This window comes from Cupriavidus sp. GW822-FHT02D05, from assembly GCF_058802485.1.
In genome coordinates, this window is record NZ_JBXAOE010000044.1 from 1 (window position 1) to 57,671 (window position 57,671).

General features: G+C 62.3%; 50 protein-coding genes and 3 pseudogenes (1 of these 53 running past the window's edge). 32 read left to right on the top strand and 21 right to left on the bottom strand.

Annotation, left to right across the window (positions count from 1 at the left end; genetic code table 11):
- The 3 genes from AC1RQK_RS36730 to AC1RQK_RS36740 all read left to right on the top strand — a co-directional run.
- Positions 1-200, top strand: a 200-nt coding sequence (locus AC1RQK_RS36730; protein WP_492814313.1) for an EAL domain-containing protein, incomplete at its 5' end; no start/stop codon positions are given.
- Between the two features lie 208 nt (positions 201-408).
- On the top strand, positions 409-675 hold the full coding sequence (locus tag AC1RQK_RS36735) for a hypothetical protein (protein WP_492814315.1): 267 nt from the start codon (positions 409-411) through the stop codon (positions 673-675).
- A gap of 48 nt (positions 676-723) precedes the next feature.
- Positions 724-1,152 (top strand): hypothetical protein, encoded by a 429-nt coding sequence (locus tag AC1RQK_RS36740; RefSeq protein ID WP_492814317.1) that lies wholly within the window; start codon positions 724-726, stop codon positions 1,150-1,152.
- Positions 1,153-1,513: 361 nt separating this feature from the next.
- Here the strand turns inward: AC1RQK_RS36740 and AC1RQK_RS36745 are convergent, their stop codons facing one another.
- Positions 1,514-2,032 carry a hypothetical protein gene (locus tag AC1RQK_RS36745; protein WP_492814319.1) on the bottom strand — a complete coding sequence of 173 codons (519 nt, stop codon included), beginning with the start codon at positions 2,030-2,032 and terminating at the stop codon, positions 1,514-1,516.
- A 295-nt stretch (positions 2,033-2,327) separates the two neighbouring features.
- Between AC1RQK_RS36745 and AC1RQK_RS36750 the strand changes: the two genes are divergently transcribed.
- Positions 2,328-2,735 carry an FMN-dependent NADH-azoreductase gene (locus AC1RQK_RS36750; protein ID WP_492814321.1) on the top strand — a complete coding sequence of 136 codons (408 nt, stop codon included), beginning with the start codon at positions 2,328-2,330 and terminating at the stop codon, positions 2,733-2,735.
- A 143-nt stretch (positions 2,736-2,878) separates the two neighbouring features.
- On the opposite strand, the gene AC1RQK_RS36755 is transcribed toward AC1RQK_RS36750, so the two are convergent.
- The 9 genes from AC1RQK_RS36755 to AC1RQK_RS36795 all read right to left on the bottom strand — a co-directional run bounded on the left by AC1RQK_RS36755 (position 2,879) and on the right by AC1RQK_RS36795 (position 14,259).
- Positions 2,879-3,973, bottom strand: a complete 1,095-nt coding sequence (locus tag AC1RQK_RS36755) for a transporter (protein ID WP_492814323.1) — start codon at positions 3,971-3,973, stop codon at positions 2,879-2,881.
- Positions 3,974-4,087: 114 nt separating this feature from the next.
- Positions 4,088-5,737: a bifunctional 3-(3-hydroxy-phenyl)propionate/3-hydroxycinnamic acid hydroxylase gene (locus AC1RQK_RS36760; protein WP_492814325.1), complete on the bottom strand. Its 1,650-nt coding sequence runs from the start codon at positions 5,735-5,737 to the stop codon at positions 4,088-4,090.
- Positions 5,734-7,596 carry an acyl-CoA synthetase gene (locus tag AC1RQK_RS36765; protein ID WP_492814327.1) on the bottom strand — a complete coding sequence of 621 codons (1,863 nt, stop codon included), beginning with the start codon at positions 7,594-7,596 and terminating at the stop codon, positions 5,734-5,736. Before AC1RQK_RS36765 ends, AC1RQK_RS36760 begins: the two co-directional genes overlap by 4 nt.
- A gap of 124 nt (positions 7,597-7,720) precedes the next feature.
- Positions 7,721-8,599, bottom strand: a complete 879-nt coding sequence (locus tag AC1RQK_RS36770) for a fumarylacetoacetate hydrolase family protein (RefSeq protein ID WP_492814329.1) — start codon at positions 8,597-8,599, stop codon at positions 7,721-7,723.
- Between the two features lie 104 nt (positions 8,600-8,703).
- The gene (locus AC1RQK_RS36775) at positions 8,704-9,843 is read right to left on the bottom strand and encodes a VOC family protein (RefSeq protein WP_492814331.1); all 1,140 of its coding nucleotides are present in this window, start codon (positions 9,841-9,843) and stop codon (positions 8,704-8,706) included.
- A gap of 886 nt (positions 9,844-10,729) precedes the next feature.
- Complete coding sequence (locus tag AC1RQK_RS36780; RefSeq protein ID WP_492814333.1) at positions 10,730-11,338, bottom strand: PqiC family protein; 609 nt, start codon at positions 11,336-11,338, stop codon at positions 10,730-10,732.
- On the bottom strand, positions 11,335-12,966 hold the full coding sequence (locus AC1RQK_RS36785) for a PqiB family protein (RefSeq protein ID WP_492814335.1): 1,632 nt from the start codon (positions 12,964-12,966) through the stop codon (positions 11,335-11,337). Before AC1RQK_RS36785 ends, AC1RQK_RS36780 begins: the two co-directional genes overlap by 4 nt.
- Positions 12,950-13,624 carry a paraquat-inducible protein A gene (locus AC1RQK_RS36790; RefSeq protein WP_492374898.1) on the bottom strand — a complete coding sequence of 225 codons (675 nt, stop codon included), beginning with the start codon at positions 13,622-13,624 and terminating at the stop codon, positions 12,950-12,952. The genes AC1RQK_RS36785 and AC1RQK_RS36790 overlap by 17 nt, the downstream gene beginning before the upstream one ends.
- Positions 13,621-14,259, bottom strand: coding sequence for a paraquat-inducible protein A (locus AC1RQK_RS36795; RefSeq protein WP_492374925.1), 639 nt, complete (start codon positions 14,257-14,259; stop codon positions 13,621-13,623). The genes AC1RQK_RS36790 and AC1RQK_RS36795 overlap by 4 nt, the downstream gene beginning before the upstream one ends.
- Positions 14,260-14,525: 266 nt before the next feature.
- Here AC1RQK_RS36795 and AC1RQK_RS36800 point away from each other — a divergent pair, with 266 nt between their 5' ends.
- A complete protein-coding gene (locus tag AC1RQK_RS36800) occupies positions 14,526-14,660 on the top strand; it encodes a hypothetical protein (RefSeq protein WP_492374899.1) in 135 nt (44 codons plus the stop codon).
- 27 nt (positions 14,661-14,687) lie between these two features.
- Complete coding sequence (locus AC1RQK_RS36805) at positions 14,688-15,482, top strand: TetR/AcrR family transcriptional regulator (protein WP_492814338.1); 795 nt, start codon at positions 14,688-14,690, stop codon at positions 15,480-15,482.
- 6 nt (positions 15,483-15,488) lie between these two features.
- Here the strand turns inward: AC1RQK_RS36805 and AC1RQK_RS36810 are convergent, their stop codons facing one another.
- A complete protein-coding gene (locus AC1RQK_RS36810; protein WP_492374901.1) occupies positions 15,489-16,202 on the bottom strand; it encodes a TetR/AcrR family transcriptional regulator in 714 nt (237 codons plus the stop codon).
- 487 nt (positions 16,203-16,689) lie between these two features.
- Here AC1RQK_RS36810 and AC1RQK_RS36815 point away from each other — a divergent pair, with 487 nt between their 5' ends.
- The 5 genes from AC1RQK_RS36815 (at position 16,690) to AC1RQK_RS36835 (ending at position 23,636) form a co-directional block, all read left to right on the top strand.
- The gene (locus tag AC1RQK_RS36815) at positions 16,690-17,691 is read left to right on the top strand and encodes an efflux RND transporter periplasmic adaptor subunit (protein WP_492374902.1); all 1,002 of its coding nucleotides are present in this window, start codon (positions 16,690-16,692) and stop codon (positions 17,689-17,691) included.
- Entirely contained in the window at positions 17,688-20,741 is a 3,054-nt protein-coding gene (locus AC1RQK_RS36820; RefSeq protein ID WP_492374903.1) for an efflux RND transporter permease subunit, read from the top strand. The genes AC1RQK_RS36815 and AC1RQK_RS36820 overlap by 4 nt, the downstream gene beginning before the upstream one ends.
- Before the next feature lie 38 nt (positions 20,742-20,779).
- Positions 20,780-22,135, top strand: coding sequence for a TolC family outer membrane protein (locus AC1RQK_RS36825; RefSeq protein ID WP_492374904.1), 1,356 nt, complete (start codon positions 20,780-20,782; stop codon positions 22,133-22,135).
- 12 nt (positions 22,136-22,147) lie between these two features.
- Positions 22,148-22,882 (top strand): MgtC/SapB family protein, encoded by a 735-nt coding sequence (locus tag AC1RQK_RS36830; RefSeq protein ID WP_492374905.1) that lies wholly within the window; start codon positions 22,148-22,150, stop codon positions 22,880-22,882.
- 397 nt (positions 22,883-23,279) lie between these two features.
- Positions 23,280-23,636 carry a SpoIIAA family protein gene (locus AC1RQK_RS36835; protein ID WP_492374906.1) on the top strand — a complete coding sequence of 119 codons (357 nt, stop codon included), beginning with the start codon at positions 23,280-23,282 and terminating at the stop codon, positions 23,634-23,636.
- 133 nt (positions 23,637-23,769) lie between these two features.
- On the opposite strand, the gene AC1RQK_RS36840 is transcribed toward AC1RQK_RS36835, so the two are convergent.
- A complete protein-coding gene (locus AC1RQK_RS36840; protein ID WP_492374907.1) occupies positions 23,770-24,018 on the bottom strand; it encodes a Crp/Fnr family transcriptional regulator in 249 nt (82 codons plus the stop codon).
- 792 nt (positions 24,019-24,810) lie between these two features.
- Between AC1RQK_RS36840 and AC1RQK_RS36845 the strand changes: the two genes are divergently transcribed.
- Positions 24,811-26,181 (top strand): class-II fumarase/aspartase family protein, encoded by a 1,371-nt coding sequence (locus AC1RQK_RS36845; RefSeq protein WP_492814342.1) that lies wholly within the window; start codon positions 24,811-24,813, stop codon positions 26,179-26,181.
- Between the two features lie 33 nt (positions 26,182-26,214).
- Positions 26,215-27,621 carry a cation:dicarboxylate symporter family transporter gene (locus tag AC1RQK_RS36850; RefSeq protein WP_492814344.1) on the top strand — a complete coding sequence of 469 codons (1,407 nt, stop codon included), beginning with the start codon at positions 26,215-26,217 and terminating at the stop codon, positions 27,619-27,621.
- Between the two features lie 34 nt (positions 27,622-27,655).
- Here the strand turns inward: AC1RQK_RS36850 and AC1RQK_RS36855 are convergent, their stop codons facing one another.
- Positions 27,656-29,068, bottom strand: coding sequence for an MFS transporter (locus AC1RQK_RS36855; RefSeq protein WP_492814346.1), 1,413 nt, complete (start codon positions 29,066-29,068; stop codon positions 27,656-27,658).
- Between the two features lie 97 nt (positions 29,069-29,165).
- On the opposite strand from AC1RQK_RS36855, the gene AC1RQK_RS36860 reads away from it, so the two are divergent.
- From AC1RQK_RS36860 to AC1RQK_RS36875, 4 genes are all read left to right on the top strand, one after another.
- Complete coding sequence (locus tag AC1RQK_RS36860; protein ID WP_492814348.1) at positions 29,166-30,041, top strand: LysR family transcriptional regulator; 876 nt, start codon at positions 29,166-29,168, stop codon at positions 30,039-30,041.
- Positions 30,042-30,222: 181 nt separating this feature from the next.
- A complete protein-coding gene (locus AC1RQK_RS36865; protein ID WP_492814350.1) occupies positions 30,223-30,771 on the top strand; it encodes a hypothetical protein in 549 nt (182 codons plus the stop codon).
- Between the two features lie 42 nt (positions 30,772-30,813).
- On the top strand, positions 30,814-31,128 hold the full coding sequence (locus AC1RQK_RS36870; protein WP_492374913.1) for a hypothetical protein: 315 nt from the start codon (positions 30,814-30,816) through the stop codon (positions 31,126-31,128).
- Entirely contained in the window at positions 31,125-31,688 is a 564-nt protein-coding gene (locus AC1RQK_RS36875) for an RNA 2'-phosphotransferase (RefSeq protein ID WP_492374914.1), read from the top strand. Before AC1RQK_RS36870 ends, AC1RQK_RS36875 begins: the two co-directional genes overlap by 4 nt.
- 303 nt (positions 31,689-31,991) lie before the next feature.
- Here AC1RQK_RS36875 and AC1RQK_RS36880 read toward each other — a convergent pair whose 3' ends face one another.
- Together AC1RQK_RS36880 and AC1RQK_RS36885 are read right to left on the bottom strand one after the other, a co-directional pair.
- Positions 31,992-32,975: an MBL fold metallo-hydrolase gene (locus AC1RQK_RS36880; RefSeq protein WP_492814353.1), complete on the bottom strand. Its 984-nt coding sequence runs from the start codon at positions 32,973-32,975 to the stop codon at positions 31,992-31,994.
- A gap of 185 nt (positions 32,976-33,160) precedes the next feature.
- On the bottom strand, positions 33,161-33,865 hold the full coding sequence (locus tag AC1RQK_RS36885; protein ID WP_492374916.1) for an alpha/beta fold hydrolase: 705 nt from the start codon (positions 33,863-33,865) through the stop codon (positions 33,161-33,163).
- A gap of 560 nt (positions 33,866-34,425) precedes the next feature.
- Between AC1RQK_RS36885 and AC1RQK_RS36890 the strand changes: the two genes are divergently transcribed.
- The 3 genes and pseudogenes from AC1RQK_RS36890 (at position 34,426) to AC1RQK_RS36900 (ending at position 36,970) form a co-directional block, all read left to right on the top strand.
- Positions 34,426-35,304, top strand: coding sequence for an alpha/beta fold hydrolase (locus AC1RQK_RS36890; protein WP_416046926.1), 879 nt, complete (start codon positions 34,426-34,428; stop codon positions 35,302-35,304).
- Between the two features lie 88 nt (positions 35,305-35,392).
- Positions 35,393-35,702 (top strand): annotated as a pseudogene (locus AC1RQK_RS36895) (gluconate 2-dehydrogenase subunit 3 family protein); the annotation flags it as partial.
- A 65-nt stretch (positions 35,703-35,767) separates the two neighbouring features.
- Positions 35,768-36,970, top strand: a complete 1,203-nt coding sequence (locus tag AC1RQK_RS36900) for an MFS transporter (protein ID WP_492374917.1) — start codon at positions 35,768-35,770, stop codon at positions 36,968-36,970.
- Positions 36,971-37,952: 982 nt separating this feature from the next.
- Here AC1RQK_RS36900 and AC1RQK_RS36905 read toward each other — a convergent pair.
- Positions 37,953-38,247 (bottom strand): annotated as a pseudogene (locus AC1RQK_RS36905) (transposase); the annotation flags it as partial.
- 470 nt (positions 38,248-38,717) lie between these two features.
- On the opposite strand from AC1RQK_RS36905, the gene AC1RQK_RS36910 reads away from it, so the two are divergent.
- On the top strand, positions 38,718-39,962 hold the full coding sequence (locus tag AC1RQK_RS36910; protein WP_492814378.1) for a sensor histidine kinase: 1,245 nt from the start codon (positions 38,718-38,720) through the stop codon (positions 39,960-39,962).
- Between the two features lie 35 nt (positions 39,963-39,997).
- Here AC1RQK_RS36910 and AC1RQK_RS36915 read toward each other — a convergent pair whose 3' ends face one another.
- The gene (locus AC1RQK_RS36915) at positions 39,998-40,939 is read right to left on the bottom strand and encodes a LysR substrate-binding domain-containing protein (RefSeq protein WP_492814356.1); all 942 of its coding nucleotides are present in this window, start codon (positions 40,937-40,939) and stop codon (positions 39,998-40,000) included.
- Between the two features lie 355 nt (positions 40,940-41,294).
- Between AC1RQK_RS36915 and AC1RQK_RS36920 the strand changes: the two are divergent.
- Together AC1RQK_RS36920 and AC1RQK_RS36925 are read left to right on the top strand one after the other, a co-directional pair.
- Positions 41,295-42,150 (top strand): annotated as a pseudogene (locus AC1RQK_RS36920) (IS5 family transposase).
- A 92-nt stretch (positions 42,151-42,242) separates the two neighbouring features.
- Entirely contained in the window at positions 42,243-42,749 is a 507-nt protein-coding gene (locus AC1RQK_RS36925; protein WP_492814380.1) for a GNAT family N-acetyltransferase, read from the top strand.
- 202 nt (positions 42,750-42,951) lie between these two features.
- On the opposite strand, the gene AC1RQK_RS36930 is transcribed toward AC1RQK_RS36925, so the two are convergent.
- Entirely contained in the window at positions 42,952-44,025 is a 1,074-nt protein-coding gene (locus AC1RQK_RS36930; RefSeq protein ID WP_492814358.1) for an alkene reductase, read from the bottom strand.
- Positions 44,026-44,130: 105 nt separating this feature from the next.
- Between AC1RQK_RS36930 and AC1RQK_RS36935 the strand changes: the two genes are divergently transcribed.
- Positions 44,131-45,003 carry a LysR family transcriptional regulator gene (locus AC1RQK_RS36935; RefSeq protein WP_492814360.1) on the top strand — a complete coding sequence of 291 codons (873 nt, stop codon included), beginning with the start codon at positions 44,131-44,133 and terminating at the stop codon, positions 45,001-45,003.
- A 152-nt stretch (positions 45,004-45,155) separates the two neighbouring features.
- Positions 45,156-45,479 (top strand): hypothetical protein, encoded by a 324-nt coding sequence (locus tag AC1RQK_RS36940; protein ID WP_492374921.1) that lies wholly within the window; start codon positions 45,156-45,158, stop codon positions 45,477-45,479.
- Between the two features lie 242 nt (positions 45,480-45,721).
- Here the strand turns inward: AC1RQK_RS36940 and AC1RQK_RS36945 are convergent, their stop codons facing one another.
- Positions 45,722-46,738, bottom strand: coding sequence for a GlxA family transcriptional regulator (locus tag AC1RQK_RS36945; protein WP_492374922.1), 1,017 nt, complete (start codon positions 46,736-46,738; stop codon positions 45,722-45,724).
- A gap of 182 nt (positions 46,739-46,920) precedes the next feature.
- On the opposite strand from AC1RQK_RS36945, the gene AC1RQK_RS36950 reads away from it, so the two are divergent.
- Positions 46,921-49,332, top strand: a complete 2,412-nt coding sequence (locus tag AC1RQK_RS36950) for an acylase (RefSeq protein ID WP_492387155.1) — start codon at positions 46,921-46,923, stop codon at positions 49,330-49,332.
- Between the two features lie 126 nt (positions 49,333-49,458).
- Here the strand turns inward: AC1RQK_RS36950 and AC1RQK_RS36955 are convergent, their stop codons facing one another.
- Positions 49,459-50,322, bottom strand: coding sequence for a ParB N-terminal domain-containing protein (locus AC1RQK_RS36955; protein ID WP_492814363.1), 864 nt, complete (start codon positions 50,320-50,322; stop codon positions 49,459-49,461).
- A gap of 145 nt (positions 50,323-50,467) precedes the next feature.
- Between AC1RQK_RS36955 and AC1RQK_RS36960 the strand changes: the two genes are divergently transcribed.
- Both AC1RQK_RS36960 and AC1RQK_RS36965 read left to right on the top strand, forming a co-directional pair.
- Positions 50,468-51,610, top strand: coding sequence for a GGDEF domain-containing protein (locus AC1RQK_RS36960; RefSeq protein WP_492814365.1), 1,143 nt, complete (start codon positions 50,468-50,470; stop codon positions 51,608-51,610).
- A 252-nt stretch (positions 51,611-51,862) separates the two neighbouring features.
- Positions 51,863-52,954 (top strand): branched-chain amino acid aminotransferase, encoded by a 1,092-nt coding sequence (locus AC1RQK_RS36965; RefSeq protein WP_492375752.1) that lies wholly within the window; start codon positions 51,863-51,865, stop codon positions 52,952-52,954.
- Positions 52,955-53,118: 164 nt separating this feature from the next.
- On the opposite strand, the gene AC1RQK_RS36970 is transcribed toward AC1RQK_RS36965, so the two are convergent.
- Positions 53,119-54,015 carry an IclR family transcriptional regulator gene (locus AC1RQK_RS36970; RefSeq protein ID WP_492814367.1) on the bottom strand — a complete coding sequence of 299 codons (897 nt, stop codon included), beginning with the start codon at positions 54,013-54,015 and terminating at the stop codon, positions 53,119-53,121.
- 132 nt (positions 54,016-54,147) lie between these two features.
- On the opposite strand from AC1RQK_RS36970, the gene AC1RQK_RS36975 reads away from it, so the two are divergent.
- The 4 genes from AC1RQK_RS36975 to AC1RQK_RS36990 all read left to right on the top strand — a co-directional run.
- Complete coding sequence (locus AC1RQK_RS36975) at positions 54,148-54,924, top strand: enoyl-CoA hydratase/isomerase family protein (RefSeq protein ID WP_492375750.1); 777 nt, start codon at positions 54,148-54,150, stop codon at positions 54,922-54,924.
- A 9-nt stretch (positions 54,925-54,933) separates the two neighbouring features.
- Positions 54,934-56,142: a CaiB/BaiF CoA transferase family protein gene (locus tag AC1RQK_RS36980; protein WP_492814369.1), complete on the top strand. Its 1,209-nt coding sequence runs from the start codon at positions 54,934-54,936 to the stop codon at positions 56,140-56,142.
- A gap of 31 nt (positions 56,143-56,173) precedes the next feature.
- Positions 56,174-57,340, top strand: a complete 1,167-nt coding sequence (locus AC1RQK_RS36985; protein WP_492814371.1) for an acyl-CoA dehydrogenase family protein — start codon at positions 56,174-56,176, stop codon at positions 57,338-57,340.
- 83 nt (positions 57,341-57,423) lie between these two features.
- Positions 57,424-57,671: the 5' portion of a Bug family tripartite tricarboxylate transporter substrate binding protein gene (locus tag AC1RQK_RS36990; RefSeq protein ID WP_492814373.1), read on the top strand. Its footprint extends 754 nt past the window's final position; the window shows 248 of its 1,002 coding nt (coding positions 1-248); the start codon lies at positions 57,424-57,426; its stop codon lies beyond the right edge, outside the window.

Genomic DNA, 57,671 nt, shown 5'->3' on the forward strand with positions numbered 1-57,671 from the left:
GCCCGGACGACGTGGCCTTGTGCCGCGCCATCATCAGCATGGCGCATGCACTGCGCATCCGGGTGATTGCCGAGGGCATCGAGACCGAGTCGCAGCACGACATCCTGCTGGCTGCCGGCTGCGACTACGGGCAAGGCCACTTCTTCTGTCCGCCGGTGGAGGCCAGCGCGTTCGAGGCCTTCGTGAGTGCCGTGACTTGAGGCGAGCGGCGTCCCAACCATCAGCGCCAATGGTGAATCCGCGAGTGCGGATTCACTCGTCGACGACGAGTCGCTTCCGGTATTGGCCTACCGTCGGCGTCCTTATCGGAGATGAGGGGCCTGTGGTTTAAGTTCCTCCCTCTCCTTGAATATGGCTCCCCGCCGCCCGCCCGCCGCCCGCCCGCCGACTCCCGATGAGCTTCAGCAGATGCTGATGCTGGACTTTCGATTGACTCTTGGACCTTCGCGGCAGACATTGGGGAGGCAGGGACACATTGATCCGGCGGAGCTGGCGCCGCGGCGCGCAGTTGTCCGTAAGGCGATCGCGGCCAGCGTCGTGCAGTCGATCTCGCAGGCCGCTAACGAGGCCGCCGCCGGTGAACTGGCCGCCTTGCGGGCCGAAGCTAGGCTGCAAGCGAGCGAGGCGCAAGCGCAGCGCGACCAGGCGCGGGCCGCGGTCGTGGTGGCCGAGTAGAAGACAGCCGCTGTGCAGGCCGAGCGCGACGCCGCGCAGCAAGCGCACGTGGCGCTACAAGGCGAACTGGTAGCCGAGCGCCAGGCTCACGCAGCCACGCAGGCGCGCCAGGAGGAGCGCGTACGCCAGGTCGCGATACTCGATCGGCAGTTGCTGGAGCTGCATACCCAATTTTCGGCGGACCTGGAGCGCACCCGCGAGCAGGTGATGGTGGCACCGGAGCGCGCCAGCGCCACCGAGCGCCGCGCGCTGCGCGAGATCGACCAAGAGCGCACGCTGCGGCAGAAGGCCGAGCAGGCGGTCGCGGACCCGCGCGCGGAGCTGGCGGGCATGCAGGCGAGGGCGCAAGACGCCGCCGTGGCCGCCGCGGAGGCGCGGGCGGGTCGCGAACAAGGGCGGATAAGGGCGGATAAGGGCGGGCCTCGCGGGCGAAACGGCATCGAAACTAGCCCCGGATCCAGGCCAAAGGCGGCGTAGCGGGCGATAGGTCAGGAAGAACAGGTAGTTTGGAGCGGTGAGCGTGCCTTATTTTCTCTGTTCTTGAGAAGAAAGATTATCAAGAACAGAGAAAAATGATGCAATGTGTACTAAACGGAAACGTTCGGCGAATTTGTGATGCAAGCGCAACTACTTGTCACGTCTGAAAGTTAGTGGGTTTTGTCTCAGAGTTAGTGGGTTAAATTCTCAAAGTTAGTGGGTAAAAGGAACGGCCGGCGGGGCGCCATGCCAAGGCCGGCAGACGGGCAGGAGGATGCCTCTTGAGCAGTCCGCTCCCATATTTCGGAGGTGCGTGCAGAACTACTGATTGTTCGCTGTTGCTCTCGATTGCTCGCGCAATTCAGCCCAGTATGTTTCGCGAGCAATGCTTGCTGTCGTTGGCCACGGCCATAACCGCGCGAACGTTCTCTGCCAATCCGGTTGCCAGGAGACCTGGCTGCACCGCATGCACGGAAAGGCTGATGGCGATAGGGTCGTATGCGCGAATAAGTTCCAAAGCCGCGCCTCGAGTCCCGACAAGAAATGGGGAATGTCCCCTGTTTGGGCGGACTTGCGTACGACGCTCGATGTGACGAAGCAATTCGTCCTTCCGCTGGAATCTAGCAGACTTGACTGCCTGTCCGGCAAGTTCATAGACGTCGTCAACTCGTTCGCCTGATACTGGGCCGCCGGCGCCTTTGCAATGATAGAGCGATATGGTTAGGCGATTTCCAGGGATCACGTTTCCGACGATAAAGTCAGCGGCCTCGCCTGATCGATGGTCATAGATGATGAAGTCAGCCGCAAGGACACCGGTGAGATGACCTTGAAGAAATCTCTGTACGGTCATTCGGTCGGGATTGGCGGTATCAAACTCCACATTGATCTCGCAGCCCGTCCAGTCGTGAGGGACCAAGCTTTCAGGGCGGATAGCCGTGCGAGCCAGTCTCCGCTGCAGCGTACCGTAGACGAAGGATCTCCGCAGACGGAGCGGCGATATCCCGGAAAATTCGCTGTCTCCTTGACTAGGGCTGCTCAGATTCGGAATTCCTTTTGCTGAGGTCGAACGCCTGTCTCGCCTTTTCAATGGCCGGGAGATGCGCGATGGCCCATAGGCCGAGTGCTTCCACAGGTGTCCTTAGCGAGTGGCCGAGGGAGGTCAATGCATTCCTCACTTGTCCGGCGCATACTTCGCCGCATCCCGTGATCCCAAGGCGCCGAACGACGCAGCGCTTCTGCGGGATATTGAGTTGGGACGCGCCATCCTGGAAGAATTCCTGGCGGTCGACGTGGTGGTCATTGGTGTCGCATTTTACAATTTCAGTATCGCCAGCCAACTGAAGGCTTGGATCGACCGCATCGCCGTCGCGGGAAAGCCCTTTCGCTATACGGACAGAGGTCCAGAAGGGCTCGTGACCGGCAAGCGCATCATCCTGGCCGTTGCACGTGGCGGGTACTATGGCCCCGGTTCGCGCAACGCGGCACTGGAGCACGCGGAAGCCTATCTCCGGAGCGTATTCTCGTTCGTTGGCGTGTCCCAGCTCGAAGTGGTCGCCGCCGAGGGGGGTATCTGCCGGTGCTGAACAAAGGCAAGTCGCTATCGAGCAGGCACAGCGAAAGATAGGCGATCTGCTCCCGACCTGAGTGCAACCAAGTCGTCGGGCCGGGGGGGCAGGGGGGCCAGGGGAAACGGCGAGACACGATGGCAGTTGTCTCGCCATCGTCGTCAGAATAGCTTGATCAAACGGATCTGGGTCATGCTCCCGACCTTTGCATTGCGCGAACTGGTTGTCGCCATGTATTGCAACGTCAACGCAGCGTCAATGCCGGGCACCATCGCGGTATAGAACGCACCGGCATTGAGGGATCGGTAGCGGCTTGGGCCCCAGGGGTTGTTCGAGTCGTCCTGGTATTGTTGAACGAAGACAGTGTGCAGTCCGAGCACGCCAATCCCGGTCTTGTATGCCGCCGCGCCTTCCAATCCAATCCAGTTTCCGCTGCGGAGGTCATTGTCCCGATTCTTCGTATTCAGGCCCAAGGTCACCTTTGCCGCGATGGCGATGTCCGGCGTCGGCAGGTAGGCCACTTGCACCGACGGCCGCAGCGTGTAGAAATTACCGGTGCCTATGTCGGGTGCAGGCGATGCGTTGTAGCGCCCTGTCGGAATGACGAGGGATGCGCCCAGCAATACGCGCAGCTGTTCGGTCGTATAGAGCCAGCCGCCTTGCAACTCCAGGTCGCCGATGCCCGATACGTCGCCACTGGAACTGGCTGCTTCGCCGGCGAGGCTTGACTGATATGTCGCGCCGAACTGGCTGGCGATGGCCTGCTGTGCGGCCGCGGGGACCGCGGGGTTCGCCTGCACGGCTGGCGTTGCGGCAGTAGCCCTGACCGATTGGGACTTGACGCCATACGGCAGAACGCCGCCGAATGCGAAGCGACCGCCGCCATAGTCCGCGTTGGTAATGTAGCCAATGCCGAGGTTGAACAGCTTGAAAGTGCCTGAGGCAGGGATCTGGGCGGTATTGGCGCCATACGTGGGATACGCCGTCACGGGGGTAGGGGATGGAAGTGGAATGGCGCCACCGGGGATTGGCTTCGTCAGTGTGTTGCCATCGTTGCCGGTCACCTTCCTGATGTCGATGTAAGTCGCTGCGACACCAACTGCGAGCCCGGCGGCATCCGGGGGGGTGAACATTTCCCCTCCGATGCTGCCTGCGACGTTGTACCGCACCTGAAAGTCTTCTCCGGCATGTGCGGTCATGCTTGCAAGGCAAGTGATTGCCGCGATGGAAAGGCAATAAGCAGAAGTCTGCAACACAAGGGTCTCCTCCTTGTTATTGAAGCGGCGTAAAAGAAGCCCCGCCCGCAGGCGCCATGAACTGGCGCCAGAAGGTTTGTTGTTTGTTATCTGTCTGCGGGGCGACGGGTGCCTTCAGGCAGCCTTGGGGAGGCGTATGTCGAGGCGTACCTGCGGCGGATCGATCAAATCAAGGGCGCGCTGGAGGATGTGCTCGGCTTGAGAGGCCGGGCCTTCGGCGAGCACGCATCGATCCGGGCGGACCACCACCATCCAGTCGAGCGGGGCCACGCGGGGCAACACGACCTCGTCCAATGCTTCAAGGCGCCGGCCTTTGGGCGCGAGATGCTGCGCCTGGGCACGTTGGCACCATTGCCACACCTTGCCGCCGGCGAGGGACCAGCGGACCATGAGCTCGGACGAGAGGCGCGTCGCGGGGTCAAAGCCAAATCCGATGACTGCACACTCAAGCCCCAGGCAATCGTCGCTAAGTGTCGGGATTCCGCATTCTGCCGGTCGGACCCACCCCTGTGGAAAGCTCGAACCGGCACGCAGCTTCTCGGTGCCGCGCACGCGCACAAACAGGCCTTTGTCGAACGTGTTTGCGGGCTTCACTTTCAGGTCTTCGAACAGGGCACGGCCGCGCGGCAACAACCTTATCGCGCTCATGCATCCGTGTATGGCGAGTGCGGCAGCTCTGTTGCGTGGCATGACAAGTGCTCCAAGAAAGCGCGCCAGGTTGATGATCTTCCTTGCGTGAGGCCGGCGTTCCTGATCATAGCTGTCGAGAATCTGCTCGCTCGCCTGACCGCGTAGCACCCACGCCAGCTTCCACCCAAGGTTTGCCACGTCTCGCAGGCCGGCCACCAATCCTTGCCCGGCAAAAGGAGGCGTAATGTGAGCGGCATCACCGGCCAGGAAACATCGGCCTTTCGAGAACGATTTGGCTTCACGTGCGTGAAACCGATACACGGCGGTGCGTTCTATCTGGATCTTGTCTACATCGCACCACGGCGCGAGCAGCTTGCGCACCGATTCAGGCCGCTCCATTTCCGCAGCGCTTTCGCCCGGCTTCAACATGAACTCCCAGCGCTGGCGGCCTCCTGGGGCGACCATATGCGGCGTTGGCCGTGCCGGGTCGCAGACGAACTCGCAATGGTCAATGGGATTCGGCACGCCAAGCGCGTCGACAATCAGCCAGTCCTGCTGGAATGTGCGGCCCTCGAAATCAAGCCCCAGCTCACGCCGGACCAGTGAACCTGCGCCATCGATGCCCACCATGTACTTGGCCCTGATCTGCAGGTCGGAGGCGCCAGCTGATTTCACGACGGCATGCACACAATGACCGTCATCGACGAAGGACTGGAGTTCAGTCCCGAGGCGAACGTCGACGGTGGGGTGCGCTGACAGCTTCTTGCGCAGCACGGCCTCCAGCTCTGGCTGGTAGAACGTGACGAGCGTCGGATGGCCGTCGACAATTCTCGCGCTGTTGATGCGCGCAAAGCGGCCGAACAGTGGCGAGCGGTATTGCACCTTCGGAATCGCCACCGTGGCGAATTCTCCCTCCGCTACGCCCACGAGCTGCAGAATGCGCAGGGCCTCGTTGTCCAGCGCGATTGCGCGCGGTTTGGCAAAAATCTCCGTGGCGCGGTCGATGGCCAGGACGCGGATCCCGTAGCGGCCAAGCAGGTTGGCCAGCGCTGCCCCCACCGGCCCCAGTCCAACAAGCAGGACATCCGTATCGAGCATGTTCCCCTGCGGGGTCTTCGTGGTGTCCGTCATCATTGCTCCTGCCATGCGGGAATCACGGGATAGCGGGCTACCAGTGCTATCGCCGCCTCACGTGACGCGACCGGACCGGAGATATCGGCTATGGCACCGCGCTCGGGGCAGAGGCGGGCCTTGACGCGGGTGTCGGACATACTATGCTCGGCAAGCGCCGCCTGGATGACGTGCTCGATGGTGAGCAGCCGCAGGTCCGGCTTGGAGACCTTGCCGACGGCGGTAAGGGGCAGTGCTGGCATGATTTCGATGCGCACTGGCACCGCCGCACGCTCAGGAATCCTCTCCCGCGCGTATGCCATCAATGCTTCGGTGCAAGCTTGTGCGCCTGGCCTGAGTACCGCGAAGGCTACCGGCAATTCACCCGCATGGGTGTCAGGCTGTCCGACCGCAGCGACCATGGCGACTTCGGGGTGTGCGGCGATCGTATCCTCGATCATCGACGGATCGATGTTGTGGCCGCCACGGATAATCAGGTCTTTCGCGCGGCCGCACAGCGTTAGAGATCCATCCGCGTCAAAGCGGCCCAGGTCGCCCGTGTTGAACCATCCGCCCTCGATCCAGATGCCACGGTTGTCGGCTTCCCTTAGGTAGCCGGGAAACACATTGGGGCCGCGTATGCCGATCACGCCGGTCGTACCGGCTTCGGCAAGCTCGGCGGGCCTGCCGTCTGCATGTAGCTTGAACAGCTTCAATTCCTGATACGGAATGCGGATGCCAACCGTACCCGCCTTGGGCGCGGCTTGTGGCGGGTTGACGGTCGATACGCAACTACCTTCCGTCAGGCCATATCCCTCGTGGATGCGAACACCAGTGAGCGTTTCAAACTCGTGTGCAACCTGACTGGGTAGCGGCGCGGCACCACAGAGGACGTGGCGCAAGGTCGGGATCCCGTCCGCAGGCAGCGGCCTGGAAAGCAGTGCCGTCAGGATGGTTGGCACGGCGGAAAACGTGGTGGCCCCAAATCGGTTGGCAATCTCCCAGAAGGCGTCCAGCATGCCCGGCGTCCGATACCCGCCTGCTGTCAGCATGACGATTTCCGAACCGCTGTGAAGCGCACCGAGTCCGGTCACCATGGCGCCATTCACGTGGAAAAGGGGCAACCCCGCCAGCATCACGTTATGCCGGTCGTCAATCCTTTGAAGGATCCATGCCATCACGGCTTCGTTCAGGTGACTGTGCACGGCCACCTTGGGATACCCGGTGGTGCCACCCGTATGAAAATAGGCGCACGGCTCGGTGGGCGTGAATCGCCGCCCGCTGATCAGCCGCGTACTGTCGGATTCGGCCAGCGCGTCATGGAAGTCAAGCACCTGCACGCCGGGGCGGGTCGGCATCTTGCCGCACGGGATGTGACCGCCGGATCCGGTACGCCGCCCCATCGCGGCCGTCGGGTCGACCTGCAGGATCGTCTCGACCCGAGGCAGCCTGTCCGCGACTTCCACGGCTTTTTCCCAGATACCCCCTTCCGTGGTGGGCCCCAGGGCGATGACAACCTTGGCTCCCGTCTCTTCGCAGATCCGGGCAATGTAGCTGGACTCCAGCATCGGGTTGATCGGGCTGGCAATGCCGGCAGCCTCGGCGCCCCATAGTGCCAGGTGGCTCTCGATCAAGTTCGGTAACAGGATGGCAACCGGCACGCCCGACCTCACGCCGAGGCGGTGGAGTGCATTAGCGGCGCGATGGATGCCTTCCAGCAATTCTGCATAACGGGCGTCGCGCGTCGGCGCGGAGGCGCTGCCATCCAGTAGTAGCCGCAGGGCCACGCGTTCCGGCCAGCGCTCGCAGGCGGTCCGTAGTACATCGTAAGTGTTTGTGGCGCGGATTACGTACTGCCAGGGCATCCGTTCGATCTGTTCCACGTCCTCCAGTCGCCTGACGACCTCTGGCATGGCGCTGATTGCAAGGCTACTCATAAGACTTCACTCTCATTCCAAATACTGCGATGGGATGTGCCACATGTTTCGTCGCCAACTGGCGTAGTCGTCATGCTGGGGCGATAACGGTGGTCTGCTCGCCCAGGTCGATGGTGCCGTCATCCGTGCGAATCGAGGCCCGGATGCTATCGCCGGGCCGAAGGTAGGCGGGATTGGTCATGCCGCGGCGCACAAACATGCGCCATTTGCCGGCGTCGCTGAGAAAGTGTTTCGCCAAGAACATGGCGAGCTTTCCCGGCGCGCGCGCCGCGCAACCGGCAGGCGTACCGGTGGCGATCAGGTCGCCTGTGTGAACGTCGTGCATGGATGCCAGTTCCGTCAAGGTTGAAGCCGGCGCGTGGATCATATCGGCGCAGTAGGCGTCCTGCCGGGGCTGTCCGTTGACATCCAGGCGCATCCGCAATTCCGGCCAACGTTGCCACTCTTCCGATGTCAGCAATATGAGCCCAGGGCCAACAGGCCCGAAGCCGCGATAGCTCTTTCCCTTGTAGAACTGACCCTGCGGCAATTGCACGTCACGCGCCGACAGGTCATTGACGATGGTCACGCCGCCAAGCCAATCACCGAGAGCGTCGGGGCTGACCTTCACGCCAGGTTGCAAATCCCGGCGCAGCACCAGCCCGAGCTCGATCTCGTAGTCGAGCAGCTTGACGTGGGCTGGGGAGGCAACCGGAGCATCCGCGGCCGTGATGCATGAGGATGCCTTCGTGAAGATGGTGTTGAAGGGAAAATTCTCGACACGCAGACCGGATTCCATGACGTGGCTGCGGTAGTTGATGCCTTGGCAGAGGAATTGCTGGTTCTGCGTGACGGGTGCGAGAAGCTGCACGGCCTCGCGCGGAATCGTTGCCTGCGCCGCTGGCACTTGCCAGATGCTTTGCCAGTGTTTGGCAAGCAACTCGCCTGTGGTCGCGGCGTTGGCCTGCAACGGCGCGATGCGTGCGCCAAAGAGAATGCCCCATTGCGGGCCATCCGTATGGATATAGCGAATTACGGTACGAGACATGATGCTTCCTAGGGAATTGCTTAGTTCTAAAGCCAGGGTCTGGCGGGTGCACCCAGCGCCGTTTCGATCAGCTTGAGCCGCGCCGGCGTTATCGCCTTGCGCCGTACCAGCCTCAGCACCTTCAGCACATTGCGCAAAGTCTTTCTTGGCTTCATGGAAGCCGGTGCGTCGGCGCCCCAGGCCCAGATGCCGCCGAAATCAAGCGGCGAGTAAGCGGTTTCGAAATCCGCGGTGAACAGGTCACCATCGGTGTAGTGCTCCAGTTCGAAGCCGTCCGGATCGCGCCAGTAGTCGAACAACTGGCTTCCCAGCAAATGCCGCCCGATGCCCCACATATGCGAATGGCCTTGCGCACGCAGCACCTGTTGACCTTGCCCGAGCGCATCGAGATCGATGACTTCGTACGCGCTGTGCTCGTATTTCTCTTCGATGCCACCCACCAGTACGAGGGTGTGGTGGTCGGCTGGCGCCTGGCCAAGGTCGAGCCGGCAGAAGGCCAGGTTGGGACTGCCATCCGCGAGGTACTGCACATCGGTCGGAATGACACCCAGTACGGTCATGTACCACGCCGCCATGGCGGCAAAGTCCACGGTTTGAAATACAACATGACCCAGCCGGACAATACTGGCCGGCTCAATCGGGGTGCGAACAGTGCGGTTGACTCGCGGCGCATGTTGCGCCGTGTTGGTCAATGTCATGGGTGGGCGCATGGGCAGCGCTTCGACACGCTGCTGGCCTTGCACGAGCCAGACACTGCGCCCGGAAGGATCGAATAGCTCGACACCGCGCCCGCCTCCGGGAATCTGCTGGTCGGACAACCACGTGGCGCCAAAGCGATCGGAATACCGATGCAAGTCGGTATCGTCGGACATGCGAAAGGCAGGCCCAACGAAGCGGCTCGCCGCCGAACGTTCGGCCACCGCAATGCAGGGGGCCGTCCCGACGCCACGGGCCGTGAGCCGCTCAGGCGAGTCGCTGGCCACATGCATGCCGAAATCGCGCCAGAAGCGTTCAGTCGCCGCCAGGTCTTTCTTTTCCCAGCGAAGGAACGCCAGTTCCACGGCTCTACCGAACGGCTTTGGGCGAGTGAGCCGTTGCACGCCAGGTGGCAGCCGGCTCTCCGGGTAAGACTCCGGCTGGCGGAGCATGACAGTCGATTTGGGCATGAGGTCTCCAACCGCTGAGCGGTCCGTTTGTGATTGTTTTGGATCGACGCCGTGCCTGCAGGTGCTGCCAAGGAGGTGCCACGGCGCTTGCGACGTCGGAATGCGGTGTCAAGCGACGTCTTTCATGGTTTTGATAATAGTCTATTTGTCATGATGACTAATATCTCGTTAACACCTAGATGGTGTGACAAGGTGGGTTGGTTGCAGCGCCCCGCCGTGCGCAAGGTGCGGGGCGTTTCACGTCTAGCCGCCAAGGGGTGCACTCCGCTTGCAATATGAGCCGCAGTTTCCCGATACACATTCGCCACGCCCCCCAACTGCCCGGGCGCTGGCACCTTTGTTTCGGTGCGGCCGCTCAGGACCTTGGCTCTGGGCTGCATGCTTTTCCTGAACGCGGGAGAGTCGGGCGCTATCTATCTCACGGCGGCCTATCAGCTGGCATTGGCGCATGATCTGCCGAGCCTCGCTGCAAGTGATGCACTCACGGCGGGACGGGAGATGGCTGTGCGGAGGGCGACGCCTTGCTGCGTCTCCGCGTAAGCCTCCAGGCGGCACTCGACAGGATCAACGATTGTTCGTCCGGCAACCCGCCGGCCGACCTCGCGCCGTTGGCATCCAACGATTGTTCGGGAACTGCGCGGCAGGCCGGCGTGATGCTGATTCAGCCGCTGTAGGACTTGACCGCTGCGATCGCTTGCGGCACGGCAGCCTGACCATCACGTTTGCCGACAACCAGGCGGTGTGGCGAGTCAGCCTGGTCACGCTCTTGGTCAGGCGATGCCCTTCACAAATCTGGCTATGTCGCTCACACCTAGTCGGTGCGATATGCCGGGTTGGTCCCCGCGCCACTGCGCTGAAGGTGCATAACGGCACATTCAGGGCACATTTAGCGACTAAGCGACTCCACGCCGACTGCTATATCGGCAGCGGTTGCTGCGAGGATTTCCCGATACGCATTCACCACGCCCTCCATCTGCCCGGGCGCGGGCACCTCTGTTTTGGTGCGGCCGCTCAGAACCTTGCCGTCCGGCAGTCGCCGCACGGTCCAGGTGATGGTCGCCGCTGCCCACTTGCCCACATTGGCGTCGAGGTTTACCACCTCGGTCGTTACCCGAAAGGCCGGCTGCGTCGCCGACAGGCCGTGCTGGTAGACATCCAACGCGTCAAGCGTCGATTGCAGTTGCTGCGACAGTGCATCGCGTAGCTCGTCGGGCAATGGGGACGTCCAGCGCGATGTGTCGAGCAGCTTCACCTCCCCGCTGGTGCCGTCACGCACCACCAGCTGAATGCGGTTCAACCGCTCGGGCACGCGCACCGGCGTGACCTCGATCCATAACGGTTCGCTGCGACGGCTGGCTCGCCCTGTCACGGCCGGCGCGGCGTTGGAGCGATTGGCAGCCAGCGTGTAGTAGCGCGCCTCGGGTGACGCGCAGCCGCACATCATGGTCGTGGCCGCGGCGGCCAGCGTAACAAACAGCGTCATACGTTTCATCATTTCTCTTCCCTCTTGCCTTGCAGCAGTGCTTCGGGATGCCGCTCGAGATAATCGGTCAGCGTGCGCAGCGAGACTGCCGTTTGCGTGAGTTCCTGCATCATCCGACGCGTATCCTGCTGCAGCGATGCGTCGGGCGCGAGCGCGCCATTGGCCGTGGCGAGCGTGCGGCGCACATCCTTGAGCGCGGCGAGCACTTCTGGTGCCACATCGCCATTGACCTGTGCCACGAGCTTGTCCGCGTTGACGAGCATTTTGTTCATAGACACCATCGCCGTGCGCGCGTCCTGCCCGATCTGGTCGAACGGCACTTTACCGATCTTGGTCACAATGTCGCCAAGCTTGGCTTGCAGTTCGTCGAAGGTGCCCGGCGTGGTGGGGAACTCAGGCAGCGACCCGTTCAGGTCCAGATCAGCCGGCAGAGTTGCCTTCGGAAAGAAATCGAGTGCCACATAGAGCTGGCCTGTCAGCAGGTTGCCTGTGCGCAACTGCGCACGCATGCCGCGCTGTACGAGGCTATGCACGATGGCGAGCTTGCGCGCGTCGTCAGCCACGTCTTTCTCGTGCAGACCCATGCGAGACGGATAGAGTTCCACCACCACGGGCATGCGGAAGGCCTTCTTGTCACGCTGGTATTCGATACCGATCGAGCGCACTTGCCCGACGGTCACACCGCGGAAATCGACTGGCGCACCTGGAGACAGGCCGCGCACGGACTGATCGAAGTTGAGCACTGCCAGTGCGGGGGCGAGTTCCTCCGGCTCTTTCATGGCTTCCGATTGGTCCGCCGCTAGCAGGAACTCGGTGTTCTCGGCGGCTGTGGCGTGGGCAGTCGAGTGCTCCGGCGCCTGGAAGGCCAGGCCACCAAGCATCACGGTGACCAGCGACTGCGTGGACAACTTCAGCCCGTTCGCATCGAGCTTGAGGTCGACGCCGCTGGCATGCCAGAAGCGCGTATCGGCGCAGACGAGCTTGTCATAGGGCTTGTTGACGAAGATCCGCAGCGTGATGTCGTGGCCGTTCGGCTCGAGTTGATACGCTACGACATGGCCGACCTGCACGCGACGATAGTAGACCGGTGAGCCGATGTCGAGCGAGCCCAGGTCTTGCGCACGCAGCACGAACTGCCTGCCTGAGGCGTCGGCAGTGACAGTCGGCGGGACTTCGAGCCCGGTGAAGCTACGCGTCGTCTCGCCTGACTTGCCGGTATCCACGCCGATATATGCGCCCGATAGCAGCGTCTCGAGCCCCGACACGCCGCTGGTTGCAAAGCGAGGCCGCACCACCCAGAAGCGTGTGTCGGCCACGGCGAAGGTCTCCGCGTCCTTGGTCAACGCAATCGTCGCGATCACATGCGAACGGTCCGCTGCCAGCCGTGCCGTCTTGACCAATCCGATATCGACGTCCTTGTAGCGCACGGGGGTCTTGCCCGGCGTCAGGCCTTCGGCGGTGCGAAATGTGACGGTGATCTCGGGCCCGCGCGATGCTAGCGTGTTGATCAACAACGAAAGCCCGACTACCGCCGCAACGAGGGGGATCAGCCAGACGAGCGAGGGTAGCCAACGCGCGCGAGGCTTGCGCCCGGGCTGCGGTACACCGTGAGGTGGGGGATGATTAGTGTGTTCTGGCATGATCGGAGTGCGGAAATTCGATGGGGGGAGGCGACGTCTCAAGCGCATCCCACAGCAGACGGGGATCAAAGCTCAGTGACGCGAGCATGGTCAGTACGACAACCGAGGCAAAGGCCAGGGCCCCGCCCCCGGGCGTAATCGTGGCCAGCGCCCCGACCTGCACCAGCGAGGCCAGCAGTGCCACGACGAAGATGTCGAGCATGGACCACCGGCCGATGACCTCGACCAGCGCGTAGAGCCGGGTCTGTTCTCGGATGCGCCAGGTCGATCTGCGGCGCACCGATACCAGCAGCAATGTCAGGATCATCATCTTCAGCAGCGGGACAACAATGCTGGCGATCAGCACCACGAGCGCCAGCATGTGCGAGCCGGACAGCCATAGATAGATCACGCCGGACATGATGGTGTCGCGCTGTGTACCGAGAATTGACTGCGTCACCATCACCGGGAGCAGATTGGCTGGGATATACAGAAGGTAAGCGGCCAACAGGAAAGCCAAGGTGCGCGACGCGCTGGCTGGCTTGCGATGATGTAGTACGGCGCCGCAGCGGGGACACGGTCCGGCCTCGAGCGTCATCGGGCTGAGCCGGTCGCAAGCGTGGCATGACAGCAGTCCGCGCGAAGCAGCGGTAGCGTAAGGCAATTGAGTCGCGGTCATGTTGCGGCGTCCGGCGAGCAGGTTTGTATGTCATCTGCACCGTTCGCATCGAGGTGATGCCACAGGTCGCGCGGATCAAAGGACAGGATGGCGGCAAGTACGACCACGAGGGCACCGAATGACCAGAGCGCGACGCCAGCAAGCACCTGCGCTATGGTCGACAGCTTTACCACCGTCACCAGCACGCCGATCATGAATACCTCGATCATGCCCCACGGCCGCGTCAGGAGAATGCCGCGCACAAGGCGGTCGAATCCGGGGGGCATGCGGTGCTGCGCCATTGGCACGAGCAGGTAGCACATCATGAGTAACTCGGCCAGCGGAAGCAGGATCGTCGTGGCGAACACGAGCATCGCCACCGGCGACATGTCATGCGCGTAGAGTGCTTGCACGGCGCCCCATAGCGTGGTCTCCACGCGCGAGCCCTTGAGTTCCATAGCGACAATCGGGTACGCGTTCGAGATCATGAACAGGATCAGAGCGGTCACAACGAGCGGCAGCAGGCGGCGATAGGCAAGTGAACTGTTGCGATAGAGCGCACCGCCGCAGCGCAGGCAGGTGGCACGTTCGCCCGGTTGCAGTGTCACGCGCATATGGAGTGCGTCGCAATGCTCGCACGCAACCAGCCGGTGCATGTCCTGTGGTGGATCTGGCGGCGGGAGGTGGTTCTGATGCACGACGTGTCCTGGGATGGTTATCGGCCTCGTTGCATGAGGCAAGCAGTGCGTCGAGCGCACCGGAATCTTTCGAGATTCCCGCATTCTGCTACAAAATGACTTGCGTGTCATCATGACAATAAGTATCTTATAGGGAATGCAACGGGCACTTTTGCTGAAAAACACCTCCTTGTCCCACCGTTTCCAGCTGTATGCAGGCTCTTTCTTTCCTCAGAACGCTGTCCATGAAAGTTGTCTGCGAAGTCGAAATTCGCGATGGCCTGCCGCATGACATCTTTGCCGTGGCCGAACGGCTGGTCGTCGTGGCACAGACACTGCACAACGCTGCGCACTCGGTGCGCAGCCGAGGACGGCACTGAGCTTGTTCGTATCAAGGAGGGCGGGACGTGGCCTACGCCATGGTGTCGGCGTTGCAGCGGCGTATTGATATAATCATCCAATCACATAAGGTCCTCAAATTGAAGATGCCTGCCGCCCCTGATCTTAAAGACCATCGCCCTCGCGTTGCAGCCGAACGGCGTGCACGGATGCGCATGCGTCTCATTGAAAGCGCGATGATCGTCTTTGCGCAAAGAGGTATCGGAGTCAGCGTGATTCCGGAAGTCATCGCGGCAGCTGGCGTCTCACAAGGTTCCTTCTACAACTACTTCCGTACTAACGACGATCTGCTGGCGGCTGTCAGCGAAGCGCTCAGTCACGACATGGTGCAAATGATCGAGAGCGTGGTCGGCAATATCGAAGACCCGGCGTTGCGTGTTGCAACGGGTATTCGCTTGTATCTGCACCTTGCGCGATCCTATCCCGTGGTGGCGCGGTTTCTTTCCGGCACAGGCTTGACCTTGGTCGGCAAGAAGAGTGCCGTGTACGAGTACCTGCCCTCGGATATCAAGGAAGGCCTGAAGACGGGCACGTTTGACGAGGCCTCGGCCGATGTTGCATTGGACATGGTGGCAGGCGCAGGGGTAATCGCCGTTCACCGTATGGCCCAGGGAAAAACGACCAAGGATTATCCCGAGCGGATTGTGCGGGCGGTGTTGCGGTCGCTCGGCGTGTCTGCATCGAGTGCCACAAAGTTGACCTCTGCGCCTTTGCCAAAGCTGGTCGTTTCGCCTGAGTCACTGCTCGAAAAGGCACAGGAGAAGCTCGCCGAAATGGCCGAGCCCTCCGACCCGCGCGCGTAGCCAACACTACGGTGCTTCGCCGCTCGCTTGGGCGAGCAAGCCATCGAACAGCACCTCACTCGCATCCAGCGGCGACTTGGATATCGCATCAGCCACCGCTTCTTCCACGCCTAAGGCGCGCAATGCCACGGCGGCGGCGAGCTCCGAGAAATCTTCGCGACACTCGGTTTCAAGCATGCGGTGCATTGCGCTCATTGCCGCGCCGGCAACGATATTGAACCCCAGGGCGATCGGCATGCGCTTGAAGCGCTTGCGTCGAACACCTTCCTCTATGTCCCTGCGGACAAACTCCAGCATATTGGGTGCCTGGTAGCCAGCCCAGCCCAGCCGGCCCAGGATTGCAGCCACACCCGGCTGGCGTATCGTAAGTATCGACGCAAGCCGTATTCCCCTGGCGATGTGCTCGGCCGGGTCGTCATGGCTGCGCACAATGGGGTCGGCGGCCCGCTCCCATTGTTCAGCAACCTTCCCGACAAGCTCCCGCACGATCGCGTCAGACGACGGAAAGTACTTGTAGAACGTGCCACGTGACACCCGTGCGGCCGAAATGATGTCGTCGATGGAAGGCGTCTCGGCGCTGTTCTCTACCATCAAGCGCATCGCACTGTTCAGCAATAGCGAGCGCATACGCTGCCGCCGCTTTGCCGCAACTCGCTGACGGTGGTCGCGAGTCTCCGACGGTTCTGTTTCAGCTGCCAATCTCTTCTGTATCGGGGTCATTGATCTGTTCTTTCCTTATGGTCAATGAGTCGGCATAGCCGCGCGCGCAGCACTTCCTGCGCCTCCGGTCTATGCCCGTCACGTCACTCCGCGTCCAGTGCTTGTCTCTGCGCGTCCACTTGCTTGTGGTCGCCACGCACCTTCTTCGTCTGATGTGGAATCCGGTACGTCATAGTCGTCCCGTTCCACTCATAAAATAAATTGTACGTCATCATGACATTCGAGTCAGTATGAGGTATATTCCGGGCTATCGGGAAGGGAGAAATCCCTAACAGGCCTGCCGTCGCTGACGCCAGCACGAGTCCGTGGAGCGCCTCGGTGGCGTGGATCTCTGATGACTCGCAGGGGAGCGACGGACCTTACTGGAGGGCAGAAATTGAACAGGAACTATCGAGCGGCAGCTCTTATCATCATCGCGGCACATCTGCTAGCCGCCTGTACACCGCACCCCACATCCGGACACGCGGACGTAAGGCCGGTGCGGACAGTGGTCGCCGGACGTACCGCCGGGTCGGTCGGCGCGACCTATTCAGGCGAGATTCGCGCGCGTTACGAAAGTCAACTTGGATTCCGCACAGCCGGCAAGATCGTCGCGCGCATGGTGGAAGTGGGCAGCCACGTCAAGCGCGGCCAGCCGTTGTTCCAGCTCGACCCCACCCAGGAGACGTTGCAGGTGGCTGCGGCGGGTGCGGAGGCTGATGCGGCAAGGGGCCGGGTAGCCCAGGCGCGGGTGGATGTTCGGCGTACCGAGCAATTGCTCGCGCAGAACTTTGCCTCGCAAGCCGAGCTGGACCAGCAGCGGCTGGCGCTCAACCAGGCGGAGGCACAACTGCGCTCTGCCCAGGCGCGCCAGCAGCTGAATGCCAACCTGCGCGGCTTTACCACGCTCGTGGCCGACCGCGATGGCGTGGTCAGTGCCATCAACGCGGAAGCCGGGCAGGTGGTCGCGGCCGGGCAGTCGATCGCTACCGTTGCGGCTGACGGCGAACGCGAGGTCTCGATCAGTATTCCGGAGTCGCGAGTCGACGAACTGCGTAAGGCGTCGATGCTGAAGATCACGGTCTGGGCGCATCCGGGCAAGTCCTGGACGGGCAAGCTCCGGGAGCTTGCGCCGGACGCGGACAGCGTCACGCGGACGTACTCGGCCCGCATTTCCATTCAGGACGCGGATTCGGATCTCCTGCGGCTAGGCATGACCGCGTCTGTCCTAGCACCCGACGTGGACGGCAACGGCGTTGTCCGCGTGCCGCTGACCGCCATTGTCGATCATGAACATGGCCGGCAGGTGTGGGTGGTTGACCCGAAGACGTCGCGGGTGATCGCGCGTGAAGTCAAGCTGGGCGCCGCGCAGAACGACAGCGTCATCGTGGTTGGGGGACTGGCGGGCGGAGAGACCGTTGTGAGTGCCGGCGTGCATATGCTGCAGCCTGGCCAGCAGGTGAAAGTGGCCGAGACGGTGTCTGTCGCCAGGGCGGGAGGTGTTAAGTGAAAGGCATCAACCTGTCCGAATGGGCGCTGAAGCACCAGCAGATGATCGGGTTCCTGCTGTTGCTGTTGTCCGTGGCCGGCGTACTGGCTTACAGCAGCCTGGGTCAGAAGGAGGACCCCGAGTTCACGATCAAGACCATGGTCGTGCAGGCGTACTGGCCGGGGAGCTCCGCGCAGCAGATGGCCGATCAGGTGACCGACAAGATCGAGCGCAAGCTGCAAGAGGTGGCGGAGATCGACTATACGTCCACCTACGTGAAGCCGGGCGAAACTCAGGTCAAGGTCAACCTGCGCGAGGACGTACCACCGGGCGCCGTGCCGGATGTGTGGTACCAGGTCCGGAAGAAGATGGAGGACATCCGGCATACCTTGCCACAAGGCACGCAGGGCCCATTCTTCAACGACGAGTTCGGAGACACGTTCGGCAACCTCTATGCCATCACAGGTGATGGCTTCGACTATGACGACCTGAGACGGATCGCGGACGCCGCGCGCAATGAGTTCCTTCGTGTCGGCGACGTCAACAAGGTCGACCTCGTAGGCAAGCAGGAACAGAAGATCTATGTGGAAGTCTCCACCGCCAAGCTCGCCTCGCTGGGGATCGACCCGGCGTTGATCGCGTCGACGCTCGCACAAACCAATGCCGTGACATCAGGCGGGACTGTGCAAACCACCGCGGAACAAGTGCGGCTGGCCGTCAGTGGCGAGTTTGACTCTGTCGAAGGGATTCGCGCCATCGGCATCCGTGCTGGCCAACGTACCTTCCGTCTTGGCGATATCGCAGACGTCCGTCGCGGCTTTGTGGAGCCTGCCACGTCGAGGATGCACTTCAACGGCCGCGAGGCGATTGGACTTGCGGTGAGCATGCGCAAGGGCGGTGACGTGATCCGCCTTGGAACAAAGCTGGAAGAAACGGTAAAACGCATCGAGTCCAACCTGCCGGTGGGCGTGCAGATCCATGCGGTCAGCGACCAGCCACGTATCGTCGAGCATTCTGTCTTCGAGTTCAAGAAGAGTCTGGCCGAGGCTGTGGTCATTGTGCTCGTCGTGAGTTTCCTGTCGCTAGGCTTGCGGACCGGACTGGTCGTTGCGCTCAGCATCCCGCTCGTTCTGGCCATGACATTCCTGGCGATGTACGTGATGGGCATCGACTTGCAGCGCATCTCGCTCGGTGCGCTGATCATTGCGCTCGGACTGTTGGTGGACGATGCCATTATTGCCGTCGAAATGATGTCGCTGAAGCTCGAGCAGGGCTGGGACAAGTTCCGCGCCGCCACATATGCGTACACGGCCACCGCCTTCCCGATGCTCACGGGCACGTTGATCACAGCTGCGGGCTTTCTTCCCGTCGGCTTTGCGAAGTCGGGCACGGGCGAATATGTGTACTCCCTGTTCCAGGTGGTGGGCATTTCGCTGGTGCTGTCATGGATCGTGGCCGTCCTCTTTACACCTTACATCGGCTTCAAGCTGTTGAAAGAGCATGCGCACGCGTCGCATGATGAGGAGGCGGTCTACCAGCGCGGCTTCTACGTCAAGTTCCGCCGCTTCATCAATTTCTGCCTGGAGCATCGAGTGTGGGTGATCGGCATCACGCTCGCTGCGTTCGTGGGCGCACTGGTGCTGTTCAAGGCAGTACCCCAGCAATTCTTTCCGGCATCCGACCGGGCCGAACTGATTGTTGACCTGTGGATGCCGAGGGCGTCGACCTTCGAGGCGAGCCAGCGCGAGGTACAGACGCTGGAAGGCCTGCTCAAGGGCGATCCGGACATCGCGGCGGTGACCAGCTTTGTTGGCAACGGTGCGCCACGGTTCTACCTGCCTCTCGATGCGCAGACGCCTAATCTGAACCTCGGCGAGATGCTGGTGATGACGAAGGGCGGTGAGGCACGGGAGCGGGCGAAGGAGAGGATCGAGAATCTGCTCGGCGAGAGATTCCCGAATGTGCGGGGCCGCGTCAATCGGCTGGAGAACGGTCCGCCTGTCGGATACCCGGTGCAGTTTCGCGTGTACGGGCAGGACAACGTCAAGGTTCGTGCGATCGGTCAGCAGGTGGCGGACATCATGCGTGAAGAGCCCCATGTGCGGCAGGTCAACCAGGACTGGGGCGAACGCATCAAGCGCGTGCAGGTCGATGTGGACCAGGATAAGGCGCGTGCACTGGGCATCAGTTCAGGCCAGATCAAGGAAGCCCTCGAGGCCTCGTTGTCGGGCACGCCAATCACGCAGTACCGTGAGGAGGACCAAGGAATCGACGTGGTCTCGCGCCTCGTCGCGGCGGAGCGCACGGACCTGAACAACCTGAAGGACGCCAAGATCTATGTGCGCGACGGCAAGTTTGTGCCGGTCTCGCAAGTGGCCCGGCTCACGCTTGACAGCGAGGACAGCGAGCTGTGGCGGCGTAACCGCGTGCCAACGTTGACCGTTCGCGCCGATATCGCAGGGGCGCAGGCACCTGACGTCACGCGTGCACTACAACCGAAGATCGACGCACTGGAAAAGGCGCTACCGCTCGGCTATGGCATCGAGATCGGCGGCGCTTACGAATCGAGTGCGAAGGCCCAGCATTCCGTTTTCGCGGTGATGCCTGTGACGATCATCGCGGTGCTCGTGCTGCTGATGATTCAACTGCAGGACATGAAGAAGATGGCGATGGTCCTGCTGACGGCACCGCTCGGGCTGATCGGTGTCAGCGCGATCATGGCCGCGTTCCGGATTCCATTCGGCTTTGTCGCCATGTTGGGCGTTATTGCCCTCGCTGGAATGATCATCCGCAACTCGGTGATCCTGGTCGTACAGATCGATCAGGACGTGGGCGCGGGCGTCGCACTGTGGACGGCCATCGTCGAGGCGGCGGTGCGGCGGCTGCGTCCGATCGTGCTGACTGCTTTGGCGGCAATTCTGGCGATGGTGCCGCTTACACACTCCGTGTTCTGGGGCCCCATGGCGTGGGCAATCATGGGAGGGCTCGCCGTTGCCACGGTGCTGACGCTCGTCTTCCTTCCCGCTCTGTATGCGACCTGGTACCGGGCCAAGCGCCCTGCGACCGTTTGATCGCAGATGTGACGTTAAGAGTAAATGCGATGAATAGAATGAGTATGGCCTTGCGGGCCGGGCAGGTGGCTTTGGGCTGCATGCTTTTCATGAACGCTGGAGCGTCGAGCGCTATCGATCTCGTGGGGGCCTATCAGCAGGCATTGGCGCATGATCCGACGAGCCTCGCCGCAAATGATGCGCTCACGGCGGGACGGGAGAAGGCTGTGCAAGGCGACGCCTTGCTGCGTCCCCGCGTAAGCCTCCAGGCGGCGCTGGACCGGATCAACAATCGGTCGTCCGCCAACCCGCCTGCCGAGCTCGCGCCGTTGGTCTCCGCTGATAGTTCGGGCACTGCTCGCCAGGCCGGGGTGATGCTCGTGCAGCCGCTGTACGACAGGAGCGCTGTGGCCACGAGACGGCAGTTGCACGAGCAATCCAACCTGGCGCAAACGCAATTCGACCAGTCTCGCCAGGACTTGGCTTTGCGGGTGGCCGAGGCATACTTCGGCGTGGTGTTGGGCGAGGAGACGCTCCGCGTGGTGCAGGCCGAGAAGGCGGCGTTGCGACAGCAACGCGACCGCGCGAAGGCACGCTTTGACATCGGCCAGGGCAAGATCACCGATCTTCATGAAGCCCAGGCGCGCCTGGATGGGGTGGAGAGTCGCGAGGTCACGGCACAATCTGCGCTCGAACAGCGACGCACGCGATTCCTGGAAACCGTCGGCATGCCGCCCGATCGGCTCAGCGGGTTGGCGCCTGGCTTCGCACCGCGGCCGCCGGAACCGGACAATCTCACGGCGTGGCAGGCAAAGGGTGAAGAACAGAGCTACCTCGTCAAGACCAGGCAGTCGGAGCACGACATTGCCGGCGCGGAAATCGATAAATACCGCCTCAGCAGTCGCCCGACCGTCGCGCTCGTGGCGCGTTATGGCGCACAAGGGCAAACCGGCAACCTGGCTCCCTGGATTGCTGGCAGCAACACCCGAACCGCGACGATCGGCTTGCAGCTCAACATTCCGTTGTACGCGGGCGGCGGACTGGATTCGCGCGAGCGGGAATCGGCCGCGAGGAAGAGTCAGGCGGAGCAGGAGATTGCCGCCGCCCGGCGAGACGTGCGTTTGAGGGTGCAGGACGGATTCCTCTCAGTGAAAACGGGCGTGTCGCGCGTTGCTGCACTCGAGCAGTCGTTGACTTCGGCGCGTAGCGCGCTCGCGGCAACGACGCTTGGCCGGGACGTTGGCACCCGTACGCAACCCGACGTACTGGATGCGCAGCAGCGCGTGTTCGCCGCTGAGCTTGACCTGGTTCAGGCACGCCTGGACTACCTCCTTGGCCGTCTGCGGCTTGCCGCCGCCGCGGGGGAACTGAGCGAGGAAACCTTGCGCTCGCTGAATGCCTGGCTCGCAGCCTGATCGCGAAATCCTATGCTAGGAGATCTGCAGCACTATTGGAGCGGCGCCTTTCTCGCCGCCAACGCGTTCATCGGGCTGAACATGGTGGGCGCGCTGCTGCTCGGCATGCTGGTAGGCTACGAGCGCTCGTACAATGGCCGCGCCGCCGGCATGCGCACCTACGGCCTCGTGTGCATGGCGTCCACGGCGCTGACGGTGTTCGTCGGCCACGCGCCGCTCTGGTACGGCGGCGCCACAGCGCACATCCAGGCAGACCCGACCCATACCATCCAGGGCGTGGTCACCGGCGTCGGCTTCCTCTGCGCCGGGGTCATCATGAAGGACGGCATGCGCATCCGCGGCCTCACGACCGCGGCATCCATCTGGGCTGCCTCGGCCATAGGCGTGTTGCTCGGCGTTGGTTTTTATGCCGCCGCGTTGCTGCTCGCCGTGCTATGCGTGAGCTCGATGTCTCTGTTGCACCGACTTGAATCCAGGCTTCCGGGGCGCACGACGCTGGATGTGTCTCTGACTTTCCAACCCGGTGAAGCGCCGGATCTCGATCTACTGATCGACAGGGCAAAGTCCCGCGGCTATCGCGTGCTGCACGACAGCCTGACTATCACGTTTGCCGACAACCAGGCCGTGTGGCGAATCAGCCTGGTCGCGCCGGACAAGGCGCGCGCACTATCGCCGGCAGGACTGGCGGCCGAGATGGCTGCAACCCAGGGTGTCTCCCGGTTCAGTATCGTGCCGGTGCGCAGTTGAGCAGGGTAGCGTCTTGGCCATCGCCGCCGCACCGCGCAGCGCATCTGACGCACGTTTTCCAGTCCGCGCTGGACGGCATCACGTCTCCATATGCGCATTAACTGTGAGACAAATCGTGCCGTTCGCCCACTAACTTTGAGAATCCTGCTCAGCTTGTTTGAAACTCGGCAAGCTAAGTCATTGATCCTTTGTACACCCGTTGCCTAATAGATTTGAGACGGAACAGTCACGTCTCACGGTTAGTGGGTTTTGTCTCACAGTTCCTGGGTCCAGTTCTGGCGAGCCAGGAACCCGTGCGGTCCGAGCCGTGCGAAAAGGCGTACCATCAGGAGGTGATCGAGCGCTAGGTTCGTCCGTGCCTGAGCGTGTTACGCCTCCCCAGCCAAGTGGTCCTGCCATGATCCTGTATCACACTGACCCCGATTCCCCGGTCGTCGAGATTTCCGTCGAAGGCAAAATCACTGACCGCGATCTGCGCGAAGCCATCGAGCGCCTGCGAGGGGATCTCGAACTGAACGGCAAGACCCGCGTGCTCGAACGCATCGAGCATTTCACCGGCATCGAGCCAAAGGCACTGTGGACCGACCTGACGCTCGGCGTTTCCGTGGCCCGCAAAATCACGCGCGCCGCCGTGGTGGCCGACGCGGGATGGATCCACGCCTCGATGCATCTGGCGCGGTTCTTCACGAAGGCCGAAGTCAAGGTGTTCCACGTCAACGAGCTGGATCAGGCGCGCGCCTGGATCAACGCCTGAGCGCCGCCCGGCGAATCTCGTATCGTCCCAGGCTATCGCCGAGTTGGGGCCAGCCCGCATTGCGAGCTAGGTCACGGATCGATCGGTAGGGGACATGGACCCCGCCAAGCGGCCCGGCACTGAAATGCCCGTGTCAGGTGTTGTCCTCATCCCGCAAGCGCTCCGGATCCATCACGCGAATGCTCCGGAATGCGATCTCGATCAGCCCGCGCTTCTCCAATTGCTTCAGGAGCTTATTCAATGTCTGGCGGGACACACCAATCATCGCGGCAAGATTGACCTGCGAAACCTTCAAGGTGACGGGACCGCCTTGAGGCACCAGCGGGCGCTGCAACAGCAGGAGTTCCGCCAGCCTCGCGCGTACGCGAGCCTCCGGGGCCATCAGTTTTGTATCTGAGATATAGCGAAGGACGCAGGCATGCCGCTGCGCGATGAGCAGCGCGAAGTAGCGGTAGGCCGTTGGTCCTTCCTTGACGCTCCGCGCGAACTGCGCCCGCGAAAGGACAAGCAGTCTTGCGTCCGTGTCGGCAGTATGACGGCGCCGGCGTGCCAGTCGAATCGGTGGCCGACTATCTGATCAAACCGGCGCCTGGCGCCATCAATCCTTTCTTGCCGGGGGCTGAGCGCGATGCCAGCGCCCGGACATACTCGCTGGCGGTTGCTGATGGCGTACCGCCGGCCGACCAGCCGGTCGGCATGAATCAGGTTGGCCAGCAGCGTGCGACATTGCATGCTCCCAAGTACGGAGCCGCATCTATGCGCGTGACAAGGGGACAGACGAGACCGGCGGCGCCGGGCTGCCGGTCCCAGTGCTGACGTTGGCAGACGGCAAGGTGTTGAAAGGCGATGCGGCTTGCCCAGCCTTGCGGAAAAAGCAGCCGCTACATGTCGACGTCCGCATTTGAAATTTCGCATGCCTTGCATGCCTGCCAAGCCCTGATCCGAGGCGCTGCGGACGCGCCCCCAATGCAGCGGCCGTAACGCGCCTCGATCAACGCGCTGATCAAGATGCCAGGCGATGCGAAGTTGAGCTTCGGCATGGCGAGGGGAGCGGGCGGTTTCATGGCGCTAGGGTAAACCCATGGTTGTGAATATGTTTGAACATATTATAGTTGGATATGTTCGAACATATTTGAGCGTGTTCGCGAAACCAGCAATTACCTCAGAGGCCGATATGTCCACTTTTTCCGTCCCCATGGCTAGCACCGTTGTTGATTCGATTCTGTTCCGCGATGCCTTCGGCACCGCCAAGATGCGCGAGATTTTCTCCGACCGGGCGCTGATCCAGCGTTACATTGACGCCGAGATCGCCTTGGCGAAGGCCGAAGCGCGCGTCGGCGTGATCCCGGCCGAGGCGGCGGAAGTGATTGCGCGCGAGTCGCGCATCGAGCGTATCGACTTTGACCATATGCGTGAGGAGACGGACATCGTCGGGTACCCGATCCTGCCGCTGGTGCATCAGCTTGTGGGCATGTGCGGCGATGCCGGCCGCTACGTGCACTGGGGAGCGACCACGCAGGACATCATGGACACCGCGGTGGCACTGCAGGTGCGCGACGCGCTCGACAGCATCGACACCGATGTCCGCGAACTGCGCGCCATCCTGGCCGGCCTGGCGGTCAAGCATCGCGATACGCCCATGGCCGGCCGCACCCACCTGCAGCAGGCGCTGCCTGTCACTTTTGGCTACAAGGTCGCGATCTGGCTCGCCATGTTCGACCGCCACCAGCAGCGTCTGGCGGAATTGCGCCCACGGGTGGCCGTGGTGGAGTTTGCCGGTGCGGCGGGCACGCTGGCCTCGCTGGGTGACAAGGGCTTCGCGGTGCAGCAGGCGATGGCCGAGGAACTTGGGCTGGGCGTGCCGGCAACCACCTGGCATGTGGCACGTGACGGCTTTGCCGAGGCGGTGAACCTGCTCGCACTGATCACGGGTTCCCTTGGCAAGATCGCACTCGACATCATGATCATGGCATCGACCGAGTTCGCCGAGGTCTATGAGCCTTTCGTCAAAGGCCGTGGCGCTTCCAGCACCATGCCGCAAAAGCGCAACCCGATCTCCAGCGAACTGATGCTGGCCGCCTCGAAGGCAGTGCGCCAGCACGCCGGCCTGATGGTCGATGCCATGGTGCAAGACTTCGAGCGCGCGACCGGCCCATGGCATGCGGAGTGGATTGCGATTCCCGAGAGCTTCATCTTCACTGCGGGTGCCCTTCACCAGGCGAAGTTCGCGCTTGGCGGCCTCATCGTCGATACCGAACGCATGAAGCACAACCTCGGCATCACTCGTGGCCTGATCGTGGCCGAAGCGGTGATGATGGGCATGGCCCCCTTCACCGGCCGCCAGCAGGCGCACGACATCGTCTACGACGCCTGCCGCACCGTAAACGAGAAGGGCGGCACGCTGGCCGAGGCACTGATGGCACTGCCTGAGGTCACGCAACACTTCGATCGCGCGGCGATCGACCGGTTGACGGATCCGGCCAACTATCTCGGCCTGGCGCCGCAGATGGTGGACCGCGCCATCGCGCTGTCGAACGGTGTGTAAGAAACAGCATCAAACAGCATCGAGGAGACAGATATGGAAAACCATTCATCCAGCGCAGATGCGCTGATCTCGCCCCCGAGAAAACTACCCTGGTATCGCAAGCTGGGTATGCAAGTGCTGGTGTCCCTGGTGCTTGGCATCGCGGTGGGCTTCATCTTCCCGAAGTTCGCCTCGCAGCTCAAGCTGCTCGGCGACATGTTCCTCTCGCTGATCAAGGCGGGCGTGGCGCCGCTTGTGTTCCTCACCATTGTCCACGGCATTGCATCCGCCGGCGATGTGAAGAGTGCTGGCCGCGTTGGCTGGCGCTCCATCTTCTACTTCGAAGTGCTTTCGACGATTGCCCTGGTCGTGGGCATGCTGGCGGGTAACCTCTTGCAGATCGGCAAGGGCATGACCACCGTAGCCACCGGCGCCGCCCCGCCGGTGGTGGCCAAGGCCGGGCAGCACGGCTTCCTGGAGTTCATGGCCCACATCGTGCCAGACAATTTTGTCGGGGCGTTTGCCAAGGGCGAACTGCTGCAGGTGGTGGTGCTTGCGGTGATGGTTGGCATCGGCATCCTCGCCATTCCGGAAGGCCGGCGCGAGAAGATCAACGAGGGGCTCGACCAGATCTCCGAGGTACTGTTCTCCTTCATCAACCTGGTGATGAAACTGGCGCCGATCGGCACGTTCGGCGCGGTAGCCTATTCGGTCGGCAGCAACGGCACCGCGGTGCTGATCGCGTTGGCCCAACTGGTGTTCAGCTTCTACGCGGTGGCGGCGGTGTTTATCGTGGTGGTGCTGGGCCTGGTGGCACGGCTGGCAGGCTTCAGTCTCTGGCGTTTCCTGCGCTACATCAAGGACGAGATCCTTATCGTGCTCGGCACCGCATCGTCGGAGAGTGCACTGCCCCGCCTGCTGATCAAGCTGGAGCGGTTGGGTTGCGCCAAGCAGACCGTGGGCCTGGTGCTGCCAACCGGCTACGCATTCAACCTCGATGGCACCTCGCTCTTCATGGCCATGGGCGTGATGTTCATCGCGCATGCCTACGGCGTGCCGCTGTCGCTGGATCAGCAGATTGGGATCCTGTTGCTGATGCTCCTGACTTCCAAGGGCGCGGCGACCGTCTCCGGCGGCTCCTTCGTGGTCTTCGCTGCAACGGTGACTTCGACCGGGATGCTGCCGGTCGAAGGACTGGCCGTCATTTTTGGCGTCTACCGCTTCCTGTCGATGGCGATCTCCACCTGCAATACGATCGGCAACAGCGTCGCGACCGTGGTCATTGCCAAGTGGTCCGGCACCTTTGACCACGAGATTGCGCAGCGGCATCTGTATCCCGAGCGCTTTCCCGAAACGGCCAACGCCGATGCTGCGCTCGACGATGGCAACCTTCTGCCTGAGGACTCCAAGGAAGGCAATCCACACACTGCCGGTATCCCGCTCTCGAAATCCGGAGCGTGATCGGACCATCCCGCCATGGCAGCGAAGGTGCCGATTAGAGAGCATTGGTTCCAGTGGCGCCTTGCTGCCCGTCCTCGCTAGCGGCGGGACGTTCCGCACGAATGCCAAACCAGCACGTCACGGCTCCCACCAGCAGCAATGCGGCCGCGAGGCAGAGCGAGAGATGCATGCCGCGCATGAAGGCCTGCGGGGCAGTGTCGCGCACCAGGTAACCGAACCCCGCCACGCCTAGCATACCGCCCACCTGCCGCGCTGAGTTGAGGACGCCGGAGGCGATGCCCGCGCGGGAGCCATCCACGGCTGACAGCGTGACATTGGTCATGGTCGGCACCATCAGCGCGATGCCGCTGGCGGCTAGCAGCATCGGCGGGGCAAGCAGCCAGTAGGGGCCGTCGATGCGCACCGGCAACAGCATCAGGTAACCCAGGGCGGCCAGGAGCAATCCCAGCACCATCAGGTATCTCGCGCCCATCCGCGTGATCAGGCGGCCGGCGAGCACGTTGACTGCCATCAGTACCACCGTCATCGGGAGGAACGCCAGCCCGGTCTGCTGTGGCGATAGTCCCTGCTGAAGCTGGAAGAACAGGCTGAAGACAAAGATCTGGCCATAGTAGGCAAAATTCACGATCACACCGGCGAGCGACGCCACCCTGAACGCCGGGATGCGCAATAGCGCCAGCGGCAGCATCGGCGCAGCACTGCGTGATTCGATGCGGATGAAGGCGGCCGCCGACGCCAAGGCTAGCCACAGCCCCGCCAGTACCCAGGCGTGTCCCCAGCCGAGACGGCCGGCTTCGGTGACCGATGCGGTGAGTGCGGCCAGCGCCAGTATGGCCGCGCCTTGCCCGGGCCAATCCAGGCCGCGGTGATGTCCGCTGCCATCGGCGGCCACATGGCGCAACGTCAGATACAGGCCAATCAGGCCCAGCGGCAGGTTGATCAGGAAGATGCTGCGCCAGCCGAAGTGGGTCACCAGCAGGCCGCCCAGCACCGGCCCGGCCGCCAGCGAGATGCCGCCGATCGCACCCCACCAGCCGACTGCGCGGCTGCGTTGTTCGCGTTCGGGAAAGGCCCGCTGGAGCATCGACAGCGAGTTCGGCACCAGCAGCGCCGCACCAATGCCCTGGCCCAGCCGGGCCACCACCAGCATCGCCAGGCTGCCCGCCGCGCCGCACGCCACCGACGTCAGCGTGAACAGCGCGAGCCCCATCAGGAACACCCGTCTGGCGCCCAAGCGATCTCCGAGCGCTCCGCTGGTCAGTAGCAACGCCGCGAACACCAGCGTGTAGGCGTTGATCACCCATTGCAGCCCCGCCACATCGGTGGCGAATCCTTGCCGCAAGGTATCCAGGGCGACATTGACGACGCTGACGTCCAGCAGGACGACGACAAAGCCGAGCGCAGCGGCCAGCAGGGTGGCCCGTTGCGCATTGGTGGTGGTAGGCATGGCATGGATTCCAACGATAGGATCTCCGCATGCTAGGCTGCAGACATATCCGCGTAAATTCCCTAAAATCTCCACCGAACCTGGAGAAAACGCACAGATGCTCGATTGGGAAAATCTTCGCCACTTCCTGGCAGTCGCTCGCACCGGCACGTTGTCCGGCGCAGCGCGCGATTTGCAGGTGGATCACGCCACGGTAAGCCGCCGGCTGGCCGCGCTCGAAGCCGGGCTGCAAGCGCTTCTGGTTGAACGCCTGCCGCGCTCGTGCCGCCTGACGCCGCTCGGGGTGTCGGTCTTCGAGCAAGCCAGGACGATGGAAGCCGCCGCGTTCGCTATCGAGCGGCAGACGCGTGCCAGCCACGAGCCCGTGAGCGGCAAGGTGTCGCTCAGTGCGCCACCGGTGCTGACCACACATCTGCTGGCCGGCCGCCTGGCGGATTTCCGCGCGGCTTATCCGGGTATCCAACTCTGCGTGTCGGCGCAGGCCCGCGCGGTGTCGCTGACGCGCCGTGAGGCAGACGTAGCGCTACGGCTGGTGCGGCCCAGCGAGTCGAGCAGTGTGGTGCGCAAGCTGGGGCAGATGCCATTCGCCTTGTACGCAAGCCTCGACTATCCGGCATTGCGGAGTCCCCGCGACTGGACCTTTATTGCCTACGATGCGCAGTTCGCCGACATGCCGCAGCAGCGCTGGCTGCTGGAGCTGGCGGGGCCACGGCCCGTGGGCTGCGAACTCAGCGATATCAGCAGCCATCTCGCCGCTGCCCGCGCAGGGGCGGGCGTGGCTGGCCTGCCTTGTTTCCTGGGGGATGCCGATGCGGGCCTGGTACGGCTGGAACACGAGGGCGCTGCATTCTCGCGCGACATCTGGCTGGTGGTGCACAGGGACTTGCGGCGCTCGGCCCCTGTGCGCGCGGTGATGGACTTTCTTAGCGAAGTAGTGGCCGGGCACGGCGCATTTGGATCCGCTTCGGAATAGGCACATGGGCTCTCAAGCGGCTGCTTGGGGCCGGCTAACGCGGCCGGGCCCGCCAGTATCGGCCGGTCGACACGGACGCCTGGATCGTCGACAATCGACGTGTGGATGGCAGGCAATTCTCTTCGTGGAGTGAACTGCAGACCATAGGATGCAAATCTCGCGTGCGGTGGGAAAAATATAAATGACTCTGATTGACGATTTTCTGCCTCAATATGATTTCCGCGAGCGACACGCTGCGCTCGTACACGCGCCAGCGAACATTATTCTGGATTGCGTTGCTCGCCAACGTGCGCAAGATGATCCGCTGGTACGACTGGCCATTGGCCTGCGCGAACTGCCGTCGCGATGGATGAACCGGTCGAGCAGACGCCCGCTAGATCTCGACGATTTCACATTTCTTGGTCGCGAAGGGGATTCCGGGCTGGCGTTCGGGCTGACCGGAGCTTTCTGGCGGGCAGATTACGGTTTGCTGGACATTGGGTCCCCCGAAGCCTTCAAGGCGAGCGTCAGAATGGACGTCTGCCAGCTCGTCATGGGCTTCAACGTAGATGCCGATGCGTCAGGCGCATCCGTGCTGAGCACGGAGACCCGGGTGTTTTGTCCAACCGCGGCGGTTCGTCGCCGATTTGCTCCCTACTGGTACATCATCCGTCCTGTCAGTGGGCTAATCCGGCGGCGTATGCTTGCCAGGGTTCGGCGACAGGCCGAAAGTCTTGCCAAAGAACGATGATTCGCCACTGGCCAAGAATGGCTATTTGTGAAAGGTATATGCATGGAGTGGCTTGAACCGTGGTGGTCCACTAAAAGTATGGACGAGCAATTTCACGAAGCCTTCGCGCGACAGCTCGCGCTGGAGGTTCCGCCGGGGCACGAAATGTTCGGGCTGCTTGCAAAACTTATCGGAAGGGGCCCGGGCGACGATGCTTTGTTTGAAATACTCGATGGTAGTGGTCGGGTTGCGGTGGTTCATCTAACCTGGTCGAAATCGCGCGGGCGCTTACCCTGGCCCATCACCGTTTTCTACACCGACATGAAGAACTGGATCGAGACATGCATGCTTCCGGAGCATCAGGAGTGGGCGAATTGAGTGAAGACCTGACGTCCAGCAGTAAATTCCTTAGTCTGGTGCTCAGACACGCTCCGGAAACGATAGGCCTTTCGCTGAATGAAGCCGGTTGGGCGAATGTCGAGTTGCTTCTGCGGCAAGCCAACGCGCACGGCAAGCGAATTGATCGTGAGATGCTTGAGAAGATCGTGGCGACCAGCGACAAGAGGCGGTTTGCCATCAGCGACGACGGGCTGATGATCCGAGCCAACCAGGGACACTCGATCGATGTGAATCTTGGTCTCGAAGCGCTAAAGCCGCCTGTGCAACTTTTCCACGGCACGGCAAGCAGGTTCGTTCCTGCCATTCAGGACCAAGGCTTGAAGCCGCAGAACCGGCAGCACGTGCATCTGTCGGCAGACATTGCTACCGCGCTTGTCGTTGGGCGTCGGCACGGCAGTCCTATTGTGTTGAGGGTGGAGTCCGCGAAGATGTACGAGCTCGGTCACGCCTTCTTCCAATCACAGAACGGTGTTTGGCTCACGCAAGCGGTGCCGCCTCAGTTCATACAACCGATCGACTTGCCCAAGCTTCTTGGATGATGTGGCTTAATGCCCCCTTTGAGGACGGCAGTTTGAATGCAATCGATTGCGGGCACTCACCTGACAGACATTGGTTGGTTGATGCGACGATGAGAGCGATGAGATTGCGTGGAAGTCCAACGCAGCGCCAATGTTCCTCGCCGGTCCAAACGAATGCTAGCCAGCCGATCGCGCTGCGCGCCGGAGCGTGTTCCGAACGCCTGGCGGGGGGCACGTCCCTCGCTTAGGTTGCCTTCGCGACCAGTGGCCGACTTAATACATGACGAGCAGGCGGCGGCTCATCATCTGCCACAAACGGCGGGGCTATTTTCCGGGTTCTCCCACATAGTTCAGGGGCACCCATTCATATTTGTTTCCCGCTCTTCGAATGTGCCCCAAGCCGGGGAAGGCGATGTGGGCCGCACCTACCGTGTAATGACTGGTTGCCAGCATATCCATGACCGAGCGGCGCGAGCGTTGCGCCTCGGTCGCGGTGCTATCGTACTTGACCGTCGCCTCGGGTGTTCGCATTTGAATTGAGGCAACGTGGACAATATCGCCCCAGACCAACATTCCCTCCCCTTTGCTGCGGATCAGATACCCCGTGTGTCCGGGAGTGTGGCCGGGCAATGCCATTGCCTGAATACCGGCATCCAGTTCGATGTCCCCGATAAACGGGCGGACCTTGTTTGCCGCAACATAAGGTGCGACCGATGCGATGGCCGCATCAAAGAACGTTGCGAGGAAGTCGGGCGCCTTTGATTTGCTGGCTGGATTGAGCCAGTAGTCTGCTTCGGCCTGGTTCACGCGCAAGATGGCGTTTGGAAACGCCATCTTTCCGCTGGCGTCGACACCACCAACGTGGTCCTTGTGCAGGTGCGTCAGCAGGATCTCGTCAACTTGTTCCGGTTGATAGCCAGACGCTCGCAGGTTGGCCAACAAGTGTCCGCAGCAGTCACCATAGAGCACGCCCGCCCCGGCATCGACCAGGACGAGTTTTGCGCCAGTGTTGATCAAGAAGGCGTTGATGGAACCCTGGACGGGAGCTTGCAGGAAATCCTCATCGAGGTCGCGTTTGATTTGTGCCTTGGACACCCCTTCAACAACCGCATCTATCGGAAACGCATGCGTTCCGTCCAGGAGCGCCGTCACCTCAAAGTCTCCGACCATGACGCGGTGAAAGCCGGGCCCCTGTGTACGAACTTGTGGTGCCGCGGCCTGCGCGGAAGGCAGAACAGATGCCCCCAGCATTATTGTGAACACCAGCCGTGTGCAGGCGAGCGCCAGGCGTTTGAGGATTTGCTTCATGACTTCGGATACCGCAAGGAGATGGGTAGGGCTCGCACCCCGGACCGAGGCGCTATCGCGACGGGAACCGGCAGAGGGATTCGGGAAGTCACGCACGCGTTCCGGACCATCGTGAGGGCGGATGCTACCGCCTCGTGGAATCACTGCATGGCCCCCGGCGCTGGCGGGCATAGACGCAGGCCAGGTTAAGCAGTAACCGACTTAACCGCGTCGATGATGACGTCTGCAACTTCCCGGTGCTTCGACAGGATCAGAAGATGGCTTGCCTTCAGTTCAGTCGTCTTCGCCTTGAGCCGTTTGGCGAGTTCCGCCTGAAGTTCCACGCTCACTGCGCGATCGTCCGTCGCCACGACGTACCAGCTCGGACGCGTCTGCCACGCGGCTTTGGTGATCTTGTCGCCGAACGTGCTGGTAGGCAAAGGAGGCTGCACCGTTGCGAGGATGCGCACCTCGGATGCCGGCAGATCGTTCGCGACATCTTCGATCCAGGCCTCGGGGCTGAGCTTAAGGTAACCGCGGCCATCATCCTGAATCTTTCCCAGCGCCGGCGGGGCAGGATGTGACGAGACCAGGTCGCCCGTCGACTCGCCTGCCCCCGGCGCAAGCGCGGCTACGTACACCAACCCCTTCACCTTGGGATCGTTACCTGCCTCGGTGATGACCGTCCCACCCCAGCTATGCCCAACCAACACAATCGGGCCTTTGATCGACGCCATCGCCCTCTCGGTCGCGGCCACATCGTCGGCGAGCGAGCTGGTGGGATTCTGGATTGCTACCACGGGAATGTTCTTGTCCAGCAGGTGCGGGATGACCCGTGCCCAACTTGACCCATCAGCCCATGCACCGTGGACGAGCACGACAGTTACGCCATTTGGCGATGCAGCATTCATTTGGAAACTCCTTGACCGGAATGTGACCGGATTCAGTTTGGCTATCGTTCGGATAGTGCGCTGATCGAGCGCAGTCGAAAAACAGGCGAAGGATGATGCGCGCCTACTAGCTGCGGCGATTATTTCGGGCCAGGGGAAAAAGCTCGATCGACACCATTCTGGTGACCTGAAAGTGTCATGAAGCCCAGCAAGTTAAACGGATGCCATTCCTGTGGTCAATACTACTTACGGATAATCGTCGAGACGGTAGTCTTAGCGACGTGTTGGATCAACAGGTGTCTTGGCGCAGGAGCGACGTGTTGGGCTTGTGTGCGGGGCGGGCTGATGCGATGCGACCTACGACCTTGGTGTTAGCCGGTTCTACGAGGATCGGGTAGAAAATTTCAGCTTTCTTTCGAAGAATGGAGGGAGCTTGCCAGGGAGTCAGAAAGCGAAGCTGCCCGATTGATGACATTCACAATTTTGGGGAATTTAATAAAAACGAAAAATCGATCCGCATGCGGAATGTCGATCAGTGAGAGGACAACAATTTAACGTTCCCCGCCAGAAGGTAAGACATCATGGAAAATAGCCAGATTCGGATCAAGCATCATACGATTCGTGCGAATGGTATTCGACAGCATTTTCTCGAAGCCGGTGACGGACCTCCCGTGGTGCTTCTGCATGGATTTCCGGAAACCAGTTTCGCGTGGCGATTTCAGTTTCCGGCGCTGGCCCGGCACTATCGGGTCATCGCTCCCGATCTGCGCGGTTACGGGGAAACAGACAAGCCGTCCTCGGGGTACGACAAGCGGAACATGGCGCTGGACATCACCCGCCTGCTCGATGAACTGAAGATCGGCAAGGTGGCGCTGGTAGGGCACGACCGCGGTGCCCGGGTGGCGACGAGACTGACGAAGGATCATCCTGAGCGCGTGGACCGATTGGTGGTGATGGATAACGTGCCGACACGAGTCGTCGCGCAGAACATGAGCGCACAGACCGCGCGCGCCTATTGGTTCTTCCTCTTCCATCTGGTGTCGGACCTCCCTGAGACCCTGATCGCAGGTAAGGAAGCCGAGTGGCTCCACCATTTCTTCGCCGACTGGTGCTACAACCCACACACGATCGAAGGCGAGGCGTTCGACACCTATGTCCGCGCGTACAAGCGGCCCGGCGCAGTGCGCGGAGCAATGGCTGACTATCGGGCGAACGCCGAAGATGTGGCGCAGGACCTGATCGATGCCGACGTCAAGATCAAGTGTCCCGCGATGGCGATCTGGGGCGAGGACTTCTACGCGGTGGGCGGGATGTTCGATATGAAGGCCGTTTGGGAAGGAATGGCCAGCAACTTGCGCGCTGAACCTATCGCCCAGTGTGGCCACTTGCCGCAGGAAGAGCAGCCTGCCCATGTCAACGAGTTGTTGATCGACTTCTTGCGCGGCTGGAACGGCGCGTAGTTGGCGCGACGAAACCACCTCGAAGGGCCACACCGGTGGCGATATCCCAGCGTGACCCTTCTCCGCAAGCACCCCATAAGAGACAGCCATGTCGGAAGACAAAGAGCCTCGCAGGCGCTTCCTGCGCCAGGTACTCGCTGCCAGGCTGCCCGAGTTCGTCGATCGCCAGATGGAAACGCCGTTCGGCCACGGCAAGCTCTGGTACATGCGGAGACCATTTCCACACGGACCGGGTGCTGGAGTTCGGCTACCAGTTGAGCCTGGTGCCACGCGACAACTATCGGCACGGCATCGCAGCCTGCAACGCATGGTGCAAGAAGGAGCATGGCAAGGTATTCGCCGAACTGGACAAGGCCACTCAGGAAAAGGTGCTGACCGACCTGCAGACGGGCAAGGTGCAAATATCGATACGCACACTCTCGTTGACCATTTTCCCAATCCAGTATCTTTGAGGACTTGAACGATGATTGACAGGGCACAGGACGGCACGTCCTTGTCGGGGCGAAGTGTGCTGGTGTTGGCTGCGTCGTGCGGATTCGCCGTGGCGAACCTGTATTACAGCCAGCCGTTGCTTCCAGCGATGGCTGCCGCCTTCGACGCTGGTGCCGAGGCGCAAGGCGCCATCGCCATGCTGACGCAGCTCGGCTACGCCAGCGGCTTGCTGCTGTTTGGCCCCTTGGGCGATCAACTCGATCGCCGAAAGTTGATTACCGTTCTGTTGCTGGCAAACGTGGCCGCGCTTGGGTTGTGCGCGTCCGCCCAGAATCTTCCTTGGTTGCTGGCCGCCAGTGTCCTCCTCGGGCTCACGGCGATGAGTGCGCAGGTCATCATTCCTGCAGTGTCGGGGCAAGTAGACCCCGCGCAACGAGGACAGACGGTGGGGCGGTTGTTGAGTGGACTGTTCGCCGGCACGCTGCTAGCGCGCACGGTCAGTGGCTATGTCGGTGCTCACGCGGGCTGGCGCTCGATGTTCCTGTTGGCCGCGGCTCTCGATCTCGTCCTGATCGCGATGGTCTGGGTTCACTTGCCACGTGCCGGAGCGGAAAGCGACCTGTCATACGTACGCTTGCTCCGTTCAATGGTAGAGCTGTTCGCACGAGAGCCGCTTCTGCGCGAGGCCTGTCTGACCGGCTTTCTCTTGTTCGGCGCCTTCAACGTCTTGTGGGGGTCGCTTGCCATGATGCTTGCCGGGCCGCCCTATGGCTGGGGCAGCGAGGTGGCCGGGCTCTTCGGGCTTGTCGGCCTGGTCGGGATGTTTGCGTCGCCCACCATCGGTCGCATTGCGGATCGCTTCGGTGGGCGACGAGTCGTCGGCGGGGCCGCAATATTGGTGATGCTGGCGTTCGGACTTGTCGCTGGCTCGATATGGTCAATCGCGTGGCTAATCGCCGGTATAGTCGTGCTTGACCTGGGAAGCCGGGCGAATCTCGTCGCGAACCAGACAAGGCTATATGCGTTGCTTCCGGCGGCGCGCGGGCGTCTTAACACGATCTTCATGACTTGCTATTTCCTCGGCGGCGCCGCAGGGTCGACAGTTGGGACGTTTGCAGCCGGTCGGTATGGATGGCACGGCGTGGCGATAGCTGGCATGCTCTGCGCGGGCTCAGCGCTGATCGCGACCGTCGGGGTTCGTGCGGCCGCACAACGTGCAGTATCAGGGGAATGACTGATGCCTCGCGTGCGGTCCGTTTCGCATCGATGCGGGAGACGTTGAGCGGAGATTGAATGTCATGGCGCTGACCTGCGAATTGAGCTTGAGGGCGAACGAAGTCCAAAAGTCCCGCTAGTTCGCCGCAGGCATCTGAACTCTGCCGCACCGACACAGTGGCGTCATGTGGAGGCCGTAGCGATGCAGGATGAGCGACGCTCCATCCAGGAAGCTGAGGCGATGTCGATGTGCTGGCTGGAGACTATCTCAAGGTTGGGCATGATATTGCCTTCCTATGGTCGTAACGCGCCAGGAAAGTCGGGAGGCGAGCGGCGCCTGAGTCGTCCTCTGGCGATGCCCTTGTGCGCGAGCACGATGCTTTACGGGGGCGCCATCCCGTTCTTAAACGGGAGCAACTTCCCATGTCGGAACTACCTTTGCACGAACCAACTCAATGTGCGTTCGTCCTTGTCGACGAACAAGCGGGACTCGCTTTCGCAGCGGGATATCAGGCCCCGCAATTGCTTCGCAGTAACGGCCTGGCGGTAGCAAAGACCGCAGTTGCCTTCGGCGTGCCAGTCGTGATCTCGACGTCGGCGTCTAGGGCATGGCGGCGGCTACGGAACAGGGTTCGCATATGCCCGGGATATGATCAAGCCCGCTTGATCCGAAAGCGGAAGACCGAGTTCTACGCAACGCATCGTGCATGAGTGGAAGCACTCCGACGAGGTGCTCTGGTCATGAACAATGCGATCGGTACTCCGATTTTGCATTTCAGCGAACGGAATCTTCCCCTTGCTGTCCCGCTCGGCGGCGTTGGCGGGCTTCAATTCACTGTGTCGCTTCGGCTTTCAGCCTTGGTGGCAGACAATCTCACTCCGCCTGTCCCGTAGTCCCGCTGCCGCCTCGATCGCGATCCCTGCGGCCCACCTTGAGGCGCCATTCACAATCGCCGAGACGTTCATCTTTTGGCGATCTGCTCCTGCCTGCAGTGCGCGCCAGATTCCGTCATTTGCTCTATCCCTGCAAACGTGCACATCGCTATGTTGTCGTACAGCGAATCTTCCAGTGCTTCGTCCGACAGTCCATACCACTGCTGCAGGAAGCAAATACGCATCCGTTCCAATCCAATCGGCGGCCGGCCACATCGTCGCTTGGAATAGGGCAGCTCAATCGCCGCCAGCAGTCGCCGCCGTGCCACCACGCGTTCCATCTCGTTCGGAAGGCGCTGGCGACGGGTCAGGCACTTCTTGCCGTGGTTTCTCTGCTTTCGCAAAACTGAACTGTCGCTTCATCTCTGGCTCATCTCCGGGACACACACATGACAACACTTACGAGCCACTCAACGATGACTGCCACGCGGACTAAATGGGTTTTCCCCTGGCGTTACGTTGCGCGACCGACATCGATTCTTGATTCCTTGTAAATAGTGTTTTGATTTGATCATTTGCGACTTGCTCAACTAGCATATCCGTCATCCAGCCCCGGGGGGCGCCTGCGCAACTCCCCCTCTGAGGGAAAATCCGCCTTTTTTATGGCGCCGCCAGTCGGCCGCTGTATGAGGAAGAGCATGAAACCACTGACAGGAAGCAGCCAGAATCGGCCCGCGGTGCCCAGTGCTCTCGGCGCCCGGCGCCGACACCAGTTTGCTCGCCTTAAAGCCTCCTTCCGCTCGCACCGGCACCTCGCACATGATCTTGTCGAGATGCCATCGTGTTCTCCGATTCCTGACTGTGATCGGATCGGTATTGCGAGCAAATTGGCAATGCTGTGTACAGCGTTTCCGCCAGCGGCATCTGATGTGCATAGCCAGGCAATATTAAACGTCCTGTTGCACACCTGCTTGAAACTGACCGGTGCGACGCGTGCGGCGGTAGTAGCCATTCAGGGCACTGAGCAGTGCGTAGCTGCAGTGGTGATGGCGGGCGTCGGCTCTCCGTCGCCGAAAATTGTCGATTCAACGCCGCAACAAATCGCACTTCCTCAGTCGGTTATCCACCATGTATTGAACACGGGTGCGGAGCTAGTGCTCGCAAATGCTTTATCAGTAGCGCCATTTAAAGACGATCGCTATATATCCATTCACCGCACGCGCCGGATTATTTGTCTGCCGCTAATCAGGCATGAGAAAATTGTCGGTTCTCTTTATATTGAGTGCCAGCTATCGACGTCAGATCGCGTCCCCGAAGAGATCGCAGTGCTCAGATTCTTCGCGCAGCTATTGGCAGTCCTCCTTGAAAGCTACAGACTAATCGAAGAAGTAGATCAGCAGCGAAAGTCGCTTCGGAAGGCGCAAGTCGATCTGGAACATGCGTCAAGAGTCATGACGTTGAGCGTTCTGCAATCTTCGCTGGCACATGAACTCAGTCAGCCACTAGCAGCACTAACAACCAACGCCGCCGCAGCGATCCGCTGGCTGGATCATGATCCGCCAAATCTCCATGAGACACGCGAGTCCTTGGGGAGCATTGTTTCTCAGGGGATCCGAGCAGCGGCAATCATAGACGGGATGCGAGATCTTCTCAGGAAAACAACGCCATCCGCTCCTGCTCGCTTGCAGATGAACGATCTCGTTGGAGAGACGTTAACGCTGGTTAGAGGAAAATCTTCGGAAGAGCAGATCGCGATCACGACCGATCTAAGCCCAGACCTTCCGCCTGTTAGCGGCAACAAGGTCCAGCTACTGCAAGTGATCCTGAATCTGGCGCTGAACGCTCTGGATGCCCTAAAAGGCATTACGGAGCGGCCTCGAATCCTCCATATACGTTCGAGGAATTTCGGCAAGAAAGGTGTCATCGTCTCCGTACAGGATTCCGGGGCGGGCCTTACTCAACAGGCAAATGAACGAATGTTTGAACCATTTTTTACGACAAAGGAGAATGGACTTGGCATGGGCCTGATCATCTGCAATTCAATAATCAAAGCACATGGCGGACATCTCTGGTGTAGTTCAGGAAATCCGACGGGAACGGTTTTTAATTTCTCAATACCTTCTCTCCCTGCGGGTTAATTAAATTTAATGCATTAAAAATCAGATTGATTGCATTATTTTTTATGTGTTAGTTTGCTCGCGCCGATATTATGGCAAATGTTCTGTGATTTTACAGAAAGCTCTCTGGCCACGTGATCGACAAAGCAGATAATGCGGGATGCTAATGCCGTATTGCGGTAGTAGACTGCGTTAATCGACTGTCGCGCATCGAGTGTTTGCTGCGTGAATAACTGAACCAGTCTCCCGCATTGTCGATCATCGCTTGTCATGAAGTCTGCCAGACAAACGATGCCCTGACCAGCCAAGGCCAAATTCCTAAGTACTTCGCCGCTTGACGAGGCGATTGTCGGTTCAATGCGCATGATCGTTTGGTTATGGTTGAGCAGCGGCCATTCATTGAGCGACTCCGGCTGTGTAAAGCCTAGCAGGGAATGCTGCGCGAGTTGCGCCGGTTTGGTCGGAGTGCCGTGGCGTTTCAGATAGTCAGGACTCGCGAGCACGCGAAGGGAACTGCTACCAATCGGACGCGCGTGCAGCGTGGAGTCTCTCAGCGGACCGATACGAAATGCCACATCGGTTCGCTTCTCAAGCAGATCAATAATGCCCTCGTTCGTGTTCAACTCCAGCTCTACTTCCGGATACTGGCTTCGGAAGCCTTCCAGTAGCGGTACGATTGCGTGCACCATATATGGTGTCGCTGCGTCAATCCGTAACCGCCCGACCGGACGCATCCGTCTCGCCGCCATTTGCTCTTCCGCTTCATCGACTCTCGTCAGGATGGCACGGGCGTGTTCCAGGAACGCCGCCCCTTCCTCCGTCAGTTCCAGTCGTCGTGTGGTTCGCCGCAGCAGCGTAGTCTGTAGTTTTTCCTCAAGCCGGCTTAATGTTCGGCTGGTGGCGGACACCGTCAAAGCTAGCTGTTCAGCGGCAGCCGTAATTGAGCCCGTGTCCACGACGGCCGTAAAGGCAAGCATTTCGTCGATCGTCGTCTTCATTCCTGACATCCTATACACGCATTTGTAAATATGAGGACGGTAATCTGGTAGAGATCGCTCCCACACGGTCCGCGGCGACGGGTCCTGGGGCCACCTGCGAAGCGAACCCTGAGTTGCAGGGGCGTGTCACAACGTAGACGGCCCCCCTGACTCGCCGGACACAGTCTGCCCTCTTACACGGGGACCCAGGCGCGCACTGTGGCAGGGATTAGTTCAGTGGGAAACGCAGGCACCTCGTTAGTGCTTTATGGGGCATTCTAACCGCAGGCGATCGAGGCTTTGCGATAAGACGTAGTCACGCTGGCAATGGTCGGGTTCCAGGGTCAGTAAGCGCCCGTTTGAAAATTCGCCGCAGATGTGTTCTAACGTTCGGACGTGGATAAAAGAACATCGAGAGCGGCAGGCAAGCATGGCGGCCAAGACAAAGCGGTATCCGAGTGATCTGACGGACATGGAGTGGCCAGCGATGGAGGAACTGCTGCCGAGGCCCGCACAGCGAGGGCGGCGAAGGAAGGCCGATCTGCGGGAGGTGATCAACACCTTGCGAAACCTGGTGCGCTCGGGGTGTGGCTGGCGCATGCTACCCAAGGACTTTCCGGCCTGGCAAACGGTGTACTGGTGGTTTCGCTGACTGATGCGGGGGTTCCTGTTCCAGACGCTTCATGATGTAGTGCTGGTGCTCGACAGGGAGTTGGAAGGCAGGCAGCGCTTGCCGAAGCGCGGGCGTGGTGGATAGCCAGTCGGTAAAAGCGCCAGCCGCCAAAGAGCGCGGCTACGACTCGGGAGAGAAGATCGTCGGGCGCAAGCGGCATATTGCCGTGGATACGAATGGCCGGTTGCTGATGGTGAACTTGACGCCGGCAGATATCGCAGATAGTGCCGGGGCGTTGGCGGTTCTGGAGGCCCTAAAGAAGCGTTGGCCGGGACTGAAGCATTTGTTTGCAGATGGCGCATACGGTCGTCGCACGTTGATGGACAAAGCCGCGACGCTCGACTTCGTCGTGCAGGTGGTGCGCCGCCACGAGGATCAAGTTGGTTTCGCGGTGCTACTTCGGCGTTGGGTGGTGGAACATACCTTCGGTTGGATGGTTCGCTGGCGTCGCCTTGTCAGGGACTACGAGCGGCGTCCTGATGTGTCCGAGGCCATGGTCTATACCGCAATGGGCGGGTTGCCGCTAGGTAGAATCGCCCCGCAGAATGCCCATCCTTGAATTATCGAGCGGGCTATAACCGCAGCATTCAATAAAGACGTCATTGTTCAAATGACGAAAACACATATTTTTGAGGTTTTATGACCACCTCCTTGGTTAAAATCCGACTTCTTACCGCCGCTGACGCAGCAATCTTCAAGGCAATCCGTCTACACGCTATCGAAAACGCTCCCACGGCAATCTGGCCAACCCGCGTCGAAGAAGAGGCACGCTCTGCCAGTGCAGTCGCAGAGCGAATTCAATCGACGCCTACGCAGGCTGTTTTTGGTGCGTTTGTTTGCGAAACCCTGGTTGGCATCGCTGGCGTACGTCGCGAATCGCTCTCGCAGGTGAGCCACAAGGCGAGCATCTGGGGGGTATTTGTCGACCCAAACCAACGCGGCAAGGGAATCGCGCGGGATCTGTTGAATACCGCGATGGCCCATGCGTCAAAGAACTGGGATAGCGCGCAGTGCAATCTGTGCGTCAATACGGAAAACACGGCGGCCAAGCAATTGTACGAATCATTGGGATTCGCAGCTTTCGGCGTCGAACCTCGCGCAATGCAGGTGGATGGGCGGTTCTACGACGAACAGCACATGTTTCTGAAGCTGCGATGATCGCAACGAAGCGGCCTTCGATATTCCCGTTTTCGGCTACGGCCATTCATCGGGACGTTGGAATGCCATTGCCATGGCTGGCTTGATCAGCTAGCCGCCATTCGATGTGTGGTTGGGCCGGCGAGGGACGACTCCGAGGGCGGCATACGCGCCCAGGCGGGTTGGTGGGCGCCGATGTTGGTCGGCGCACATTGTGGTGGCCTCAGGCTCCTTGGGCTTCGCTCAAGGTCGGGTAATCGGTGTAGCCCTGCGCCGTGCCGCCGAAGAAAGCACTGTGTTGAACCTCGTTCATCGGCGCATTGGTCTTCAGCCGGGTGACGAAATCCGGGTTCGCAAGAACCATCTGGCCGTAGGCTTCCAGGTCGGCCAGCCCCGATGCCACGTCGGCCCCGATCTGGTCACGCGGGCGGCTCGGCCGGTTCAGGATCAGCGTGCCATTCCAGAGCTTGCGGATGTCGGCCAGCAGCGGCTCGTTGCCCTGGTGCAGGATGTGCAGGTAGGCCAGGCCCAGCTTGTCGAGTTCGGCGACCAGGTAGCGGTACAGATCCGGCCCTTCGGCGCCTTCGTCGATACCCCAAAGCGTCGTGCCGGGCGACAGGCGAATCGCGGTCCTGTCTGCGCCGATTTCCTCGGCAATCGCGGCGGCGACTTCGAGGGCGAAGCGGGCGCGGTTCTTGATCGAACCGCCGTACTCGTCGGTGCGCGTGTTCGCGCTCGGTGCGAGGAACTGCTGGATCAGGTAGGCGTTTGCAGCGTGGATCTCGACGCCATCGGCGCCGGCTTCGACCGCGCGGCCCGCCGCGTGGCGGAAATCCTGAGCGGTCTGGTGCACTTGCTCGGTGGCCAGCGCACGCGGCACGGGGATGTCCTGCATGCCCTTGGCAGTGAACATCTGCGTGCCCGGCGCAATGGCCGACGGTGCGACGCCCTGGCGATGATGCGGCGTGTTGTCCGGGTGCGACATGCGCCCGGCGTGCATGAGCTGGATGAAGAGGTGGCCACCCTTGGCATGCACGGCGTCAGTGGTCTTCTTCCAGCCGGCGACGTGTGCATTGGTGTAGATGCCTGGCGTGGTCAGGTAGCCCTGTCCATCGTCCGAGGGTTGGGTGCCTTCGGCGACGATCAGGCCGGCGCTGGCGCGCTGGGCGTAATACTCGGCGGCCAGCTCTCCCGGCGTGCCGTCGAATTGGGCACGGCTGCGGGTCATTGGTGCCATGACCAGGCGGTTTTGCAGGGTGTGGCGGCCGACGCGGACGGGATCGAACAGTTTGCTCATGATGGAATCCTCAGAAAGTGGTGGATGGAGGAATCATCGCCTGCTTCTCATGCGGGATAAATATGGTAATTTGGAGAACATTGATCCACTGATGGAGCAACGAGCATGGAGCTGTTGAACGACATGGCCTTGTTCGTGGAGGTCGTCAAAGCCAAGGGCTTTCGAAGTGCCGCGGAGGTGATGGGCGTGCCGAACTCGACACTATCGCGGCGGATCAGCGCATTGGAGAAAGCGATCGGGCTGCGCCTGCTGCATCGCACGACACGCAAGATCGAATTGACCGAGGCCGGCCAGATTTACTTCGAGCGATGCAAACGCATCGTCGATGAAGCCCGGCTGGCACACGAGCAGCTCGGCGACATGCTTGCCCAGCCCAGCGGTGTGCTGCGTGCATCGTTGCCGGTGGATTTCGCAGTCACCTACCTGGCGCCCTTGATCGCCGAGTTTGCTGGCCTCTATCCCGGCATCACCTTCGATTTCGACCTGACTCCGCGACGGGTCGATCTGGTCAGCGAACCCTTCGATGTGGCTATCCGCATGGGGGAGTCCGAAAACTCGCAGCTGATCGCACGCGCGTTGGCCGCGCTTACGCCTAACCTCTACGCCTCGCCCGGCTACCTTGGACGATCGGGCGAGCCAAACAAGCCCGCCGACCTGGATCGGCACGAGTGCTTGAGCATCCTGAAGGCGGGTTCGTGGACGTTGCGCGACGGGAAGCGAAGCGCCACGGTGCCGGTGGGTGGGCGGTTCACGCTCAACAGCGTTGGCATGAGCCGCCGCCTGGCAACGCTCGATATGGGCATCGTCCTGATGCCGGAGGAAGTCGTCGCTGATGAACTGGCCAGCGGAAAGCTGCGTCGCATCATGCCGGAATGGCACGGCACGCCGATGCTCGTTTATGCCATCACCGAAACCCGTCTGTTGCCGGCGAAGACGCAGCGCTTCATCGAGTTCCTTCGCGAGCGTTTAGGGCGGTAGCTTGGCCGCTGGATCGGACGGCCACAACCAGATTCGGCCGTTCAAGGGAGGCTACAATGGTGACGCGCCGGCCCGGCCCCTGCTGAATTGAGCTTGCGCCCGAACTAAACTGCCGCGCACCGCGTCCCGGCTACTGCAAACGAGCAAAGAAAATGGATGCAGCTACATTCGTGGGAAACTGGGTAGACCTCAAAAACGACCTCCTTTCCGTCTTGATGGGCGAACAAGGCGAAAGTGTCATCGCTACGCAGATTCGGAATATGGCGCTGACGGTGGACCAGACTGAGCAGCTTCGTAATGTGCTCGATGGCGTATTGCGAGACGCCATGTACAGCCTGCTTCTTGGACTCGATGGCGCGTCTAGCATAGGGCGCGATCAGCAAGCTTTCCAGATTCTGGATGAGCGAGGAATGGCTGTTTCCTCCTGTGGCGAGCTTGAGGCGGAGGCGTGGAAGCGATTTCGCGCCGTGCCATAGCGTTGCTAGCCGATCAGTTTCACTGCCTTGGCTTTTTGGCGCCGAGGGCCGGACTAGACCGGGGCGATCGGACCGGTTGAACCCCCACCTTAAGCGCCATCGTTCAACCGCCAACCGTGCACGAAGCGCTTTCCCGATATCCGCGTCGGCATCGGGATTCGCATTTCCTCTGGGCTGACCATTTCATTATGTCCGGTCCTGGCCGAGCTCAAATGTGCGCCTGAGGCGCCTGTCCACGGCATTCAGCCCGCGCGCAATTCCGAGCGCACCGAATGCGCCCGCCGATGCGCGCCCGGCGTCTGGCCCGTATGGCGGCGCACCAGGTTGCGGAAGGCGGACATATCCTGGTAGCCGCATTGTTCGGCAATGGCGGTCAGGCTGAGCGTGGAGACTTCCAGCAGATGGCAGGCGCGCTCAGCCCGCAATCGGTGCAGGAACTGCAGCGGCGACATGCCCACCGTCTTCATGAAATGCCGCAGCAGCGTGCGTTCGCTGGTGGACGCCACCGCCGCCAGCCGGGGCAGGTCATAGGGCTCGGCCAGATGCTGTTGCAGGTAGCGGCGCGCGCGCAGCGCCACGCTGTGGCGCGGGGCATCGCCGGTCTTCAGCCAGATGCTGACTGCCTCGCCGCGCTCGGGCTGGTCCAGCAGGGCGTTGCCCAGCGTGCGGGCCAGGGCGTTACCTGCGGTATGCGCCACCGCCTGCAGCAACAGCGCATGCATGCGATCCAGGGCGCGGGAACTGAGCAGGTTGCCGCTCTTGACCACTGGCTGGTCGGCCTGCAATCGTCGCGCGGGTTCGCTCAGCCGCATCCAGTTGGCAATCAGCCACGGCACCGCCAGCTTGCGCTGTGCCGGCAAATCCATGGCTACCAGAAGTGCTACTGCCGTGAACGGCGCCACCACCAGCGCCCCCCGCGTAGCAACTGCCGCAATGGCGGCGCGTTCGCGGTCCAATAGCGACAGCATATGTTCAAGCCCGGCGATGTGGTCAAACAACGGTGGCGCGATCACCACCATGGCGTCCTTGCCTGCGCCGGCCAGTTCTTCCAGCGGCACGCACGTGCAGCGCAGCACGCTGGCCAGCGCCTGCCAGCGTTGCGGCTCGGCTACCGCCAGCCGCCAGCGAAAGGGCGCCGCCGTGCCGCGCCGCCGGCTTTGCATGGAGGCCAGCGTGTTGGCAATGTCCAGCATGTCGACCGCGGTGGAAAGGGCGGAGACAACGGCCGAGGGGTAGCACAGCAGATAGACGTCCGACATGGCGCGGTGGATTTTGGTTGGAAAGCTGCCTGCCCGATGGCGGGAATGCCACCAATTGTGGCGGAATCCACTCTACCTGTCACGGCCCCGATGCCCGACCATGTCAGCGGCACCATGGCGCGTCGCCGGTTGGCGCGCAACGTTCCATGGGCCCACAGACACAAGAACGAGGAGACAACACAATGAAGCAACGCATCGTGCGCGGCGCGACCGCACTTGGCGGCGCCGTGCTGGCGGTCGCCACCCTGGGCGGCTGCGCCACCGCAGGCAGCGACAGCGCCAACTGGAGCGAAGGCGGACTCAACGCCGAGATCCGCCGCACCGCCTATGGCATTCCCCATATCAAGGCCAACGACTACGCCAGCCTGGCCTTTGGCATGGGCTACGCATACGCGCAGGACAACGTCTGCCTGATGGCCGACCAGGTCGTCACGGTCAGCGGCGATCGCTCGCGCGTGTTCGGCCCCGACGAAAGTACCGAGGTGTCATTCAAGCGCATCAAGAACAGCGAATCCGATCCATTCTTCCGCGCGATCATCGATGACGACGCCCTGCGCGCCGGCTACGCGCAGGCCTCGCCAGAGGCGCGCGAATTGCTGCGCGGCTATATCGCCGGCTACAACCGCTACCTGCGCGATACCCCGCCCGCCCAACGCCCGGCTGGCTGCCGCAACGCTGACTGGGTGCGGCCCGTTACCGCCATCGACCTGTTCCGCCTGGCCGAGGAGAAGAGCATCCAAGCCAGCGCCGGCGCGCTGGCAGCGGGCATTGTCGCCGCCGTGCCGCCCGGGGCCGCGGGCAGTGCCAAGACCGCGCAGCAGGCGGGGGCGGTGGACGTAGCCAGCATCGACTTCGAAGCCGTCAACAACAACCTGCAGCTGCTGGATCCGCCGATCGGCAGCAACGGCTGGGCCTTTGGCAAGGAAGCCACCACGAATGGGCGCGGCCTGCTGCTGGGAAATCCGCATTTTCCGTGGACCACCACCAATCGTTTTTTTGAAGCGCACCTGACCATACCGGGCAAGCTGGACGTCATGGGCGCGTCCATTGCCTCGTTCCCCATCATCAGCATCGGCTTCAACAAGGACGTGGCCTGGACGCACACCGTGTCCACCGCCCGCCGCTTCACCCTGTATGAACTGAAACTGGCCGAAGGCGACCCCACCACCTACCTGGTGGACGGCGCGCCGCGCAAGATGACCCCACGCACCGTCAGCTATGCGGCAAAACTGCCCGACGGCCGTACCGAGCAGCGCTCGCACACCTTCTACATGACCGAATACGGCCCGGTGCTGTCCATGCCATCGGCCGGCCTGCCGTGGTCCGCGCAAAAGGCCTACGCGCTGCGCGACGCCAACCGCAACAACACGCGTTCGGTCGACACCTGGCTTGATATCGGCCGCGCGCGCGACGTCGCTGGCATCCGCACCGCCATTGGCCGCCTGGGCATTCCGTGGGTCAACACGATTGCCACCGACCGTGAAGGCCGCGCCATGTTTGCCGATGTATCGGTCGCGCCCAACGTATCGGCCGCCTTGCTCAAGCAATGCGCGCCGACCGGCGACAGCGCCGCGCTGGCCGCCAAGCTGATGCAGGGCACCGGCATGGTCCTGCTGGACGGCACGCGGGCTAGCTGCAACTGGACGGTGGACGCGGCGTCGCCAGTACCGGGGCTGGTGGCCCCCAACGCCATGCCCGTGCTGGTACGCGATGACTATGTCGCCAACAGCAATGACAGTTCGTGGCTGTCTAACCCCAGCCAGAAGCTGACCGGCTTCTCACCGGTGCTGGGTCCCACTGAAGTTGCGCAACGCCTGCGCACGCGCGTTGGCCTGATGGAAATCGGCCGCCGCCTCGCGGGGGAGGACGGCCTGCCCGGTAACCGCTTTGACGTACCCGGCCTGCAGGCCGTGCTGTTCCGCGACCGCAACCTCTCCGGCGAGCTCGTGCTGGATGACCTGCTCGATGCCTGCCGCGGCGCCAAGGACGCCGACCTGAGCGACGGCTGCGCGGCGCTGCGCAAGTGGGACCGCCACAGCAACCTCGACAGTCGTGCCGCACCGCTGTTCCGCGAGTTCTGGATGCGCGCCAGCAAGATCCCCAAGGTCTACGCCATCGAGTTCACCCCCACCGATCCGGTCAACACGCCACGCGGACTGCGCATGCGCGATGCGTCTGTGCGCACCGAGGTCTTCAAGGCACTGAAGGACGCCGTGCAGGCCATGCGCACTGCCGGCTTTGCGCTGGATGCGCCGCTGGGCCAGGTGCAGGCCGCCACGGCACCGACTGGCCGCATCGCCTTGCACGGCGGCGAGGAATATGAAGGCGTGCTCAACAAGCTGCAAAGCACCCCCGTGTCGGACAAGGGTCTGCAGGTCTACTTTGGGACCAGCTACGTGCAGACCGTAGGCTTTGACGAGCAAGGGCCGGTCGCCGAGGCGCTGCTGGTGTACGGCCAGTCCGTAGATCAGCAGTCGCCGCACGCCTTTGACCAGATGGCGGAGTACTCCGCCAAGCGATGGGTGCGGCTGCCGTTCAGCGAGCAAGCCATTGCGGCGGACCCGCAGTTGAAGGTAACGCGGCTGAGCCAGTAAGCCGGCGGCGTTGGGAGCGGGGCCGCCGCCCCGCTCCGCCATCGATAGGCGATCATCACGGGCCTTTCGGTTCTGGTGAGCAGCACTACACCGGCGCGCTCTCGACGAGCGCAAGTAGTGCTTGCGCTAGGACACGCGTGCCCGCTCACCAGACAAGTGTGCCTCAGTCGATTGCCCGCCGCGGGCCTCTGCGAGTGCAACCGTCAAGTGCTGCACCTTCTTTTTCAACTGATCGCGCTCTTCGGTGAGCTGTGTCACCAATTGCGTCAGACGATGAATTGCCAGTTGGTCGGGGGTGGCGTCGCTGGGTGGGGGCGCCGGTTCAGGCTTGGGTGGCACGCGGGCCTCGCGCACCTGTCTGGCCACCTGGCGCAGTTCCTTCTTGCCCCCGGCAACCGCCGCTACCTGCTTCTCGCCAGGCAAGGAGGCTACGGCAGCCGCAGCATTGATGGAAATCACGCCCGCTTTTACCGCGCTGACCAACTCGGGCGCAGCGGTCTTCTGGATTTTTTCGATCTGACCAAGCGTCGCACTGCTCACCCGCGCCGTGCGCGCAACCGCCTCGCGAGTCAACACGGTATCGGCCCCGGATTGCATGGCGACTTCAGCCCCGGCAGGCTTTGCAGAACCCGGCTGGGCCTGCGCTTGGGCTTGGGCTTGTGCCAGACGCGCGGATACGATTTCCTTCTTCCGCAATGCGAGTACACCGCGTTGGAAATCCGATACGCTGCGCCGCCCGAGGTGATTGTCGATCATCCACAGGTGAACATCCTCCATGGACTGGAACGTCTGGTTTTGTACCGTATTGAAAGGGACTCCGTGCTTCTGGCAGATGCTGTAGCGGTTGTGTCCATCCACCAGGAGATCGCCCCACAGCACCAGTGCATCGCGGCACCCTTCGGAGAGTAGGCTGCGTTCTAGCGCCGCGTATTCGTCGTCTGTAAGTGGATCGATATAGGCACGGAGGTCTTCGTTGATAGTGATCGTCATGGGTCAAGCGAAAAAGGTAGGGCAGTAGTGTACACACTGCCTGCCTTACCAGGCGACGGCCGGCTTGGCGGCCGGGCGGTGGCTAACCGCCAGTACAATGTGTGCACGGTGCCATGTGCACAGATCGTTTCTCCACGGCCGACCCATGCTAAACCTGGACCTGCGCTCCATGACGGCGATGACGGGGATGATCAATATCGCCCTGGGCATCGTCCTGCTGGCTTTTCGCCGCGCCTATCCTGCCTCCACCAAAGGGTTGCTACCCTGGGCGCTGGCACCGGTGCTTTGCGCGCTTTCCACCGCCTTCTATGCGATGGACGGGCATTGGCCGGCCGTGCTCGTCGCACTTGGCGGTAACGCGCTGCTGCTTTCGGGCTGCGCCTTGTTCTACTTCGGCAGCCAGCGCTTCTACGGGGTGCTCTGTAGCTGGAAACGCTGGCTCGCCCTGGGTGTTGGCTGCCTGGCTGGCATTACCTGGTTCCTGCTGGTCCATCCCGACTACCGGATCCGCGTGTTGCTGCTTACCTCGGTGTTAGCGGCAATATGCCTGACCCATGCGCGACTGACCTGGCAGCACGGCCGGGGTTTTGCCCCGCGTTTCATGGCAGTTGTCCTCGCTTTCCAGGGGCTGGCCTTGCTCATGCGGGCAGCGACGACGCTTTTCCAGGATGCCGTCGATACTTCGCGGTTTTCCCCTTCGGCTATTCAGACCGCGTACATTGCAGCGTATTGCTTCGCGTCGCTCTTCGTCTGCCTTGGACTGCTTTTGACTGTGAGCGAGCGGTTACGTGCGCAGTTCGAGTACCTGGCGCAACGCGACGACCTGACGGGAATATTGAGTCGACGCGCTGTGCTGCACGCAGGTAGTAGTGAACTGAAGAACCGGCGCGGCGGGCAGCCACTGTCGTTGCTGCTGATGGATATCGACCACTTCAAGCGCATCAACGACCAGCACGGACACCTGGTGGGTGACCGCGTGCTGGCGCATTTCGCACAAATCGTAGGGCGGGCACTGCGCCACACGGACCATCTTGGCCGCTTCGGCGGCGAAGAGTTTGTCGTGCTGCTGCCGCAGACCGGCATGGAGACCGCGCTTGCCATGGCCGAGCGCGTGCGCCAGGCAGTCGAGCAGCAATCGGCCATCGCCGGGCAGCCCGCCTGCACGGCAAGCCTGGGGTTGGCCAGCATCGAGGCCGGGGAAGCGACCCTTGACGAATTGCTGGCACGGGCCGATTCGGCGCTGTATCGCGCCAAGGCTGAAGGACGCAATCGTGTTGAGGCAGGCTAAGAGGCTGTCTCAATTGGCTTACCGTCTCAAATCAACGATTTAACATAACCTTTGTGCGGCAATTGGTTTGTTGTAGCGGCTAAGCAATGTCCGGAGCGAAGGTCAATCCTTGTCATTGAAGACAAACTGGGCGCCAGCATGCGATCATCGATACCCTCGGATTTCACGTAGAACCACGTGCCATGCCGGCGGCAGACAGGGGTGTTCGCCCTGCTGCCAATCCCCAACGCCAGCGAAGGAAGACGCGCGCTCATGACGCAACAAACCATTTTCAGCCTCGAACCCAACCCGAACGCGCTCGACGCGGCCACGCGGGATGCACTGATGCGCGACCCCGCGTTCGGCCGCGTCTTCACCGACCATATGGTGACGATCACCTGGCGTGAAGGACAGGGTTGGCAGGACGCCAAGGTCACTGCCCGCAAGCCGTTCTCGATCGATCCGGCGTGCTCGGTACTCCACTATGGCCAGGAGATCTTCGAGGGCATGAAGGCCTATCGCGGCGCGGATGGCGCCGTGACGCTGTTCCGCCCGCTCGAGAACGCGCGCCGCTTCCAGGCGTCGGCCAAGCGCATGGCCATGCCGGCGTTGCCCGAATCGCTCTTTTTGGAAGCGATCGAGCAACTGGTGCGGATCGACCAGGCCTGGGTGCCGCATGGCTCGGGCAGCCTCTACCTGCGTCCCTTCATGTTTGCCAACGAGGTGTTCCTCGGCATCAAGCCAGCCTCCGAGTTCATTTTCTGCGTGATTGCCTGCCCGGTGGGCCCGTACTTCAAGGGCGGAGACAAGGCCGTCTCCGTCTGGGTATCCGAGAACTACACGCGCGCCGCGCCCGGCGGCACCGGCGAGGCGAAGTGCGGTGGCAACTATGCCGGCAGCCTGGTCGCGCAGAGCGAGGCCACTGCGAACGGATGCGACCAGGTGGTCTTCCTGGATGCCGCCGAGCACCGCTGGGTGGAGGAACTCGGTGGCATGAACATCTTCTTCGTGATGGACGACGGCACTCTGGTCACGCCGCCCCTTAGCGGCTCGATTCTTCCGGGCATCACCCGGGCTTCGGTGATCGAGCTGGCCAGGGAGATGGGCATGGTGGTGGAAGAGCGCCGGTATTCGTACCCCGAGTGGGAGGCGGATGCCCAAAGCGGACACCTGGCCGAGGCCTTCGTTTGCGGAACGGCGGCGACGCTGGTGGCCATTGGCGAAGTGCGCTCCGCGCGGACGCGCTTCGCGATCGGGAACGGCGCCGCTGGCAACACTGTCAAGGTGCTAAGGGAGCGGCTGGTGGAGATTCAGCGCAACCAGGCCGCTGGCCCGGCCGGCTGGGTCCATCACGTCGGTTTGTAAGAGGCCATTTCAAAAAGATCCTGGCGTTATTGCGCGGCCTTGGCCGTACCACATGTACTGTCCGCGGCCGCGCGCCTAGCCAGAACCGCTTCGCTTCATTTTGAAACAATCAGTATGACTCCCCTGATGGGCAAGAAGGCTGGCCCCGCGCTAGCCGCCGGCCGTCATGCTGACTCCACGCCGTCCTCCACCCCGCATGACGCGCTGATCTTCTCGATCAGACCGAGCAGCAGCGGCGCATAGCGGGCCACATCACGCGGCTTTTCGCTGGGTTTGTGCGGGAAGCTGATATTGAGCCCGTACCACTGGTGGTCCGGCCCGCGGAACGCCGCGCCCACGGCGGTCAGGTGGCCGGGCTGGTAGTTGGTGCTGCAATAGCCTTGCGCCTGGGCCTGGGCAATGCCACGCGACAGTTCCTTGTGCAAGGCCGGCCATTCGTCGCCGGCCTTCTCCTCGATCCGTGCGAGGAAATGGTCGCGCACGCCGGCCGGCACCGCGGCCAGCCATGCCATGCCGATCGAGGTCAGTTCCATGGGAACGCGCGTGCCGGGCGCTACGCGCCGGGTGCGCGATACGCTGTCGCGGCTGTGGCGCACCGCGGCCAGGTAGACCATGGCGGTCTGGTCGGGCACGGCCAGGCCGACATTGACCTTTTCCGCCTCGGCGATCTTGCGCATCAGCGGCAGGGCGATATCGGGCACCGTGGTGGCGTGGTGGAAGGCGTCCGCCAGGCTCACCACCACGGCCGCCAGCCGATAGGCGCGCTCGGTGGCGTCGTAGCACAGGAAGCCGCTGTCCACCAGCGAGCGCGTGAGGCGGCTGACAGTGGGGCGCGGCAGGCCGGTGCGCGCTGCCAGGTCCGCATTGGTCAGGCTGGAAGAGCCGACGCGGAACGCGCGCAGCAGCATCAGGCCACGTTCGAGCGACTGACTGCCTTCGGTCTGCCGCGTGAACCGGCCCGTACTGTGCGTGAGTTCGCGGCTCGAAGGCGGTTTGACGCGGGAATCCGGGTGGGAAGCCGGGGCGGAACCGGGGTCGGAATGGGGGTGCGGATCAGGCATGTAGTTGGCCGCAGGCCCGCCAATCCAGCATCGGGGCGCTGCAAGTAATTTCGGTATTCGAAATTGTAGTGTAGCGCGGGAATCCGCATCGGCGAATACTGGGTGCCTTTCCACTTCCCGGAGCCCTTCGCCATGACCTCGGCATCCACCCCCGAAATCGTCCTGACACGCGACCAGCATGTTGCGCAGATCGAGATCTCCCGCCCGCCCCATAACTTTGTCGACGCCGATGTCATGCGCCGGCTGGCCGAAGCGTTGCTGCAACTCGACGAGGACGACAGCTGTCGCGCCATCGTGCTGTCTTCCGGCGTAGGCGCCTTCTGCGCCGGGGCCGATTTCAGCGGCACCGACCAGGGCAGTGTCTCGCGCGACCCATCGGCCTTCTACGCACAGGCCATGAAGCTGTACCGCAACCGCAAGCCCATCGTGGCCGCGGTTGCGGGCGCCGCGATCGGCGCGGGGCTGGGACTGGCGCTGGTGGCGGACTTTCGCATCACATGCCGCGAAGCGCGCTTTAGCGCCAGCTTCAACAGGCTCGGCTTCCATCCCGGCTTTGGGATGAGCGTGACGCTGCCACGCCTGGTCGGCGAGCAGCAGGCCGCGCTGCTGTTGTATACGGGCAGGCGCCTCGACGGCGAAGAAGCGGTGCGCATCGGGCTGGCCGACGAACTGGTGGCGCAGGCCGAGGTGCGTGCCCGCGCGCTGGCGCTCGCGCACGATATCGCGGCCTCGGCGCCACTGGCCGTGGAAAGCACACGCGAGACGCTGCGCCTGGGCCTGGCCGACCGCATCGTGGAGGCCAACCAGCGTGAACTGGCCATCCAGCGCGTGCAGTTCGCCACCGCGGATTTCCGCGAAGGCGTGGCGGCGATGGCCGAGCGCCGCGCGCCCGTGTTCCAGCGCCGCTGAGGGGGCCGTATGCAACATGAGAAACCCGTCTGCGCCGGCCCGCTCGAGGGAATTCGCGTACTCGACCTGACTTCGGTGGTGCTGGGCCCTCTGGCCACGCAATCTCTGGCCGACCTGGGCGCGGACGTCATCAAGGTCGAAGGGCCGGAAGGCGACCTCATGCGCGCCAACGGCGTATCGCGCAACGCCGGCATGAGTTCGATCTACCTGGCGCTCAACCGCAACAAGCGCTCGGTGGTGCTGGACCTGAAGACGCCTGCAGGCGCTGCGGCGCTGCGCCGCCTGATCGCCGGCGCCGATGTGCTGATCCACAATATGCGCGTGGCCGCCATCGAGCGGCTGGGCTTTGGCTACGCTGCGGTGGCAGCGTTGAACCCGCGCATCGTCTACTGCGTGGCCACCGGCTTTGGCCAGGACGGCCCGCACCGTGACAAACCGGCCTTCGACGACATCATCCAGGCCGCTTGCGGGCTGGTGTCGCTGGGCTGCGTCGCCGGCAGCCGGCCCGAGTACGTGCCTAGCCTGATTGCCGACAAGACCACCGGGATGGCGCTGGCCAACGCGGTGATGGCCGCGCTGCTGCACCGCGAGCGCCACGGCAGCGGGCAAGCGGTGGAGGTACCGATGCTGGAAACCATGGCCAGCTTCGTGATGGCCGAGCACCTGGCGGGGTTGACCTTCGAGCCCGCCACCGGCGCGCCCGGCTATGCGCGCCTGCTGCAGGGAGGGCGGCGGCCGGCGCAGACTGCGGACGGCTGGATCTGCGCACTACCGTACACGGACCGCCACTGGAAAGCCTTTTTCCACGCCGTGGGCCGCGATGACCTGGGTGACAAGTACAACATCGCCAGCCGCGCGCAGCGCAACGCCCATATCCGCGCGCTGTACCAGCACCTCGCGGAAATCACGCCGACCCGGACCACAAAGGCGTGGATGGCGCTGTTCGAGACGCTGGATATCCCCGCCACGCCGATCTATGCGCCGGACGAATTGCTGGCGCATCCCCACCTGGAGGCGGTCGGGCTGTTCCAGCAGACCGAGCATCCCACCGAGGGCCCGTTGCGCGAAATGCGGCCCACGACGCGCTTCTCCGCCACACCGCTGTCGTTGCGCCGCCACGCGCCCACGCTGGGCGAGCACACCGATGAAGTGTTGCGCGAAGCCGGGCTAGCCCCTGAAGACATCGCCCGGGTGACGGGCGGCCGGAACGCCGCCTGAAGCGGGACGCAAACAATAAAGGAGACATTGCATGAACTTCGCACTGGAAGAAGAGCACCAGATGCTCAAGGATCTGGTGGCGCGCTTTGTGCGCGAGCAGTTGATCCCGCTTGAAGCGGGCGTGCTGGCCCGCGAGGCAGAGGGCGGCCAGCTCACGCTGCTGGCGCAGGAGCAGGACAAGCTGGACGCACTCTCGCGTGAGCTGGGCCTGTGGGGCCTGGATGCGCCGGCCGAGATGGGCGGTGCCGACCTGCCAGTGGTGGCCATGGTCGGCGTCAACGAGGAACTGGGCAAGACCGTCACACCCTACGACCTGCCGCCCGATTCGCCGAACCTGCGCATGCTGCTCAAGACCGCCGACGCGGCCCAGCGTGCGCGCTACCTGGAACCGTACGCGCGCGGCGAGACCATCTCCGCCATCGCTATTTCCGAGCCCGGCGCCGGCGGCGACCCGGCCATGATGACCACCCGCGCCGAACGCGACGGTGACGACTGGGTGCTCAACGGCCGCAAGATCTGGATCAGCCGCGCTGCCCGCGCCGACTGGACCATCGTGATGGCCGTGACCGACAAGGCGCGCGGCGCCCGCGGCGGCGTCTCCGCTTTTCTGGTCGACCGTGGCACGCCCGGCTTCAAGGTAGAACGGCGCATCCCCATGATCGGCGGCGCCTCCACCTACGAGGTGGTGCTGGAGGACTGCCGCGTCGCGCACACGCAGCTGCTGGGCGTGGAAGGCCAGGGCTTCGCGCCGATGCAGGCACGGCTGTCCAGCCGGCGCGTGCAGATGGCGGCCTGGTGCATTGGCCGCGCCCAGCGCGCGCTTGACATGCTGTGCGAGTACGCGCCGCAGCGCCGCACCTTCGGCGCCGCGCTGGCGGACCGGCAGGCAATCCAGTGGTGGGTGGCCGATGCCGCCACCCGCATCCACGCCTGTCGCCTGATGACATACGAGGCCGCGGCGCGCATTGACGCCGGCGACGAGGCGCGTACCCAGGTCTCGATGATCAAGGTATTCGCCACCGAGATGGCCTGGGACGTGATCGACCACGCCATGCAGGCCTTTGGCGCGATGGGCATGACCAAGGAAATGCCGTTGCAGCAGATGGCCAACGAGACGCGGTTGATGCGCATCTACGAAGGCCCGTCCGAAGTGCACCGATGGGTTATCGCGCGGGATCTGCTTGGCCTCAAGCGTTAGCCCGCCGCCAAAGCGAACCACGGAATCACTGACGCACCCGCACTGGCGGAACCCACTGCCAGGCGCAAGACCAAGGAGACAACATGACCCGAACCGTGAACTGTTCCCGGCGCCGCTTCGCTGTCCTGGCTGGGACCGTCCTTACAGCGAGCCTGGCAGGCGCGCCGTTCGCCGCGCTGGCGCAGCCGCAGGCATTTCCCACCCGGCCGATCCGCTTTATCGTGCCATTCCCGTCCGGCAGCGGTACCGACATGACCGCCCGCATGTTCGCCAAGAAGATCGGCGAGCTGACGGGGCAGGGCGTGGTGGTGGAGAACAAGCCGGGTGGCAA

Coding starts and splice junctions, on each gene's coding strand:
- AC1RQK_RS36830 (WP_492374905.1), top strand. CDS start 22,148: ATGCTAGGAGATCTGCAGCACTATTGGAGCGGCGCCTTTCTCGCCGCC.
- AC1RQK_RS36915 (WP_492814356.1), bottom strand. CDS start 40,939: ATGAAGACGACGATCGACGAAATGCTTGCCTTTACGGCCGTCGTGGAC.
- AC1RQK_RS36930 (WP_492814358.1), bottom strand. CDS start 44,025: ATGAGCAAACTGTTCGATCCCGTCCGCGTCGGCCGCCACACCCTGCAA.
- AC1RQK_RS36790 (WP_492374898.1), bottom strand. CDS start 13,624: ATGACCGCGACTCAATTGCCTTACGCTACCGCTGCTTCGCGCGGACTG.
- AC1RQK_RS36985 (WP_492814371.1), top strand. CDS start 56,174: ATGAACTTCGCACTGGAAGAAGAGCACCAGATGCTCAAGGATCTGGTG.
- AC1RQK_RS36980 (WP_492814369.1), top strand. CDS start 54,934: ATGCAACATGAGAAACCCGTCTGCGCCGGCCCGCTCGAGGGAATTCGC.
- AC1RQK_RS36965 (WP_492375752.1), top strand. CDS start 51,863: ATGACGCAACAAACCATTTTCAGCCTCGAACCCAACCCGAACGCGCTC.
- AC1RQK_RS36975 (WP_492375750.1), top strand. CDS start 54,148: ATGACCTCGGCATCCACCCCCGAAATCGTCCTGACACGCGACCAGCAT.
- AC1RQK_RS36910 (WP_492814378.1), top strand. CDS start 38,718: ATGCTGTGTACAGCGTTTCCGCCAGCGGCATCTGATGTGCATAGCCAG.
- AC1RQK_RS36855 (WP_492814346.1), bottom strand. CDS start 29,068: ATGCCTACCACCACCAATGCGCAACGGGCCACCCTGCTGGCCGCTGCG.
- AC1RQK_RS36870 (WP_492374913.1), top strand. CDS start 30,814: ATGGAGTGGCTTGAACCGTGGTGGTCCACTAAAAGTATGGACGAGCAA.
- AC1RQK_RS36760 (WP_492814325.1), bottom strand. CDS start 5,737: ATGATGACGGACACCACGAAGACCCCGCAGGGGAACATGCTCGATACG.
- AC1RQK_RS36825 (WP_492374904.1), top strand. CDS start 20,780: ATGAGTATGGCCTTGCGGGCCGGGCAGGTGGCTTTGGGCTGCATGCTT.
- AC1RQK_RS36900 (WP_492374917.1), top strand. CDS start 35,768: ATGATTGACAGGGCACAGGACGGCACGTCCTTGTCGGGGCGAAGTGTG.
- AC1RQK_RS36835 (WP_492374906.1), top strand. CDS start 23,280: ATGATCCTGTATCACACTGACCCCGATTCCCCGGTCGTCGAGATTTCC.
- AC1RQK_RS36970 (WP_492814367.1), bottom strand. CDS start 54,015: ATGCCTGATCCGCACCCCCATTCCGACCCCGGTTCCGCCCCGGCTTCC.
- AC1RQK_RS36775 (WP_492814331.1), bottom strand. CDS start 9,843: ATGCCCAAATCGACTGTCATGCTCCGCCAGCCGGAGTCTTACCCGGAG.
- AC1RQK_RS36935 (WP_492814360.1), top strand. CDS start 44,131: ATGGAGCTGTTGAACGACATGGCCTTGTTCGTGGAGGTCGTCAAAGCC.
- AC1RQK_RS36880 (WP_492814353.1), bottom strand. CDS start 32,975: ATGAAGCAAATCCTCAAACGCCTGGCGCTCGCCTGCACACGGCTGGTG.
- AC1RQK_RS36955 (WP_492814363.1), bottom strand. CDS start 50,322: ATGACGATCACTATCAACGAAGACCTCCGTGCCTATATCGATCCACTT.
- AC1RQK_RS36795 (WP_492374925.1), bottom strand. CDS start 14,259: ATGCACCGGCTGGTTGCGTGCGAGCATTGCGACGCACTCCATATGCGC.
- AC1RQK_RS36865 (WP_492814350.1), top strand. CDS start 30,223: ATGACTCTGATTGACGATTTTCTGCCTCAATATGATTTCCGCGAGCGA.
- AC1RQK_RS36960 (WP_492814365.1), top strand. CDS start 50,468: ATGCTAAACCTGGACCTGCGCTCCATGACGGCGATGACGGGGATGATC.
- AC1RQK_RS36785 (WP_492814335.1), bottom strand. CDS start 12,966: ATGCCAGAACACACTAATCATCCCCCACCTCACGGTGTACCGCAGCCC.
- AC1RQK_RS36780 (WP_492814333.1), bottom strand. CDS start 11,338: ATGATGAAACGTATGACGCTGTTTGTTACGCTGGCCGCCGCGGCCACG.
- AC1RQK_RS36850 (WP_492814344.1), top strand. CDS start 26,215: ATGGAAAACCATTCATCCAGCGCAGATGCGCTGATCTCGCCCCCGAGA.
- AC1RQK_RS36840 (WP_492374907.1), bottom strand. CDS start 24,018: ATGGCCCCGGAGGCTCGCGTACGCGCGAGGCTGGCGGAACTCCTGCTG.
- AC1RQK_RS36800 (WP_492374899.1), top strand. CDS start 14,526: ATGAAAGTTGTCTGCGAAGTCGAAATTCGCGATGGCCTGCCGCATGAC.
- AC1RQK_RS36890 (WP_416046926.1), top strand. CDS start 34,426: ATGGAAAATAGCCAGATTCGGATCAAGCATCATACGATTCGTGCGAAT.
- AC1RQK_RS36945 (WP_492374922.1), bottom strand. CDS start 46,738: ATGTCGGACGTCTATCTGCTGTGCTACCCCTCGGCCGTTGTCTCCGCC.
- AC1RQK_RS36810 (WP_492374901.1), bottom strand. CDS start 16,202: ATGACCCCGATACAGAAGAGATTGGCAGCTGAAACAGAACCGTCGGAG.
- AC1RQK_RS36885 (WP_492374916.1), bottom strand. CDS start 33,865: ATGAATGCTGCATCGCCAAATGGCGTAACTGTCGTGCTCGTCCACGGT.
- AC1RQK_RS36940 (WP_492374921.1), top strand. CDS start 45,156: ATGGATGCAGCTACATTCGTGGGAAACTGGGTAGACCTCAAAAACGAC.
- AC1RQK_RS36845 (WP_492814342.1), top strand. CDS start 24,811: ATGTCCACTTTTTCCGTCCCCATGGCTAGCACCGTTGTTGATTCGATT.
- AC1RQK_RS36950 (WP_492387155.1), top strand. CDS start 46,921: ATGAAGCAACGCATCGTGCGCGGCGCGACCGCACTTGGCGGCGCCGTG.
- AC1RQK_RS36860 (WP_492814348.1), top strand. CDS start 29,166: ATGCTCGATTGGGAAAATCTTCGCCACTTCCTGGCAGTCGCTCGCACC.
- AC1RQK_RS36735 (WP_492814315.1), top strand. CDS start 409: ATGCTGATGCTGGACTTTCGATTGACTCTTGGACCTTCGCGGCAGACA.